At 42.2% G+C, this 57,671-nt stretch carries 54 protein-coding genes, 1 tRNA gene and 1 pseudogene (1 of these 56 running past the window's edge); 30 read left to right on the forward strand and 26 right to left on the reverse strand.

The window, feature by feature from the left end; all coding sequences use genetic code 11:
- Positions 1 to 152 (forward strand): annotated as a pseudogene (locus H4I94_RS13365) (IS4 family transposase); the annotation flags it as partial.
- Positions 153 to 234: 82 nt separating this feature from the next.
- Here H4I94_RS13365 and H4I94_RS13370 read toward each other — a convergent pair.
- The gene (locus H4I94_RS13370) at positions 235 to 618 is read right to left on the reverse strand and encodes an SCP2 sterol-binding domain-containing protein (protein ID WP_261183411.1); all 384 of its coding nucleotides are present in this window, start codon (positions 616 to 618) and stop codon (positions 235 to 237) included.
- Positions 619 to 844: 226 nt separating this feature from the next.
- Complete coding sequence (ttcA, locus tag H4I94_RS13375) at positions 845 to 1,765, reverse strand: tRNA 2-thiocytidine(32) synthetase TtcA (RefSeq protein ID WP_092818691.1); 921 nt, start codon at positions 1,763 to 1,765, stop codon at positions 845 to 847.
- Positions 1,766 to 2,266: 501 nt separating this feature from the next.
- Here ttcA and H4I94_RS13380 point away from each other — a divergent pair.
- Positions 2,267 to 3,133, forward strand: coding sequence for a lytic transglycosylase domain-containing protein (locus tag H4I94_RS13380; protein ID WP_261183412.1), 867 nt, complete (start codon positions 2,267 to 2,269; stop codon positions 3,131 to 3,133).
- A gap of 135 nt (positions 3,134 to 3,268) precedes the next feature.
- Positions 3,269 to 4,174, forward strand: a complete 906-nt coding sequence (gene htpX / locus H4I94_RS13385) for a protease HtpX (protein ID WP_261183413.1) — start codon at positions 3,269 to 3,271, stop codon at positions 4,172 to 4,174.
- 157 nt (positions 4,175 to 4,331) lie between these two features.
- Here the strand turns inward: htpX and H4I94_RS13390 are convergent, their stop codons facing one another.
- Both H4I94_RS13390 and H4I94_RS13395 read right to left on the reverse strand, forming a co-directional pair.
- A complete protein-coding gene (locus tag H4I94_RS13390; RefSeq protein WP_261183414.1) occupies positions 4,332 to 4,913 on the reverse strand; it encodes a DUF4112 domain-containing protein in 582 nt (193 codons plus the stop codon).
- 238 nt (positions 4,914 to 5,151) lie between these two features.
- Positions 5,152 to 8,247, reverse strand: a complete 3,096-nt coding sequence (locus H4I94_RS13395) for a multidrug efflux RND transporter permease subunit (protein WP_261183415.1) — start codon at positions 8,245 to 8,247, stop codon at positions 5,152 to 5,154.
- Positions 8,248 to 8,563: 316 nt separating this feature from the next.
- Between H4I94_RS13395 and H4I94_RS13400 the strand changes: the two genes are divergently transcribed.
- Entirely contained in the window at positions 8,564 to 8,938 is a 375-nt protein-coding gene (locus tag H4I94_RS13400; RefSeq protein ID WP_092818964.1) for a diacylglycerol kinase, read from the forward strand.
- Positions 8,939 to 9,068: 130 nt separating this feature from the next.
- On the opposite strand, the gene H4I94_RS13405 is transcribed toward H4I94_RS13400, so the two are convergent.
- On the reverse strand, positions 9,069 to 10,673 hold the full coding sequence (locus H4I94_RS13405) for an isocitrate lyase (RefSeq protein ID WP_092818696.1): 1,605 nt from the start codon (positions 10,671 to 10,673) through the stop codon (positions 9,069 to 9,071).
- 644 nt (positions 10,674 to 11,317) lie between these two features.
- On the opposite strand from H4I94_RS13405, the gene H4I94_RS13410 reads away from it, so the two are divergent.
- From H4I94_RS13410 to H4I94_RS13420, 3 genes are all read left to right on the forward strand, one after another.
- Positions 11,318 to 12,307: a LysR family transcriptional regulator gene (locus H4I94_RS13410; protein WP_086196263.1), complete on the forward strand. Its 990-nt coding sequence runs from the start codon at positions 11,318 to 11,320 to the stop codon at positions 12,305 to 12,307.
- 127 nt (positions 12,308 to 12,434) lie between these two features.
- Positions 12,435 to 13,760, forward strand: coding sequence for a hemolysin family protein (locus H4I94_RS13415; protein ID WP_261183416.1), 1,326 nt, complete (start codon positions 12,435 to 12,437; stop codon positions 13,758 to 13,760).
- Between the two features lie 52 nt (positions 13,761 to 13,812).
- Positions 13,813 to 14,094 (forward strand): hypothetical protein, encoded by a 282-nt coding sequence (locus H4I94_RS13420; RefSeq protein ID WP_261183454.1) that lies wholly within the window; start codon positions 13,813 to 13,815, stop codon positions 14,092 to 14,094.
- A 50-nt stretch (positions 14,095 to 14,144) separates the two neighbouring features.
- Here the strand turns inward: H4I94_RS13420 and H4I94_RS13425 are convergent, their stop codons facing one another.
- A complete protein-coding gene (locus H4I94_RS13425) occupies positions 14,145 to 14,651 on the reverse strand; it encodes a hypothetical protein (RefSeq protein ID WP_092818699.1) in 507 nt (168 codons plus the stop codon).
- 343 nt (positions 14,652 to 14,994) lie between these two features.
- Here H4I94_RS13425 and H4I94_RS13430 point away from each other — a divergent pair, with 343 nt between their 5' ends.
- The 3 genes from H4I94_RS13430 to H4I94_RS13440 all read left to right on the forward strand — a co-directional run bounded on the left by H4I94_RS13430 (position 14,995) and on the right by H4I94_RS13440 (position 16,448).
- The gene (locus H4I94_RS13430; RefSeq protein ID WP_261183417.1) at positions 14,995 to 15,726 is read left to right on the forward strand and encodes a hypothetical protein; all 732 of its coding nucleotides are present in this window, start codon (positions 14,995 to 14,997) and stop codon (positions 15,724 to 15,726) included.
- 137 nt (positions 15,727 to 15,863) lie between these two features.
- Positions 15,864 to 15,949 (forward strand) — tRNA-Leu (locus H4I94_RS13435).
- 106 nt (positions 15,950 to 16,055) lie between these two features.
- Positions 16,056 to 16,448 carry a hypothetical protein gene (locus H4I94_RS13440; protein ID WP_261183418.1) on the forward strand — a complete coding sequence of 131 codons (393 nt, stop codon included), beginning with the start codon at positions 16,056 to 16,058 and terminating at the stop codon, positions 16,446 to 16,448.
- Positions 16,449 to 16,474: 26 nt separating this feature from the next.
- Here the strand turns inward: H4I94_RS13440 and H4I94_RS13445 are convergent, their stop codons facing one another.
- Positions 16,475 to 16,789 carry a DUF5713 family protein gene (locus tag H4I94_RS13445; protein WP_261183419.1) on the reverse strand — a complete coding sequence of 105 codons (315 nt, stop codon included), beginning with the start codon at positions 16,787 to 16,789 and terminating at the stop codon, positions 16,475 to 16,477.
- 462 nt (positions 16,790 to 17,251) lie between these two features.
- Here H4I94_RS13445 and H4I94_RS13450 point away from each other — a divergent pair, with 462 nt between their 5' ends.
- A complete protein-coding gene (locus tag H4I94_RS13450; protein ID WP_261183420.1) occupies positions 17,252 to 17,806 on the forward strand; it encodes a hypothetical protein in 555 nt (184 codons plus the stop codon).
- A gap of 59 nt (positions 17,807 to 17,865) precedes the next feature.
- On the opposite strand, the gene folP is transcribed toward H4I94_RS13450, so the two are convergent.
- The 4 genes from folP to rlmE all read right to left on the reverse strand — a co-directional run bounded on the left by folP (position 17,866) and on the right by rlmE (position 22,197).
- On the reverse strand, positions 17,866 to 18,723 hold the full coding sequence (folP, locus tag H4I94_RS13455; RefSeq protein ID WP_261183421.1) for a dihydropteroate synthase: 858 nt from the start codon (positions 18,721 to 18,723) through the stop codon (positions 17,866 to 17,868).
- Positions 18,724 to 18,802: 79 nt separating this feature from the next.
- The gene (locus H4I94_RS13460) at positions 18,803 to 19,417 is read right to left on the reverse strand and encodes a GNAT family N-acetyltransferase (RefSeq protein WP_092818705.1); all 615 of its coding nucleotides are present in this window, start codon (positions 19,415 to 19,417) and stop codon (positions 18,803 to 18,805) included.
- Positions 19,418 to 19,524: 107 nt separating this feature from the next.
- Positions 19,525 to 21,414, reverse strand: coding sequence for an ATP-dependent zinc metalloprotease FtsH (ftsH, locus tag H4I94_RS13465; RefSeq protein ID WP_092818706.1), 1,890 nt, complete (start codon positions 21,412 to 21,414; stop codon positions 19,525 to 19,527).
- 132 nt (positions 21,415 to 21,546) lie between these two features.
- On the reverse strand, positions 21,547 to 22,197 hold the full coding sequence (gene rlmE, locus H4I94_RS13470) for a 23S rRNA (uridine(2552)-2'-O)-methyltransferase RlmE (protein WP_092818707.1): 651 nt from the start codon (positions 22,195 to 22,197) through the stop codon (positions 21,547 to 21,549).
- 195 nt (positions 22,198 to 22,392) lie between these two features.
- On the opposite strand from rlmE, the gene yhbY reads away from it, so the two are divergent.
- Positions 22,393 to 22,716: a ribosome assembly RNA-binding protein YhbY gene (gene yhbY, locus H4I94_RS13475; RefSeq protein WP_092818708.1), complete on the forward strand. Its 324-nt coding sequence runs from the start codon at positions 22,393 to 22,395 to the stop codon at positions 22,714 to 22,716.
- Positions 22,717 to 22,725: 9 nt separating this feature from the next.
- Complete coding sequence (locus H4I94_RS13480) at positions 22,726 to 23,265, forward strand: DOMON-like domain-containing protein (RefSeq protein ID WP_261183422.1); 540 nt, start codon at positions 22,726 to 22,728, stop codon at positions 23,263 to 23,265.
- A gap of 137 nt (positions 23,266 to 23,402) precedes the next feature.
- On the opposite strand, the gene H4I94_RS13485 is transcribed toward H4I94_RS13480, so the two are convergent.
- Entirely contained in the window at positions 23,403 to 23,876 is a 474-nt protein-coding gene (locus H4I94_RS13485; protein WP_261183423.1) for a hypothetical protein, read from the reverse strand.
- 312 nt (positions 23,877 to 24,188) lie between these two features.
- Between H4I94_RS13485 and carA the strand changes: the two genes are divergently transcribed.
- The 3 genes from carA (at position 24,189) to greA (ending at position 29,143) form a co-directional block, all read left to right on the forward strand.
- A complete protein-coding gene (gene carA / locus H4I94_RS13490) occupies positions 24,189 to 25,328 on the forward strand; it encodes a glutamine-hydrolyzing carbamoyl-phosphate synthase small subunit (protein WP_261183424.1) in 1,140 nt (379 codons plus the stop codon).
- A 13-nt stretch (positions 25,329 to 25,341) separates the two neighbouring features.
- The gene (gene carB, locus H4I94_RS13495) at positions 25,342 to 28,572 is read left to right on the forward strand and encodes a carbamoyl-phosphate synthase large subunit (protein ID WP_092818712.1); all 3,231 of its coding nucleotides are present in this window, start codon (positions 25,342 to 25,344) and stop codon (positions 28,570 to 28,572) included.
- 94 nt (positions 28,573 to 28,666) lie between these two features.
- Positions 28,667 to 29,143, forward strand: a complete 477-nt coding sequence (gene greA, locus H4I94_RS13500) for a transcription elongation factor GreA (RefSeq protein WP_086196278.1) — start codon at positions 28,667 to 28,669, stop codon at positions 29,141 to 29,143.
- Positions 29,144 to 29,227: 84 nt separating this feature from the next.
- On the opposite strand, the gene H4I94_RS13505 is transcribed toward greA, so the two are convergent.
- The gene (locus H4I94_RS13505; RefSeq protein ID WP_261183426.1) at positions 29,228 to 29,815 is read right to left on the reverse strand and encodes a TetR/AcrR family transcriptional regulator; all 588 of its coding nucleotides are present in this window, start codon (positions 29,813 to 29,815) and stop codon (positions 29,228 to 29,230) included.
- A gap of 139 nt (positions 29,816 to 29,954) precedes the next feature.
- On the opposite strand from H4I94_RS13505, the gene H4I94_RS13510 reads away from it, so the two are divergent.
- Together H4I94_RS13510 and H4I94_RS13515 are read left to right on the forward strand one after the other, a co-directional pair.
- Positions 29,955 to 30,365, forward strand: coding sequence for a RidA family protein (locus tag H4I94_RS13510; RefSeq protein WP_261183428.1), 411 nt, complete (start codon positions 29,955 to 29,957; stop codon positions 30,363 to 30,365).
- Positions 30,366 to 30,449: 84 nt separating this feature from the next.
- Positions 30,450 to 31,073, forward strand: a complete 624-nt coding sequence (locus tag H4I94_RS13515) for a CatB-related O-acetyltransferase (RefSeq protein ID WP_261183429.1) — start codon at positions 30,450 to 30,452, stop codon at positions 31,071 to 31,073.
- On the opposite strand, the gene H4I94_RS13520 is transcribed toward H4I94_RS13515, so the two are convergent.
- On the reverse strand, positions 31,070 to 32,506 hold the full coding sequence (locus tag H4I94_RS13520) for a KAP family NTPase (RefSeq protein ID WP_261183430.1): 1,437 nt from the start codon (positions 32,504 to 32,506) through the stop codon (positions 31,070 to 31,072). The two genes, H4I94_RS13515 and H4I94_RS13520, sit on opposite strands and share 4 nt — an antisense overlap.
- Positions 32,507 to 32,829: 323 nt before the next feature.
- On the opposite strand from H4I94_RS13520, the gene H4I94_RS13525 reads away from it, so the two are divergent.
- Entirely contained in the window at positions 32,830 to 33,270 is a 441-nt protein-coding gene (locus H4I94_RS13525; protein WP_092818717.1) for a universal stress protein, read from the forward strand.
- A gap of 73 nt (positions 33,271 to 33,343) precedes the next feature.
- On the opposite strand, the gene H4I94_RS13530 is transcribed toward H4I94_RS13525, so the two are convergent.
- Complete coding sequence (locus H4I94_RS13530; protein ID WP_261183431.1) at positions 33,344 to 33,682, reverse strand: MGMT family protein; 339 nt, start codon at positions 33,680 to 33,682, stop codon at positions 33,344 to 33,346.
- A gap of 81 nt (positions 33,683 to 33,763) precedes the next feature.
- On the reverse strand, positions 33,764 to 35,263 hold the full coding sequence (locus H4I94_RS13535; protein ID WP_092818719.1) for a cation:proton antiporter: 1,500 nt from the start codon (positions 35,261 to 35,263) through the stop codon (positions 33,764 to 33,766).
- A 236-nt stretch (positions 35,264 to 35,499) separates the two neighbouring features.
- On the opposite strand from H4I94_RS13535, the gene H4I94_RS13540 reads away from it, so the two are divergent.
- The gene (locus H4I94_RS13540) at positions 35,500 to 36,057 is read left to right on the forward strand and encodes a hypothetical protein (protein ID WP_261183432.1); all 558 of its coding nucleotides are present in this window, start codon (positions 35,500 to 35,502) and stop codon (positions 36,055 to 36,057) included.
- Between the two features lie 46 nt (positions 36,058 to 36,103).
- On the opposite strand, the gene H4I94_RS13545 is transcribed toward H4I94_RS13540, so the two are convergent.
- Together H4I94_RS13545 and H4I94_RS13550 are read right to left on the reverse strand one after the other, a co-directional pair.
- Positions 36,104 to 37,009, reverse strand: a complete 906-nt coding sequence (locus tag H4I94_RS13545; RefSeq protein WP_261183433.1) for a neutral zinc metallopeptidase — start codon at positions 37,007 to 37,009, stop codon at positions 36,104 to 36,106.
- Positions 37,010 to 37,058: 49 nt separating this feature from the next.
- Positions 37,059 to 37,985 carry a DUF808 domain-containing protein gene (locus tag H4I94_RS13550; RefSeq protein ID WP_261183434.1) on the reverse strand — a complete coding sequence of 309 codons (927 nt, stop codon included), beginning with the start codon at positions 37,983 to 37,985 and terminating at the stop codon, positions 37,059 to 37,061.
- A gap of 198 nt (positions 37,986 to 38,183) precedes the next feature.
- Between H4I94_RS13550 and trpS the strand changes: the two genes are divergently transcribed.
- Entirely contained in the window at positions 38,184 to 39,197 is a 1,014-nt protein-coding gene (trpS, locus tag H4I94_RS13555) for a tryptophan--tRNA ligase (RefSeq protein WP_092818723.1), read from the forward strand.
- A gap of 331 nt (positions 39,198 to 39,528) precedes the next feature.
- Here the strand turns inward: trpS and lysS are convergent, their stop codons facing one another.
- Positions 39,529 to 41,058, reverse strand: coding sequence for a lysine--tRNA ligase (gene lysS, locus H4I94_RS13560; protein ID WP_261183435.1), 1,530 nt, complete (start codon positions 41,056 to 41,058; stop codon positions 39,529 to 39,531).
- Between the two features lie 124 nt (positions 41,059 to 41,182).
- Positions 41,183 to 41,620, reverse strand: coding sequence for an SRPBCC family protein (locus H4I94_RS13565; protein WP_092818725.1), 438 nt, complete (start codon positions 41,618 to 41,620; stop codon positions 41,183 to 41,185).
- Between the two features lie 295 nt (positions 41,621 to 41,915).
- On the opposite strand from H4I94_RS13565, the gene H4I94_RS13570 reads away from it, so the two are divergent.
- Positions 41,916 to 42,422: a YqiA/YcfP family alpha/beta fold hydrolase gene (locus tag H4I94_RS13570; RefSeq protein WP_261183436.1), complete on the forward strand. Its 507-nt coding sequence runs from the start codon at positions 41,916 to 41,918 to the stop codon at positions 42,420 to 42,422.
- 41 nt (positions 42,423 to 42,463) lie between these two features.
- Here H4I94_RS13570 and H4I94_RS13575 read toward each other — a convergent pair whose 3' ends face one another.
- Positions 42,464 to 43,006, reverse strand: coding sequence for an adenine phosphoribosyltransferase (locus tag H4I94_RS13575; RefSeq protein WP_261183437.1), 543 nt, complete (start codon positions 43,004 to 43,006; stop codon positions 42,464 to 42,466).
- A 519-nt stretch (positions 43,007 to 43,525) separates the two neighbouring features.
- Here H4I94_RS13575 and rubA point away from each other — a divergent pair.
- The 5 genes from rubA (at position 43,526) to H4I94_RS13600 (ending at position 48,177) form a co-directional block, all read left to right on the forward strand.
- Complete coding sequence (gene rubA / locus H4I94_RS13580) at positions 43,526 to 43,690, forward strand: rubredoxin RubA (protein WP_086195931.1); 165 nt, start codon at positions 43,526 to 43,528, stop codon at positions 43,688 to 43,690.
- 69 nt (positions 43,691 to 43,759) lie between these two features.
- Positions 43,760 to 44,938, forward strand: coding sequence for an NAD(P)/FAD-dependent oxidoreductase (locus H4I94_RS13585; RefSeq protein ID WP_131274515.1), 1,179 nt, complete (start codon positions 43,760 to 43,762; stop codon positions 44,936 to 44,938).
- A gap of 56 nt (positions 44,939 to 44,994) precedes the next feature.
- Positions 44,995 to 45,939 (forward strand): esterase EstB, encoded by a 945-nt coding sequence (gene estB, locus H4I94_RS13590; RefSeq protein ID WP_261183438.1) that lies wholly within the window; start codon positions 44,995 to 44,997, stop codon positions 45,937 to 45,939.
- 6 nt (positions 45,940 to 45,945) lie between these two features.
- Positions 45,946 to 46,851, forward strand: a complete 906-nt coding sequence (gene oxyR / locus H4I94_RS13595; RefSeq protein WP_092818730.1) for a LysR family transcriptional regulator OxyR — start codon at positions 45,946 to 45,948, stop codon at positions 46,849 to 46,851.
- Between the two features lie 729 nt (positions 46,852 to 47,580).
- Positions 47,581 to 48,177: a response regulator gene (locus H4I94_RS13600; RefSeq protein ID WP_261183455.1), complete on the forward strand. Its 597-nt coding sequence runs from the start codon at positions 47,581 to 47,583 to the stop codon at positions 48,175 to 48,177.
- A 103-nt stretch (positions 48,178 to 48,280) separates the two neighbouring features.
- Here the strand turns inward: H4I94_RS13600 and ppk1 are convergent, their stop codons facing one another.
- On the reverse strand, positions 48,281 to 50,362 hold the full coding sequence (gene ppk1 / locus H4I94_RS13605) for a polyphosphate kinase 1 (RefSeq protein WP_261183440.1): 2,082 nt from the start codon (positions 50,360 to 50,362) through the stop codon (positions 48,281 to 48,283).
- A 116-nt stretch (positions 50,363 to 50,478) separates the two neighbouring features.
- Complete coding sequence (gene mtgA / locus H4I94_RS13610) at positions 50,479 to 51,153, reverse strand: monofunctional biosynthetic peptidoglycan transglycosylase (protein WP_092818733.1); 675 nt, start codon at positions 51,151 to 51,153, stop codon at positions 50,479 to 50,481.
- A 79-nt stretch (positions 51,154 to 51,232) separates the two neighbouring features.
- Between mtgA and H4I94_RS13615 the strand changes: the two genes are divergently transcribed.
- On the forward strand, positions 51,233 to 52,045 hold the full coding sequence (locus H4I94_RS13615) for a rhomboid family intramembrane serine protease (protein WP_261183442.1): 813 nt from the start codon (positions 51,233 to 51,235) through the stop codon (positions 52,043 to 52,045).
- Between the two features lie 22 nt (positions 52,046 to 52,067).
- On the opposite strand, the gene H4I94_RS13620 is transcribed toward H4I94_RS13615, so the two are convergent.
- Positions 52,068 to 54,548: an ABC transporter permease gene (locus H4I94_RS13620; RefSeq protein ID WP_261183443.1), complete on the reverse strand. Its 2,481-nt coding sequence runs from the start codon at positions 54,546 to 54,548 to the stop codon at positions 52,068 to 52,070.
- A 1-nt stretch (position 54,549) separates the two neighbouring features.
- A complete protein-coding gene (locus H4I94_RS13625) occupies positions 54,550 to 55,278 on the reverse strand; it encodes an ABC transporter ATP-binding protein (protein ID WP_261183444.1) in 729 nt (242 codons plus the stop codon).
- 56 nt (positions 55,279 to 55,334) lie between these two features.
- Between H4I94_RS13625 and H4I94_RS13630 the strand changes: the two genes are divergently transcribed.
- The gene (locus tag H4I94_RS13630) at positions 55,335 to 55,919 is read left to right on the forward strand and encodes an arylesterase (protein WP_409976764.1); all 585 of its coding nucleotides are present in this window, start codon (positions 55,335 to 55,337) and stop codon (positions 55,917 to 55,919) included.
- Between the two features lie 36 nt (positions 55,920 to 55,955).
- Here the strand turns inward: H4I94_RS13630 and H4I94_RS13635 are convergent, their stop codons facing one another.
- Positions 55,956 to 56,570 carry a carbonic anhydrase gene (locus tag H4I94_RS13635; protein WP_092818738.1) on the reverse strand — a complete coding sequence of 205 codons (615 nt, stop codon included), beginning with the start codon at positions 56,568 to 56,570 and terminating at the stop codon, positions 55,956 to 55,958.
- A gap of 394 nt (positions 56,571 to 56,964) precedes the next feature.
- On the opposite strand from H4I94_RS13635, the gene H4I94_RS13640 reads away from it, so the two are divergent.
- Positions 56,965 to 57,671, forward strand: partial view of an alpha/beta fold hydrolase gene (locus tag H4I94_RS13640; protein WP_261183445.1) — the 5' portion only. Its footprint extends 247 nt past the window's final position; 707 of the gene's 954 nt are visible here — the first part of the coding sequence; the start codon lies at positions 56,965 to 56,967; its stop codon lies beyond the right edge, outside the window.

A 57,671-nucleotide genomic window follows, 5' to 3' on the forward strand; every position in this document is an offset into this window, starting at 1 on the left:
CTCAACATTTAGGGAAAACAGGTTGGACAGTTCAACGTTTACTCAGAATAATTCAAGTGAATTTGTTTGAAAGAAGAACTTTAAAAGCTTTATTTTCACCCGATAAAATACCCATAAAACAAGAGGAAGCTCAAATGAGCTTCCTCTTGTGAAAAATTGTGGGACAGCAATGACCCCAGGGTAAGCTTTTTTTTGCTTAAAATAACTTAAGCGATCGTTCTTACGCAAAAAACCTTAAGCTGTTTGCTCAAGTACTTTCTTGAATAAATCTTTTTGCTCTTGGCTTGGCTTGGCTGTCTGTAAAGCCATCAATTGTGACATATCGCCTTGAACCTTGATTTTACCGGTCATGAATGCCTGCATTGCAGCAGCCATATCGAATTCCAGGAACACTTTACGCAAAGTTTCACCATCCATGTTCAACGTGGTTTTCGCATTTGAGGATAGACCTTTTTTGATTACCCCACCATCCAGAGATAATTCTGTATTGCCCTGAGCATCAGACACCACCAGGTTGATTGCTAAATTTGCAAGTGCAGGTGGCAAGTTTAAATCACCCGCTTGCGCAGTTAATTTTTCTACAGTTGAAAACCAATCATCAGTTAAAAAGGCAGGCATGATCTTTCCTCAATTTATTTGTTCATTTGTGTCGCCTATCCAGACAACATCTTTGTGAAGCTATTTTGCTTGAAGCTTGTTATAGCATGTAAAACCGTTTTCTGCTTAACGTTTTTTGTACGATGCGTTCAATTTTTATGTTTTTAATACATTTATTAAATAAATCAGATATATAAAGTTATATAAAATAGACACCAACCCTAAAATTGGTGTCTAGAAACTAATCTTAGTCTGCTGCAAAACCCAGGTTGACCATGTTGATCCGTTTGCTTTGCCCTTCTTCTTCCGTTGAGCAGCTCGCAGTGAAATCAATTTCACGCTGTGCGTCTAAAGCTTCAAAGTCAAACAGTTCACGGTCGGCCAATTGCGAAGGCGATACATTCTGCATGGCACCAAAAATACTGTGTAAGCGTTTTGGATACTGTTTATCCCATTCACGCAGCATGTCATTAATCATGGCGCGTTGTAGGTTCTCCTGTGAACCGCACAGGTTACACGGAATAATCGGGAACTGGCGCATTTCTGCATATTTGATGATGTCTTTTTCTTCCACATAAGCCAGTGGACGAATCAGGATATTTTTCTTGTCGGATGACAGCAGTTTCGGTGGCATGGCCTTCAGGCTACCGCCATGAAACAGGTTCAGGAAGAACGTGGCCATAATGTCATCACGGTGATGACCTAAAGCGACTTTGGTCGCGCCAATTTCCTGCGCAAAGCCATACAATGAACCACGACGTAAACGTGAACACACTGCACAGTAGGTTTTACCTTCAGGCGTCAGCTTTTTGGTAATGCTGTACGTGTCTTTTTCCAGAATATAATAAGGAATTTTATTTTCCTCTAAATAATGGGGCAAGACATCTTCCGGGAAACCGGGCTGCTTTTGGTCCAGGTTCACAGCCACCACATCAAAATTGATCGGTGCAATCCGTTTAAACTGCAACAAAATATCCAGCAAGGTATAACTGTCTTTACCCCCAGAAATACAGACCATTACCTTATCGCCATCTTCGATCATTTTAAAATCACGAATGGCATGACCGACTTGACGGCGAAGCTTTTTCAATAAACGGTAATATGCCGAACTAGTTGGCAGTTCTGGTTTGAAATTAAATCCTTGTTCGGACTCAACTGGCGAGTACATAGACGAGATTTACCCATAAATAAAAATACCGCGCAATTTTATCCGATTCAGCCTGAACAAGCACCAAAAGAATGTAATTTCTGCAAATTGTTTATTACTACCCTTTTCATTTAAAACTCCCAAGTTTATTTTAACCTTATGAGTTCAAATTTTAGCCACAATGCTTACCATTTGTACTTTTCCACAGTTGTCCACAAAACCTGTGGATAACTTTGTGGATTTTAAAACACTTGACAAGGTGTCAGACCTATTATTTAAGGCTTCTATTTAAATTGATTATTTTTTGATCAATTTTGTTATTTTTTAAAATCAATGACTTAAGTGTGTCAAGTTATCCTGATTAAAAAAAAATTAAAATTTTTTTTGATTACTATCTCAACAAACAGCTCTTGCTTTTTACAAACTTTTGGTGAAATTAATAGAGTAATACTTTCCATCTTGTTTTTTTTTGTTAAACTCCACTTGTACTATGTTTGGAACAAATGTTGTCTATTTATAAAAATGAAAAATAACTTTGTAAAAATTGGACTTTATTTTTTGGGGTGTGTGGCAGTTCAATCTGTTGCAACGACCAGTTATGCCGGACAGACCATCTATCAGTTAAAAGACTCGAATGGTACGACCTTGCTCACCAATAAGAAAAATCGTTACAACCATCTCAAAGTCGAGAAAAAGACCTACTATCCAGACAGCAATATCCATAGCTATAGTAACTGGGGTTCATCCGAAGCTTCAGTACTTCCGAGTTACAGCCGCAATAAAAATGCTTTTGATTCCATTATTAAACAGGCCGCGTCTCAACATGGCATATCGGAAGGCCTGATTAAAGCAGTCATGCATACTGAATCAGGCTTTAATGTCAATGCCCGCTCCCCTGTTGGCGCACAGGGACTGATGCAGCTCATGCCTGCGACTGCAAAACGTTTTAATGTTTCAAATGCTTTTGATCCCTATCAAAATATTATGGGTGGAGCAAAATATTTATCCTGGCTGATGAAACGTTTTAATGGCAATACCTCACTGGTTCTGGCCAGTTACAATGCAGGTGAAGGCAATGTCGCCAAATACGGCGGCATTCCCCCGTTTAGAGAAACCCAGGACTATGTCAGACGTGTGAGCAGCCGCTTCAGCAACTTATATTCCAATGGCTTGGGTCATAGCTCAAGTTCGGCAAAGTCGAGTTCTGATGCCGGCAAAATTGTTGCCCAGTCCGACAATTATGAATCCGCTTCAGCACATGCAGCCCCTCGTTATAGTTCACAGCGTCAAATCATTATGGCATCCGATGGCAGCTTCACCGATGCTCCCGGCTCATATGCCACAGCCCATGCGACAGCTTCAGCAAAAATTTCAATTGCTGACAATTAAATTGTTTTAGAAACTGCATCATTATAGAGTTTTGTTAATTTTTCCTTGAATTTTTAAGACTTACACCTCATATTTAGTGAGATGATTTTTGATTTATAAATCAGATTATTTTTTTATTATAAGAGGATTTTCTCAATGATGCGGATTGGTTTGTTCTTGCTAACCAACCTCGCGGTACTGGTAGTAGCTGGCATTATCTTGTCACTCTTCGGTGTCGGTAGTTACCATGGCGCGGGTGGCTTAAATCTAGGCAATCTACTAGTGATCTGTTTTGTCTTTGGTATGGTTGGCTCTCTCATTTCGTTGTTTATGTCGAAATGGATGGCAAAAAAGTCTACCGGGACAGAGTTAATTGACCCGAATGCGCCTCGTAACCAGGCTGAAGCATGGTTATTACAAGAAATTACGCAATTATCGCAACGTGCCGGCATTAACATGCCAGAAGTGGGTATTTTCCCATCTTATCAGTCGAATGCTTTCGCTACAGGCTGGAATAAAAACGATGCATTGGTTGCCGTTTCAACCGGCTTGCTCGAACGCATGAATAAAGACGAACTTCGTGCGGTGCTTGCGCATGAGATCGGTCACGTTGCCAATGGTGACATGGTTACGCTTGCCTTGATTCAAGGTGTAGTCAACGCCTTTGTCATGTTCTTTGCCCGTGTGGTCGGTGACTTTATTGACCGTAATGTCTTTGGCCGTGAAGATGGCGAAGCACCGGGACTGGCTTATTTTGCCATTACCATCGTACTGGATATCGTGTTTGGTATTCTGGCTTCTGCCATTGTGATGTGGTTCTCGCGTCATCGCGAATACCGTGCCGATGAAGCCGGAGCACGTTTAGCCGGTAAACAGGCCATGATTTCTGCATTATTGCGTTTACAGGCAGAATCTGAACTGCCAGATCAAATGCCAAAAGAAATGAAAGCGTTCTCTATTGCAGAAGGTAAAGAACAAGGTTTCAGCCTGGCTGCTTTGTTCCAGACCCATCCTACCATTGAACAACGTGTAGCTGCATTACAACAGTTAAATTGCCCATAATCTGTTGAGATAAAACAGAATAAAAAGAGCCTCCTGCATGGAGGCTTTTTTTTATGACTAGCTTCAATACAATAGGCTGTCATTAAAAGACAATTACACACGCCACTCAATATGCATGATTAACAGCAAAATCATCGATTGGTTGATCTTGCAGGGGCTAAATGTTTAGTGTTTGCCAGCATTGCCATAACCAGCTCAATCCCAACCACATAGCAAGGGCCAATATAATGATAAAAATAACGCCCAACAGGTCAGGAAGATGCAGCCAGATCCAGGCCACCACAGGGTTACGCCAAAATGCTGAAGACTGCTGCTTCTGTTCCAGACGTTCATGCAAAAAGGGATGGGTGACATGTGATTCACTGCGAATCTGATATTCCTCACGAATATGATCGTGCACAATCGCTAAAGCTTTGCGGCTTGGACGTATAAAAACGTCAAAAACCGTTCCAGCAACAGGAATAAAACCGACTACGGCATCCATCATGGCCAATTTCATCACCGGAGTCAGCTTGCTTTGCGGTACGCCAATTTGCTTGGCTTTATAGATGGCATAACAGGTCAAGACAAAACCCGCGACATCTCCAACCACAGGAATGGTACTTAAGGCAGCATCCGCCCCCACCCCTTGTTTGGTAAAGGGAATACGCACCACCGAATCCATCATATTGGCAAACTTGGCTAAATCGCGCTCCAAACGTATGACTTCTTGCCGGCTGAGTTTTTGTTGTTCAGACATTGCTGGTTCCAAAGAAAAGATCGCTCTAACTGCTTGAGATTACATCATATCTGTGCTGTTTGAAGTGTATGGATATCATTAACCAGTGAACGTGAATCATACTCCCCATCCTATTACATGCTGGACTGATGAAGAGATTGATCTTGCCTTAACTGCTTCATTAACCTGTTCCATTCTCAGAACCACTCAATAAGCCCCTTTTGCTGCAAGTCTATTGAATGGTTGAATTGAATTCAGGTTATACCCGGGTTTTGGTTTTCAACAGCGTGCGAATCAGCACATACATAAAGGGAATAAAAATCAGCACCAAGATGGTCGCGAAAATCACCCCCCCCAATACGCTCACACCAATTTCCTGACGGCTGGCAGCACCCGCACCAAAGGCAAAGACCAGTGGAATTACCCCTGCACCAAAAGCCAGAGAAGTCATCAGAATCGGGCGTAAACGCAGGCTGGCTCCTTCCAGTGCAGCTTCAATCACACTGCGGCCTTGCTGCTCTGCAAGGGAGGCAAACTCAACAATTAAAATGGCATTTTTACAGGACAGGCCAATGGTGGTGAGCAAGGCAATCTGGAAATAAATGTCGTTCGGAAAACTGGCAAAATAACTGAACAGGATATTACCGCCAATGCCCAGAGGAATGGCACTTAATACCGCCGTAGGAATAGACCAGCTTTCATACAGTGCAGCCAAACACAGGAAAATAAAACCGATTGACAGCACATACAGCAATAGCGCCTGATTACTCGAGCGTTTTTCTTCAAAGGACAAACCGCTCCATGCCACATCTATACCCGGGTGCTGTGCCACCAGCTGCTCAACCTCCTGCATTGCAACACCGGAACTGACATCTTTGGCGGTATCCGCTTCCATTTGCAAGGCGGTATAACCCATATAACGATTGACCACATCCGGCCCGCCACTCCAGCTGACCGTGGCAAAATTGCTAAAGGACACCATCTGGTTCAAGTCATTGCGCACATACCAGTATTGTAGGTCTTCAGGTTTGGAACGAAATTCCGCATCGCCCTGCATCATCACCCGTTTAATCCGGCCACGATCAATAAAATCATTGATATAGCTGCCGCCCCAAGCGCTTGCCAGGGTACTGTTAATGGCTGCTTGCGACAGGCCATTGGCCATCGCCAGTTTCTGGTCAATATTCACCTTTAAGCCTGCTTTATCTGGATTTGAACGCTTGTCCAGGTTTTCAAAACTGCTGTATTGTTTTGCCTGCTGCTGCAATTGCTTAAACTGGCTATCCAGATAGGCACGACCTTGGCCATTGATGTCACGAATCCAGAAATCCAGCCCGTCAGTTTGGCCTAAACCACTGACCGAAGCGGGCATCGTCACATTAATCTGTGCATTCGGATTGTTTTTAAAATGCTTTAAGGCGCGCTCACGAATGGCTTGAGCCGAATTTTCTTTGCCGGAGCGTTCATCCCAGGGCTTTAAGGCAATAAAACCCTGACCCAAATTTTGTCCCGTTCCGGCCATATTACGGCCATAACGAACCATCACCAGATTGACATTATTTTTTTCATTTTTCAGGAAATACTGTCTGATTTGTTCACCAATTTCGGAACTTTTCGACATCGGTGCGCCATCTGCCAGTTTAAACTGCACGTTTAAAATGCCCTGATCTTCACTGGGAATAAAACTGGTCGGTAAAGCCCGATAGAACAGCGCAAAAACACTGATCAGTGCCGCAAAAATGACGAGGCACCCCCCCTTGTGCTGCAGGCTAAGATTGGATAATTTTAAATAACCATGTTTTAGGCCATCCAGTTTTTGGTTAAACCAGACCGCCCATCGGGCAGGCTGTGGATTCGGCTTTAAAATCAGGGCACATAAAGCTGGAGTTAAAATCAGGGCAACAGCCAGTGATAAAGCCATGGCAGCAACCAGGGTAATGGAAAACTGGCGATAAATCACACCCGTAGAACCGCCAAAAAAAGCCATGGGAATAAACACGGCTGTGAGTACCAATGTAATTCCGACCAATGCCCCACTAATTTCCTGCATGGATTCAAGTGATGCTTCTTGAGCCGTCAAGTTTTTCTCATGCATCAGCCGCTCAATATTTTCCACCACCACAATCGCATCATCCACCAGCAGCCCGATCGCCAGAACTAAGGCAAACAGGGTGAGCGTATTGATACTTAAGCCCAAGACATACAATACTGCCATGGTCCCCAGCAGAACCACCGGTACGGTAATGGCAGGAATCAGGGTCGCGCGCCAGTTTTGCAGGAACAGGAACATCACTACAATCACCAGCAACACGGCTTCAACCAGGGTTTTCACCACTTCCTTGATGGATTCTTTTACAAATGGCGTGTTGTCACGCGGATAAACCAGCTTATAGCCTTCAGGAAGCTGCTTCGAAATCTTATCCACTTCAGCCTGAATCAGGGCTGAAGTCGCCACGGCATTGGCACCGGAAGCCAGCGAAATGCCCATCCCGGCAGAAGGAAAACCGTTAATGGTATTAAAAGATTGATAATTTTCTGCCCCCAGTTCAACCCGGGCGACATCTTTTAAATAGATAAAACTGCCATTACGCGCAGATTTGACAATGATATTTTCAAATTCAGGCACCGTTTTCAAACGTGAACCAGAAGTGACTTTGGCATTTAAATACTGGTCTTCTACAGTCGGCAAATCCCCCACCGCCCCTGCTGCCACCTGGGTATTTTGTGCTTCAACCGCTGCGCGGATATCACTCGGCATTAAATTGTATTGTTTTAATTTTAAGGGGTTTAACCAGATGCGCATGGCATATTGCGAACCGAACACATCCACTTCGCCAATACCGTCTATACGCGCCAGCTCTTCTTCCAGATGGGTCTGCATATAGTCCGACAGGGCAATGCTGTCACTTTTACCCGAGGCATCATACAGGCCAATGACCATGTGCGTGTCACCCAGTGACTTGAATACATTGACACCCTGACGTTGCACTTCATCCGGTAAACGGTTCAGCACACCATTAATCGCATTTTGTACCTGGACTTGCGCCGTATCCGGATCGGTCCCATTTTCAAAACTGATGTTAATGCGGCTACGACCAGATGAATCGCTGCTGGAACTAAAATACAGCAAATGATCAATACCTTTAATTTGCTGTTCCAGCACCTGGGTGACACTTTCTTCCACCGTTTCTGCTGAGGCACCATTATAGCTGGCACTGACACTAATACGTGGCGGTGCGATATCCGGAAAACGCTCGACCGGTAAACTCAGCGTTGCAAACACACCAAAAGCCATCAAGATGATGGCTAAAACACCGGCAAAAATCGGTCGATGAATGAAAAATCTAGACAGCATATGTCCTGGTCACTTAAATGGTGAGGAATAAAAATTCAACGCAATCATTGAACCCTTAAAATGATGGATTTGATATTGATAATCAATAACAGAAATATAAAAGCCAATCATATTTAACAGAAAAAATCAGACTTTGCCTTAAATAAGGAGAAAATATGGAGATAATTTTTTATCAAAAGCTTATTTCTTGTAAATTTTACTCCTGACCCAAATTTTTTACTGTTTTTATTTCATTATTTTAATTGAATTTATTGAATTAATTTTTAATTAAGCAATGCCGAATATGATTGCCCAAATTATTGTCTGTTTGAGCACCATGAACTCTTATTCCCCCTTTAAAGGCAAGACCGGTGTTAAGCGTGTCTTGAATGCAACCCAGTATTCTCTTGCCGGTTTTAAGTCTGCCTTTAGCCATGAAGCCGCTTTTCGCCAGATCGTCCTGATCAATATAGTCCTTATTCCAGGCAGTTTTTTTCTAAATGTGACCGCGGTTGAACAGGCCCTGATGGTTGCCGTCTGTTTACTGGCTTTGATTGTGGAATTATTGAATTCAGCAATTGAGGCGGTGGTCGACCGTATTTCCCTGGAAAAGCATCCTCTTTCAAAAAATGCCAAAGACATGGGCAGTGCCGCACAGTTTGTCGCGCTTGGCATCATCTTTTTTGTGTGGCTGATTATTTTAATGAAATAAGCATTTTATTGCTTTCATTTTTGCAGCTTTTAAAGCAGCAGCTTTTATCGCGTGTTTTTATATCGCATTCTAGACTTTGAAGCATAAAAAAAACCCGGCTTGCGCCGGGTTTTTCGAATCAGTTCAGTGCTTAGTGAGCAGCGAATTGGTTCATTGTGTTTTTAGCATCATCGTGCGCTTTAAGAGCGTTGTCACCAGAGAAGATTTCTTTGTGATCATCACCGATGTCAGAACCCGCCATTGCCTGGTGTTTAACACAAGCGATACCGCCACGGATTTCTTTACGTTGTACGCCAGCAACATAAGCCAACATACCTTCAGAACCGAAGTAACCTTGAGCAAGCTCGTGAGTAGAAAGAGCAGCTGTATGGTAAGTCGGAAGTGTGATCAAGTGGTGGAACACACCTGCTTCACGAGAAGCATCTGCTTGGAATGTACGTACTTTTTCGTCAGCGTCTGCAGCCAATTCAGTGTTGTCGTACTCAGCGCTCATTAATTTAGCGCGGTCGTATGCAGAAACGTCTTTACCTTCAGCAACCCAACGGTCGTAAGCTTGTTGACGGAAGTTTAAAGTCCAGTTGAACGATGGAGAGTTGTTATAAACAAGTTTCGCATTTGGAACAACTTCTTTCACACGGTTAACCATGTGTGCAATTTCTTCTACGTTTGGAGTCGCAGTTTCGATCCAAAGCAGGTCAGCACCGTTTTGAAGGCTGGTTACACAGTCAAGTACAACGCGGTCAATTTGAGTGCCTTCACGGAACTGGTACAAACCAGAAGCTAAACGTTTAGGACGGTGAAGTTTACCATCACGCTTGATCAGGATTTCGTCTTCTTTCGCTTCAGAGATGTCAATTTCTTGAGTGTCTAAGTAGCTGATGTATTGAGAAGCGATGTCGCCTGGCTCTTTAACCACTGGGATTTTTTGAGTCAAGTCAGCGCCTTCAGAGTCAGTACGTGCAACGATGATACCGTCGTCAAGACCCATTTCCAGGAACGCGTAACGTAAAGCGTGGATTTTAGCGATGAAGTCTTCGTGTGGAACAGTTACTTTACCAGCTTGGTGACCACATTGTTTCGCATCAGAAACCTGGTTTTCGATTTGTAGTGCACATGCACCCGCTTCGATCATTTTCTTAGCAAGCAAGTAAGTCGCTTCTTCGTTACCGAAACCAGCGTCGATGTCCGCAATGATTGGCACAACGTGAGTTTCAAAATTGTCGATTTGCGCAGTGATTTCAGCAGCTTTAGCAGTGTCACCAGCGTCTTGTGCTTTTTTAAGTGCACGGAACAAATCGTTTAATTCTTTTGCGTCAGCTTGACGTAAGAAAGTGTAGATTTCTTCGATCAATGCAGGAACAGAAGTTTTTTCGTGCATAGATTGGTCAGGAAGAGGACCGAATTCTGAACGAAGTGCAGCAACCATCCAACCAGAAAGGTAGATATAACGCTTGCTTGTAGTACCGAAGTATTTTTTGTTCGCAATCATTTTTTGTTGCGCAACAAAACCGTGCCAGCAACCTAAAGATTGAGTGTATTTGCTAGAATCGGCATCGTATTCAGCCATATCACGACGCATAATCGCAGCTGTATATTTAGCAATGTCTAAACCAGTTTTGAAACGGTTTTGCATTTGCATACGTGCAGCATCTTCAGGACTGATGTCTGCCCAAGTGTTGCCGAATTTTGCTTTTAATTCGCGGATTGCATCAATCGCTGTTTGGTATGTAGTCATGATATTTTCCTGTAATAATATTAGGATTTCATCAAGCGAAGGCTAAAATCACACTCATATTATTTGTTCAGATTTAGAGCGCTTCGTTAAGATGAACACAGATTAGATTGAGTTAAAAAATTAATCCAATATTCTCGATTAATTCTCAGTATTTATTTAAAAAATATGTAGATCAAAGTCGTATTATGTTTATGTTTAAAAATTTTAAGCCATTGTTTTAATTTAATTTATTTATAATATGCAAAATCATTTCTTGCTTACAAATTGTTCATTATGCTGCATTTTTCTTCATTAGACTTAAGTCTTGACTGCTACTGAAAAAGCTTGACCCGACATTTTCTCTCTCATTTTCGTACTTTTTTTCCTATATTTTCAAAATGCAGCTGTTTCTTATTTATGCTTATTTTGACTTTTATAGATTAAGGATTCTCTACTTTTGCAGGGTATTTAACCCCCGCTCAATTTCCTCAGGATTTATTTAAAACTTGACGCAATCATCACCGCCTCTCCCGATTCTACCTATATTCAATCTATATAAATCTCTCATTTATCTCGTTTCTTTTTTCATCAATATTCCTACACAAGCCTTGTCGCTTATGGCATAATCGAAATAATTTCATGAGTTTATTTTCGGTATTTCTTTTATGAATCTGGAGCGGGTCGATCTCAATCTATTAATATATCTTGATGTACTCCTTCGTGAAAAAAATGTAACGCGTGCGGCAGAACAATTGGGTGTGACCCAGCCTGCCATGAGTAACATTTTGCGTCGTTTACGTAACTTATTTAATGATCCGCTGCTCATTCGTTCTTCGGAAGGAATGACCCCTACAGAACGTGCTCTGGAATTACAACCTCGTATTCGCGATGCCCTTTCTGACCTGTCCATGATTTTAGAACCGCGTACCGAATTCCGTCCTTATACTTCAAACCGTGTTTTCCGTATCATGACCTCGGATTATGCGGAAGCGACTTTAGTCCCGCGTTTGGTCAAAGCATTACGCTCTGAAGCACCCAATGTCGTACTGGACTTTTTAACCCCAAGTGATGTGTCTTATCGTGACATGGAACAAGGCAAAGTCGATCTGGCGATTAACCGTTTCAATGAAATTCCGCAAAGTTTCCATCAGGTGCTGGTTTGGCGAGACAGTTTTTCCTGTTTGCTCAATAGCAAACACCCTGCCGCGGGGAATCTAAACCTTAAAAGTTATTTAGATGCACAACATATCTGGGTTTCTAAAACAGGGATGGGTGTTGGTTTTGGCGTGAACCCGGAAAAACAGGCCGGTTTAGGCTGGATTGATCAGGCTTTAGAGCGTATTGGTCAAAAGCGTAAAATTTCAGTGTTTACCCGTCACTATCAAATGCCGGGGTTATTGGCTGCCAATGTTGACCTCGTTGCGACTTTGCCGACACGCATCGCGCGTTTACAAGCCAAGAATCAAAATTTATTGATGAAAGATCCGCCCTTCTACATTCCCGAGTTTGAATTGAAGATGGCGTGGTGTCCATTATTGCATCATCACCCGGCACATCGCTGGTTGCGTCAGCTCATTCTGTATGTGGCCCGTCAGATGATTGAAGAAGAAAATCGTGAATTTTTAATGAATAATTCCCAATTTTCACATTATTAAGCACAATTTTTCTTAAATTCTTCTTTTTTAAGCTTATACTGTATTTAGTCAGGTAGTCATTTCATTACTACCTGACGTTCTTTTATGTTAAAAATATTCATAATAATGATGATCCACAGGTGGATTTGTGAGCCTCTTTCAAAATATCGTCATCATCATCATCCTCATTGCAGGTGCGGGATTCTTATCGCTCACCGAAATTGCCTTGGCGGGCGCACGTAAAGTTAAACTGAAAATACTGGCTGAATCTGGGGATGAACGTGCTCAGCAGGTCTTGGATTTACAGGAAAATTCGGCAGACTTTTTTGCAGCCTCACAAATCGGTCTAAATGCTGTTGCCATTCTTGGCGGTATTTTGGGTGAAGGGGCTTTCCGTCCTTATTTTCTCGAGCTGGTTTCACGTTTCTATACGGGTGCGTGGGCCGAAACGATCGGTTTTGCCTTGTCTTTTACTTTAGTCACGTCATTATTCATTCTGTTTGCAGACTTGATGCCAAAACGTCTGGCCATGATTGCTCCCGAAAAAATTGCCGTGTCTGTAATCAACCCGATTCAAATTTTTATTCGGGTATGTAAACCACTGGCGTGGATGATCAATGCCATTGCCAATCTGTTGTTCCGCCTGTTCAAGGTCAATACCACCCGTGAAGATAATATTACTTTTGATGATATCTCTGCCGTCATGGATGCCGGTGCACAGGCAGGCGTATTGCAGAAACAGGAACATCATTTCATTGAAAACGTATTTGAGCTTGAAGAACGTAATGTGCCTTCAAGTATGACCACACGTGAAAATGTGGTGTTCTTCACCCTTAAAGAATCAGAAGCCAGTATCCGGCAGAAACTTGCTGAATATCCCTACTCCAAGTTTCTGGTGTGTAGTGAAAATATTGATGATGTGATTGGTTACGTCGATGCCAAGGATATTCTGGTGCGTATTCTAAACAACCAGTCCTTACTGCAACTCAATGAAAGTACCATTCGTAATGTATTGACCATCCCGGATACTTTGACTTTATCTGAACTACTGGACCGTTTCCGTTCCACCAAAGAAAAGTTTGCGGTGGTGATTAACGAATATGCATTGGTGGTTGGCGTAATTACCTTGTCGGACATTATGATTACCGTGATGGGTGACTGGGTAACTCCGATAGAAGCAGAACAGCAGATTATTAAACGTGACAACAATTCCTGGCTGATTGATGGCAGCACGCCAATTGAGGACCTGAAACATGCCCTTGAAATTGATGAAATGCCAGATGAAGAAAATTATGAGACCCTTGCCGGTTTCATGATGTACCGTCTACGCAAGATTCCGCGTCCTGCCGATACCGTGATTTATGGTAATTATAAATTTGAAGTGGTCGATGTAGACCATTTTAAAATTGACCAGCTCCTGGTTACACGACTTTTAAAGGAAGTGGAAAATAATCATAATGAAGAATCAGAATAGTCTGATTCTTCTCACTTTTTTAGAAAATAACAATAATCATGGAATAAAAATAATGAATTTTTCGTTGAGTGCCCTGCTTGCCTGCCTGAGTTTCTATTCCGGCCTTTATCTAATTTATTATTTTTTCGCCAGGCAATCACAGCCGCTTCTCCTGATACTTGCAATTGTATTATTGCTCTTTGCTTGCTGGATTACACCCTATGGTTATGAACGCCAACGTAAAAGTTATGATCAGACCATGCGTTTAAGCGAATATCTTTATTATCCTTTGATCACCTGGTGGCGACTTTTTATTTGGCCGATCCGTGCCTTGTTAGCATGGTTCTACCCATAAAAAATTAAGCAATAAAAAAAGCACCTTACGGTGCTTTTTAATGTCCAGTTTTAATATTGTGCAATTAAAGCATCTAAAACTGCTTGATAGTGAATGGCAATGTCATCTTCCAGAATTTTGTAAGCATTGTCGAACTGTACCATTGGCCAGCCTTCTTTCCAGAACGGGAAAATATTATGCAAGTCGTGAGTCACAGTCGCATCTTCACGGGTAATGGCTTGGGCAATCTGCGATAAAACCTGGGCTGTTTCGGCACCATCAATGGCCAAATAATCAATACCATGGGCTTTTAAAATACGGATACGGTCTTTTTTATAACGAATTTTTTTGCTTTGCGCTTCATTTAAATGAAGTGCCAAAGTCACGGCTTCAACAAACTTGCTTTCAAAACTGGCATTCAACGCAACCAAGGCATTTTTATGTGCTTCTTGGCGACCAGCTTTACCACCATTACGGATCATCTCTTTCGCTTCAGTATTCAGCACATCGTTTTTCATGGACTGTAAAATGTCTAAAATTTCGATATCGCTTAAAGATTCAGGAGATTGATCAGTCATGAACTGTCCTTGGACAAAAATAAGAAAGCACTATTTTCGCATAATTCCTCACTGAATACAGGAATAAAATTAAGCTCCCGATTCGATTCATCATTTAGCAGGTTGAAATGTGATCCTCAGACCAAGCAGATAAACGCAATAGATCTTAGCTGTTATAAATACGCTAAAAATAAACAGAGGCAAAATTCAATATTGCGAAACGCGCTAAAAATTTAATTCATGCTCAATAAGCCAATAAAAATTGAGCTTGGAAATAAAGAAATTCATGTATTTCAGATTTTTCTCTATTAAATACTCTTAAATCCTTTATATTGGCTCTACTTTTTATGTTTCTTTAATTCTTATGATCAGCAATAAACAAACTGCACTTTTTTTAAAACAACTACGGAAACAGTACCCGGCAGCTTTTAAAAGAAATTATTTGTTTTACAGCATGATCAAAACCAAGGGAATTTTAGACGAACTGAAAGAGCTGATTCCCTGGGTTCTGGCTGCGATGATTTTTATCTCGCTTTCGATGAGTCTGGGTCATTTCATTGCTAGCCAATTTCCGCAATTTAATGCTTTTCGTGCCCAAGGCATTGCTGTTTTAGCCATTATGTTGTTGTTTATGCTTTATACGCCCGTGGTCATCAAACAGGTCAAACACAGCTCCACGTCTTTGTATCAGCAACTTCGCCATACTCCGGTAAAACTGGCGGTACTGATTGTGCTGCAAACCATCAATATTGCTTATATTGAAAGTACATTTCTACAGATTATTCTGTTTTTCTTTGCCTTGAGTTTTGGTTTTGTTCGTTTTTATAAAGAAAATATGTTCCGTGAAAGTACACAAAACGAGCAATATTTTTATCTGCAAGAAACCCGCCGCATTTGTTTTTGGGCTTATAAGCAGGTATTAAAAATTCAGTTAAAAAGCCTATTCATGAGCAAAAACTCAGCCGCACTTCACTCGCTACAACAACAAGAAAAACAGTTTATCGATTTGCATATACAGCTGATTCATTATGAAAATGAACTATGTAAAACACACAAGCATATAGATGTCGAAACCTATCTGGATAGCTTGATGTAAATGACATACCTTTTAAGGATAAAAACTCATTCAAAGTCGTGTTTTATAGTGATAAGCACATGAATTGATTGAAAAGAAAGCAAATACATGCAAAGGCACTTGCCAAGTTTTATTTCCTCCACTATTATGGCGCACATGCCCGAGTGGTGAAATCGGTAGACACAGGGGATTTAAAATCCCCCGCCCACAAAGCGTGCCAGTTCGAGTCTGGCCTCGGGCACCATTTTAATACTATTTAAAATGGTGCAATAAAAGACCCAGCGATAAGCTGGTTTTTTTATGCCTGAATCACTCAATCATAGTAAACCAATAAAAAAGACAGAATAAAAATGAAACGATTTAAAATGCATTGCCGGCTCTATATCAGCCTGTTTATATTAATGAGCACAACTTTGACTCATGCAATAGAGGCAGTTGAAAACTCACAAGCTCAAGAGGTTTATGATTTATTTTCTGGCACCATTGGTGAAAATCAGGGACAACTTGTTTTAAATCATTGTACTTTAGCGAAGTATTCCTATCCCATGCATTTTAATCATCCGGAAGATGAAAAGCGGATTCGAAGTTTACTGCGACAAGATCCGTACTTTTGGCTCAATCTAAGCGCAAGAGCGTATAGTGAAAACGAGAAATTTCATTTGATGGTAGATGGGATAACAGAAATTCATATCCAGGCAAGTTGCCATTTAAGCGATCTATTATCTAATTCAGCTAAACTTTAGATATAAACTAACAAATAGAGAGTGACTTACCACTCTCTATTCGATACCAGTTCTTCCATTTCAATATCCATATAACCGTGATCTTGCACCACCATCATCATGGCTTCAGCAATATAATCGGCTGCGGTGTCATCCAGTGACGAGTCAAGATCTTCAAACTGCGGTTTCATCTTATTAATCAAAGCCACTGTTTCGGCAGCAAAATGATAAATATCTCCTTCAGATAAATCAGGTTTTTCTACCTTCTTTGCAAACTGTTTTATGGCCTGCTTGACTTCAGCCACAAGAATATCGGGATAATATTCATCATCAAACATCGGGAGAAGTAAATCTTCAAACATACAACACTCAAAAAAGACCTGCATTCAAGCGAGCTTGTATAACACAAAGCAACAAAATTACCAAATGCCACTATAGAAAGGCGATTTAACCCGGTTCTTTTTTATTCAAATTTCTTAAGGGCAATTAAATCGGATTGATGGGCTGCCCTATTGACAATGCTGAGTAGAAAACAAAATACACTGCAGCAAATTGTGGGAAAAAAATCATATCAAGCATTTTCAAAATATGAGCCAACTCCATCTCTGCCTTAATTGGTTGTTTTCATTACAGCGTTTAATTTTTAGATCTATAGCATTTTAAATAACACTTAAACCCATCCTACCTAAATAAATAAAGCCATGATTTATTTTTTAATTTTATGTAAAGGTTTGGTTGAGTTTTCGATTTATTCGATAGCATGACTAGGACTTAGATAAATTTCACTTTATAAAATAAAAACCTAATTTCTACAGGGAAATGTTATGAAAGCTATTTTAGTTACATTTCTTGGAATCACATTCTCAGCCTGCTCTACAACCTCAAAAAAAGATACTCAAAAAAATATGATTTCAGAACCTGAAGTCATAGCCGCACAGCAAGCCTGGTGTAAAGCCTTACTCGATATCAGTGCAAGCTATGATCAATACGGAAAACAGGCAGCAAATGACCTGGCCAGCAAGGTGATTGATGATGCATATTTTTATCAGAATGGTCCTGTTTTATTTAAACCCACATTAACCACAAATCCACACACTTTCAGAACCACAAAAGATGGAGCTTTGTCCTATTTCGTAGGCGGAAATCCCAATTTTCCCAATGACAAAGGTTTCGCACTCGGTGGCTGGCAAAAATGCGAAGTCGATAATGCAGCGATAAATATATCGGCTGACAGTGCAAGTACTTTATCTAAAGTCCACTTTACCAATAAGAATGGTGAAGTGACGACTGTAGATAAAAGCTGGAAATTTGTAAAAGATAATGCAGGTAAATTACGAATAGTGGTTCACCATTCCTCACTTGAGCATCAAGGAAAGTAAGGAAAGTAATGACCACTGCAAGCAAAAAAGCCCGATGCCGGATCGAGCTTTTTTTTTAGTTAGATATCCAGATGAGTCATGGCCTGCCATATTTTAATGGCATCACTCATGGCTTTGACATCATGCGCTCGCACCATGCATGCACCCTGTTGAATACTGAATAAATGAGCAGCAACAGAACCCATAGCCCGATTTTGAGCATCTGCCCCCCCCAGTGCTTCACCAATAAAGCGCTTCCGTGAAAGTGCAGATAAAATGGGATACCCCATATCATTTAATTTATAAAACTCATTTAATAATTTTAGGTTTTGCTGAGCATTTTTGGCGAAACCAAAGCCTGGGTCAATCATGATGTTTTCCCGCTTCACCCCTGCCTGTAATGCATCATTAACCCGTTGTTGCAGCTCTGCAATCACCTCAGCCGTCACATCACTATATTGATCTAGATTATTCATCGTGGTCGGCTCACCACGCATATGCATAATAATCACGGGAATATTCAGTTCTGCTGCCGTTTCCAAAGCCTTGGGGCGAGTCAGCGCACGCACATCATTCCAGATATGTGCCCCTGCTTTTACTGCAGCTTTAATCACTTCGGGCGCCGAGGTATCAATTGAAATAATGACCTCATGTTTAGCCAGTTCCTCTACCACCGGTACCACGCGACGGATTTCTTCCTCGATGTCCACTACTGCTGCACCCGGACGTGTAGACTCCCCTCCAATATCAATCACGGTGGCGCCATCCGCAATCATTTCCAGAGCTTTGGCTACCGCCTGATCTTTCGTATTATGCTTTCCACCATCACTAAAAGAATCCGGAGTAACGTTTAGAATTCCCATGACATGCGGCTGAGATAAGTCCAGCTTTAAATGACCAAAAGTCCAGATCTGTGGTCGTAAAGGCTTTAGCTGCATGATTTAAATCCTAATTCACAATAACCTTCATATTGTCTTATGGATAGCTAAATAAAGCAAAGCTCAATCCGGACAAGATCTAGATTTCGAAGTCGTTCTTGCCTGAATATTGCATCAGTTTGGATTGTAGTAGGGCTTTTACATCGACCCATTCACTTTTTAGAATGCTGTACATATAACTATCTCTTAGTGTTACGCCATCCTTGCGCAGCATATGACATCTGATGATTCCATCCCGTTTGGCACCAATACCTTCAATGGCTTTCTGGCTGGCAACATTTAGGTGATCCGTACGCAAACCAATCACCTGAGCATTTAAATGTTCAAAAGCATGTTGTAATAAAAGATATTTACAGACCCGGTTGACGTAAGTGCGTTGATAGCGTTTAGCATACCAGGTATAGCCAATTTCGAAACGCGGAATTTCAGGTTTGATATCATGATAGCTGGTGGTTCCAATAGCACGGCCACAGTTTATATCGATGACCGCAAAAGCCATCCGTTCATCTTTAGCTTGCTGTTCAAATGCTTGTGTAAAATAGTTTCTTAAATTGTGCAAATAAGGTACCGAATTATATAAAACTTCTCCTAAATCACCTTCAGCACATGCTACTTCTAAATCTGCAAAATGTGCCCAAGTTAATGGCTCCAGAACAAGCTGATAAATCCGGGACTCTAAAACAGGTATATTCATTTTTGTTTTTTACTCATTGGTTTTATCCAAACACCATAGCATCCAAGCCCAGGTCATAAAAATAATAAATATAAAAAAACCACCCGAAGGTGGCTTTTTTAAAGATCTTAACTTGCTGGCAATGGTGGAGGTGTTGCAGGACCATCTGTTGGTGTTACATCAATCACCGGATTTTCAGCAACATAAACTTTAGGTGGTTGTGGTTCACGACCTTCCATGATGTCACGGATTTGGTCACGATCAATGGTTTCCCATTCCATCAACGCTTTTACCATTGCATGCGCAATCTCTTTGTTATTTTCCAAAATATTGCGAGCAACTTTATACTGTTCATCCAGAATCCGGCGAACTTCAGCATCTACCTGTTGCTGGGTTGCTTCAGAAATGGTACGGCTTCCTACATTTCCAAAGAAGCCATTTTGGTTTTCATCTTCATAAACCATCACGCCCATTTTGTCAGACATACCGTACTTGGTGACCATTGCACGTGCCATTTTAGTTGCACGCTCAAAGTCGTTGGAAGCACCAGTCGACATCTGGTTAATGAACACCTCTTCTGCAATACGACCACCGAATAAAATTGAAATTTCATTCAGCATTTTGTCTTTGTAATGACTAATTGCATCTTGTTCCGGCAACTGCCAGGTTACACCCAATGCCCAACCGCGCGGCATAATGGTCACCTTATGCACCGGGTCCGTACCCGGCAAGATTTCCGCCACAATGGCATGACCTGCTTCATGATAAGCGGTAGCACGACGTTCTTCTTCACGAAGCACCATCGATTTACGTTCAGGACCCATATAGATCTTGTCTTTTGCATCCTCAAAGTCATGCATGTCGACGGTGTTCTTGTTACGACGTGCAGCAAATAACGCTGCTTCGTTTACCAGGTTTGCCAATTGTGCACCAGAGAAACCAGGTGTACCACGAGCCAGCACTTTCACATCTACACCAGTGTGCGAAGGCAATTTTTTCAAATGTACATTCAGAATCTGTTCACGACCTTTAATGTCTGGCAAACCTACCATGACCTGACGGTCAAAACGGCCTGGACGAAGCAAGGCTTTATCCAGTACATCGGCACGGTTGGTTGCAGCAATGACAATAATACCTTCATTGCCTTCGAAACCATCCATTTCTACCAGCATCTGGTTAAGTGTTTGTTCACGTTCATCATGACCGCCACCGGTACCTGAACCACGGTGACGACCGACCGCATCAATCTCATCGATAAAGATGATACATGGCGCATGGCGTTTTGCCTGTTCAAACATGTCACGTACACGTGAAGCACCGACACCCACGAACATTTCAACAAAGTCAGAACCGGAAATACTAAAAAACGGAACTTTGGCTTCACCCGCAATCGCTTTAGCCAGCAAGGTTTTACCCGTACCTGGAGGACCAACCATCAACACGCCTTTAGGAATACTTGCACCCAGACGTTTAAATTTAGATGGATCTTTCAAGAAATCTACAATTTCAACAACTTCTTGTTTAGCTTCGTCACAGCCAGCAACATCGGTAAATGTCACTTTAATCTGGTCTTCTGACAGCATTTTGGCTTTTGATTTACCAAAACTCATTGGACCACTTTTACCACCTGCACCACCACCCATGTTGCGCATAAAGAACATGAATAACAAAATGATCAAAAGTACAGGGAAGCTAGCGATAAGAAGTTGCATCAACAAACCTTGACGTTGCGGTGCAGTCCCTTCTACAACAACATTATGTTTAATGAGGTTTGGCATCAATTCCGGGTCTTGAACCGCAGGACGAATGCTTTCAAACTCTGAACCGTTTGTTTTTTCACCCCGAATTCTTTCGCCATCAATGGTGACTTGCTTAATTTGACCAGCATTCACCGCTGAAACAAACTCTGAATAATTCATTGCTGTCGGTTGATTGCGGTCACTGATGTTACTGAAAATCAGAATCAGTACACCCAGTATAACCAGCCACAATACGGCATTCTTGAAGAGATCGCTCAAAGCTTTATTCCCATATCAATCTAATTTGATCATGCCCACAAATGGGTGACCTTAATTTAAGCTGAAGATCAGCTTTGCAATATTTTAAAAATGTACAAAATGCACAATTTTTAACGTCTTGGCAAGTAAACTTTATCTAGAAGCTTTCTTACGACCTTGCCCGATTAAAAATACTTCTTTAGAACGGGCACGTGAAGCAGCAGGTTTTGCTGTCTTCAATACATCGAAGTTATCTACAACTTGTTTACGGAATTCGTCAAATCCGGTGCCTTGGAAAACCTTGACTACAAATTGGCCTTTAGGTCCTAAAACCTTGTTGGCAAAATCTAGAGCCAGTTCACACAAGTAAATTTGGCGAGGTTGATCTACAGCCTTATTACCTGATGTATTGGGGGCCATATCCGAAATTACAACGTCTACAGTCCGTCCGTTTAAAATATTTAACAATTTTTCAAAAACTTCTTCCTCACGGAAGTCGCCTTGCAGGAAGGTTACATCTGGCAATGCATCCATAGGTAAAATATCGGAGGCAATCAATAGGCCTTTATCGCCGACCAGTTTACCTGCAATCTGCGACCAGCTGCCGGGTGCTGCGCCCAGGTCAACGACGGTCATGCCCGGTTTAATAATTTTGTATTTTTCTTGAATTTCAAGAAGCTTATAAGCCGCACGCGCACGATAACCTTCCTTTTGGGCTTTCTTTACAAAAGGATCATCCAAATGCTCGCGCATCCACTCTCGACTACTTTTTGACAACTTCTGGTTGGTAATGCGTGTCGCCATAACTCTCTAAATAATAAAAAACTTCTAATATGTGATTGTACGTGAAAAACATATCCCTTGCAGTATACATCTGTATCTAAATCCGATCTTTGAAAGGTTTTTTTCAATAATTGAAATCGATTATTTCAACAGAATATAAAGCGTTTAAACTTGGCATTTGTTATACTAAGCCGTTTTTAAAATTAGGTTATCTTTATGGCGGCTTTATCTATTCAGGAACGTAAACGTTTACGTCAAATCGGACATGCATTAAACCCGGTGGTTATGCTGGGCGATAAAGGTTTGACTGAAGCTGTAGTTGAAGAACTAAACCGCGCTTTAAACGATCACGAATTGATTAAAGTGAAAATCGTGGCAGAAGATCGTGAAGAACGCGCCTCTTTAATCGAAGAGCTTTCAGCTCAAACTGGTGCTGAAGTTGTTCAAAAAATTGGTAAAATTGCGCTGATTTATAAAAAAGCGGCAAAACAGAATGCCAAATTATCCAACCTGGTTCGTCACGCTCATTTATCCAACTAAGCAGATTTCATGGCAAGTTACGAACTTAGCGCCTTTGATCGTCGCTTTCAATCGATCTCGCTGGTTGCTGCGATTGAACAACAAAGCCCTTATACCTTGAATATTGGCTACTGGTTACGCGACCCCAATCAGCTTATGCAATGGCCTGAACTGGTTCCAGATTATCCGCGTCAGGATTTTTTATGGGAACACACCTGTTTTGAAGTTTTTATAGGTGTGCAGGGAGAGGATTTCTATCGTGAAATCAACCTCTCTCCTTCCCAGGCTTGGCAGGCCTATCAGTTTGAAGAATATCGCTATCCGGAAGATATGCCGCCTCAAGCCGCAGATGACATTGAACTCAACCAGCTCAAACGTACCCATTATGGTTTAAATGTGAGCCTGGACTTAACCGAGTTCATGTTAAAGCACAAATTACAATGGTCAGATTTGTTCCTGGGCTTAACTGCTGTACTTAAAACTTCACAAGGCGAGCAATATTATGCAATGCAACACAGCAGTCCAAATGCAGACTTTCACAACAAGCGGGATTGGCTGCATCAGTTCTAAGGCATAGCAAGCAATATTGAAGCAATAAAAAAGTGAGGCAACGTACCTCACTTTTTTATGTTTTCAAGGTGTCATTTAGGAAAACTGGCATAGCGCCCTTCCTCGCCCCTAGATCAGCAGATTTATCTAGCTCTCTCTCAGCTTTTTAAAGTAGGTTTATCTTCAGACTTCACTGAGACCTTTTTCCACACATCTAAAGTATGTTCTTTAGAACGTTTTAAGGTTTCAGTCAGATGATCTTTATGTTTTACTGAAATTTGGCTGACATCTTCTTTTAACTCCTTACCCATTTTCGACAAGTCTTCAATGACCGCCGTCAATTCAGCTTTTACGAATTCTTTCAGCTCTGCCAAATCTTTCGGTGAAAAACTCAATTGCTTTTTAATAGCTTCAATACGCTGAAAAAGGTCCTGTTTTAAACTTTGAATCTGCTCCTGAACATTTGCCTGTACCTCCTTCGCTTCAGTTTTTACGTTTTCAGTCGATTCAGTCACTGCTTCTTTCACTTTCTGCTGTGCCTCTTTAGATGCATGTTCCAATTTGTCCGCACCTTCTGCAACTACCTCTTTTAATGTGGTTTTTGCTTTTACCGGCTTTTGTTCTACTGTCATGATCTTTTTCCTAATAGTTATTACATGAGAAACCTAGCGTATTCGGTTTTGATAAAATTTAAGTTTTGATTTGTCAGACAATTCTAATTTGCTTACATTTTATATACACAGATGCTCATACAGAGTTCTCAGCAAAAGACAAGGCATTTATCTTACATATTCCTAGTAAATTAAATGGACTTTAAAAGGCTTTCTGCGTATAATGCCGTGTTAAGTTCAAGCGAGCAGACAGAGGGAGGGTAGGTTTTATAATAACCTTCCTTTTTTTTCGTCTACTCGCTTTTTTACAGCCTAAATTTCAGGAGCTTTGGTTTGAGCACCCCAGCAATTTTAGCCCTTGCCGATGGTACTATTTTTAAAGGTACTTCAATTGGCGCATCGGGTAGTACGACTGGTGAAGTCGTTTTCAACACTGCCATGACTGGCTATCAAGAAATTTTGACTGACCCGAGTTATGCACAGCAACTTGTCACCCTCACTTACCCACATATTGGCAATACAGGTTGTAACGAAGAAGACGCTGAGTCAGGTCGAATTCATAAAGTATGGGCCAACGGATTGATCATTCGTGACCTGCCTTTATTGCATAGCAACTTCCGTGCTGAACAATCACTTGGTGATTACCTTAAACAACACAATGTTGTCGCTATCGCAGACATTGATACCCGTAAGTTAACGCGTATTCTGCGATCTAAAGGTGCACAAAATGGTTGTATCCTTGCTGGCGAAAACGTTACAGAAGAAGAAGCTTTAGCGAAAGCTCGTGCTTTTGGTGGTCTTAATGGTTTAGACCTTGCAAAAGAATGCTGTGACCCTGAAGGTTTCGAATGGACGACCGGTTCTTGGACGCTTGGTAAAGGCTTCTCTCAACCAGAACTTAAATTCCATGTTGTTGCATACGATTACGGTGTCAAAACCAACATCTTACGTATGCTTGCAGACCGCGGTTGTAAATTGACTGTTGTGCCTGCGCAAACTCCTGCTGCTGACGTACTTGCACTGAATCCAGACGGTGTGTTCTTATCGAACGGTCCTGGCGATCCAGCTGCATGTGATTACGCAATTGAAGCTGTAAAAACAATTGTAGAAACAACAGAAATTCCAGTATTTGGTATCTGTTTAGGTCATCAGATTCTTGCACTTGCAAGCGGTGCCAAGACGGTGAAAATGCCTCACGGTCACCATGGTGCCAACCATCCCGTACAAAATCTTGAAGATGGTACAGTGATGATTACTTCTCAAAACCATGGCTTCGCAGTAGATACAGATACGCTACCGGCTAACTTGAAAGCAACGCACAAATCATTGTTCGACCAAACCTTACAAGGTATGCATCGCACAGACAAACCTGCGTTCAGCTTCCAGGGTCACCCTGAAGCAAGCCCTGGTCCACATGACTGCGCACCATTGTTCGATCATTTCATCGAACTTATCGAAGCATCTAAGAAGTAATTAAGGAAGCATCATGGCTAAACGTACAGACATTAAAAGCATCTTAATTATTGGTGCTGGCCCGATTGTCATCGGTCAGGCATGTGAGTTTGACTACTCAGGTGCTCAAGCATGTAAAGCCCTTCGTGAAGAAGGCTACCGTGTTATTCTGGTGAACTCTAACCCAGCGACCATTATGACTGACCCTGCGATGGCAGACGCAACTTACATCGAGCCAATCACCTGGCAAACTGTTGCAGCGATCATTGAAAAAGAACGCCCAGATGCTGTTCTTCCTACAATGGGCGGTCAAACAGCATTGAACTGTGCCCTTGCTCTTGATGAGCATGGAATTTTAGAAAAATTCAATGTTGAATTGATCGGTGCGACCAAAGAAGCCATCGAAAAAGCCGAAGACCGTAAACTGTTTGACCAAGCAATGCGTAAAATTGGTCTGGAATGTCCAAAAGCTGACGTTGCTGAGTCAATGGAACACGCGCTTGAAATTCAAGCCCGCTTTGGCTTCCCGGTCATTATCCGTCCGTCATTCACTATGGGTGGTTCAGGCGGCGGTATCGCGTACAACCGCGAGGAATTCATTGAAATCTGTGAACGCGGTTTCGACCTTTCTCCAACCAAACAATTATTGATCGATGAATCTTTAATTGGCTGGAAAGAATACGAAATGGAAGTTGTTCGTGACAAAAACGACAACTGTATCATTGTATGTACCATTGAAAACTTTGACCCAATGGGCGTGCATACAGGTGACTCCATCACTGTTGCTCCTGCGCAAACATTGACGGATAAAGAATTCCAGTTACTTCGTAACGCTTCTTTAGCTGTTTTACGTGAAATTGGTGTAGAAACTGGCGGTTCAAACGTTCAGTTCGGTATTAACCCGAAAGACGGCCGCATGGTTGTGATCGAGATGAACCCGCGTGTATCACGTTCATCTGCATTGGCATCAAAAGCAACCGGTTTCCCGATTGCAAAAATTGCAGCGAAACTGGCTGTGGGTTATACCCTTGATGAGTTGAAAAACGACATCACTGGCGGTACAACTCCGGCATCTTTCGAACCTGCGATTGACTACGTTGTAACCAAGATTCCTCGTTTTAACTTCGAGAAATTCCCTCAAGCTGACGCTACACTGACAACTCAGATGAAATCTGTAGGTGAAGTGATGGCGATTGGCCGTAACTTCCAGGAGTCTGTATCTAAAGCGCTTCGTGGTCTTGAAGTGGGTGCAACTGGCTTTGATGAAAAAATCGAAGTCGGCACTGAAGGCGCGCGTGAGAAGATTCTTCAGGAACTTCGCGTTCCAGGTCCAGAGCGTATCTGGTACGTGGCTGACGCATTCCGTCACGGTTTCTCTTTAGAAGATGTATTCCAGGCGACTAAAATCGACCGTTGGTTCTTGATTCAAATCGAAGACATCATCAAAACTGAAAACCAAATCAAAACTTTAGGTTTTGGTGACTTGAATGCGGACAATATCCGTTCATTCAAACGCAAAGGTTTATCGGACCTTCGCATTGCGAACCTGATGGGCATTTCGCAAAAGCAATTCCGTAAACACCGTTGGAACCTGGGCGTAACCCCAGTGTACAAACGTGTGGATACATGTGCTGCAGAATTTGAATCTGATACAGCTTACATGTACTCAACTTACGATGAAGAGTGTGAAGCGAATCCGTCTACTAAAGACAAGATTATGGTGATCGGTGGCGGTCCTAACCGTATTGGTCAAGGTATCGAATTCGATTACTGCTGTGTACACGCTGCTCTTGCAATGCGTGAAGACGGTTACGAAACCATCATGGTGAACTGTAACCCTGAAACTGTTTCGACTGACTATGACACATCAGATCGTTTGTACTTCGAACCAATCACTTTGGAAGATGTACTTGAAATCGTACGTATCGAGAAGCCAAAAGGCATTATCGTTCAGTACGGTGGTCAAACTCCACTGAAACTGGCTCGTGCTTTGGAAGAAGCGGGTGCGCCAATTATCGGTACATCGCCTGACGCGATTGACCGCGCAGAAGACCGTGAACGTTTCCAACAAATGATTCAACGTCTGCAACTTCGTCAACCAAACAACAGCATCGTAAAATCTGCTGAAGAAGGTATGGCTGAAGCAGCGAAAGTTGGCTACCCGCTTGTGGTACGTCCTTCTTACGTTCTTGGCGGTCGTGCGATGGAAATCGTTTACAACGACGAAGAATTGAAACGCTACTTACGTGATGCGGTTCAGGCATCGAACGAAGCGCCTGTACTTCTTGACCGTTTCTTAGATGATGCAATCGAAGTTGACGTGGACTGCGTATCTGACGGTAAAGACGTTGTGATTGGCGGTATCATGCAGCACATTGAACAAGCCGGCATTCACTCTGGTGACTCAGCATGTTCGATTCCTCCGTATTCGTTATCTGATGAAATTCAAGATGAAATGCGTCGTCAAACCATTGCAATGGCAAAAGAACTTGGCGTTGTAGGTTTAATGAACGTACAGTTTGCGGTTAAAGGTACTGACGTATACATCCTGGAAGTGAACCCACGTGCATCACGTACAGTTCCATTCGTTTCCAAGTGTATCGGTGAATCTTTAGCGAAAGTTGCTGCACGTTGTATGGCAGGCCAATCTCTAGAATCGCAAGGTTTCACTTCAGAGATTATTCCTGAACACTTCTCTGTAAAAGAAGCAGTGTTCCCATTCAACAAATTCCCTGGTGTTGATCCAATCCTTGGGCCTGAGATGAAATCTACAGGTGAAGTGATGGGTGTTGGTAAAACATTCGGCGAAGCATTCTACAAAGCTGTACTTGGCGCGAATGAACGCTTGCCTGGCCTTCCAACCGAAGGTGAAGTAAAGCATGCATTCATCTCTGTTCGTGACTCTGACAAGCCTCGCGCTGCAGGTATTGCGAAACAGTTAGCTGGTTTCGGCTTCAAGATTCTTGCAACTGGCGGCACGTATGACGTGATTAAAGCAGCAGGTATTGAATGTGAACGTGTGAATAAAGTAACTGAAGGCCGTCCAAATATTGTTGACCGCTTGAAAAATGGCGAGATTCACCTCATTATCAATACAACTGAAGGCAAACAAGCTCAGCAGGATTCATTCTCGATCCGCCGCTCTGCGCTTCAAGGTAAGGTGTATCACACAACAACTTTGAATGGTGCAGATGCTGTATGCCAAGCTTTAGCAATTAAATTGCCAATGGATGTATACCGCTTGCAAGACCTTACCAAAGGTTAATTAAGTTACCGAGAAGTCCCGTCACCTCTCGGTGGCGGGCTTTTTTTATTTATAAACCACCTGTATTTTTTTAATTTAACTTAGAGGGACAACAATGCAACGTTATCCTATGACTCCTGAAGGCAAGATTGCCTTGGAGAAAGAATTACATCAACTAAAAAGTATTGATCGTCCGCGTATTACTGCCGCAATTGCGGAAGCACGCGAACATGGGGATTTGAAAGAAAATGCAGAGTACCACGCAGCGCGTGAACAGCAAGGTTTTTGTGAAGGCCGTATTCAGGACATTGAAGGTAAACTCGGTGCTTGCCAGGTAATTGATGTAAAAACACTTGAGCAAAACGGTCGTGTGGTTTTTGGGGTAACCGTAACGATTGAAAATATCGACACTGAAGAACAAAAGACTTATAAAATTGTTGGCGATGATGAAGCCGACTTTAAGATCAACAAGATTTCAGTGAACTCTCCGATCGCACGTGGCCTGTTGGGTAAAAACGAAGGCGACGAAGTGAAAATCGTTACTCCACAAGGCGAAGTGGAATACGAAATTGTGAAAGTTGAATACATCTAAGTTTTAGATAGATATTTCAGGCTGTAAGACCCCTCGATTGAGGGGTTTTTTATACCCAGAAAATTGATTATCAATACCTCTACTCTATCCTTCTTTTAAGAATCCGGATGCAAAGAGTTGGAAGGCATGTAATGCTTCTGGCAATACCTGCTCAGGATGCTCGCTAGAAGCCACCCAAAGTGCTGCATTCATGGCTGCTCCATTTAAAAATACGGCTGCCGCTTCAGAATCCACTGCTTTAATTCGGTCTGCTGCCAATAACTGTTCTACGCATTCACGAGTAGACTGCAAGCATTTGTTTTGACTTGGCCAATGTGCAGGATCACCCAGTACTGCAGGCCCGTCGCGTAATACAATCCGCTGAAACTCAGGATTCAAGGCATTTTCAATATAGGTTTGCCCTTCAAGCATCAACCCTTCCCAAAGATCTTCGGGTTGCTCCAGATGCTGCTGGGCAGATGAAGCCATTTCTGAATCAATTTGATCGACCACAGCAGCAAACAAGCCGCGTTTATCTCCAAAATGATGGTACAGCGCACCACGGGTCAGCCCTGCTTCTGCCGTGAGTTTATCCATTGAGGTGTCTGCATAGCCATATTCAGCAAAGGCACGGCGCGCGACTTCAATCAGTTTTTTGCGGGTTGCCGCCATTTTTTGTTCACGAACAGACATTGTTTTGATTACCTCATCATCACAAAAATTTTAATTGACATACGATTCGTATGTCAATTATGTTTACATACGAGGCGTATGTGAAAAGCAAAGCTGCTTTTAACTCTACTTTTAAACCAGATATTGAATGAGAATAAACATGACTAGAACTGCAATATTTCCCCAAGACCGCCATGCCCTGTATGAACAGCATGGTTACTCTGCTGCTATTAAATCGGAAAATTTACTCTTTGTATCAGGTCAGGTTGGTAGCCGTGAAGATGGCAGTCCTGAACCTGACTTTGAGAAACAGGTGAAATTGGCATTTCAGAATCTTAACCATACACTCGCTGCGGCTGGTTGTACTTTCGATGATATTGTCGATGTCACCACGTTTCATACCAATCCTGAACAGCAATTTGAAGTCATCATGAAAGTTAAAAATCAGGTGTTTACGCAAAAGCCTTATCCAAACTGGACAGCGGTTGGCGTGAATTGGCTTGCAGGTTTTGATTTTGAAATTAAAGTCATTGCACGTATTCCAGGCCTTCCTGCGAACACTTCAGCCTAGCGATTTATTTTTTGATAGGGATGAAGGACGCACGATATCAACTCAATTGGTTATAATGCCTTATTCCTTTAAGTTGTACTTTTTATGTCTGAAAAGTTAATTAATTCCCCTGTGAATCACTGGTGCGAGTTCGAATTCATCTCGAAAACGGTGAGGAATCCAAACATTCATATAAAGGGCAATTACAGTTATTACTCAGCCTATTGGGATCAGGGTTTTGAACGTTGTGTGGTGCGTTACCTGCATGACAAGCCTGCCACGCCAGACAAGCCAATTGATCAGCTTTATATCGGCAACTTTGTCTGTTTTGGCGCTGAATGCGTAATTATGATGGGTGGCAACCAATTACACCGTACCGACTGGATTTCAGCGTTTCCGTTCGATACCCGTAGTTTTGTGCCTGCGGGTGACACCATAATTGGTGATGGTTGCTGGATTGGCTCACGTGCCATGATTATGCAAGGCGTTAAGCTGGGTGAAGGGGCTGTGGTGGCAACAGGTGCAGTGGTCACAAAAGACGTGCCGCCTTATGCAGTAGTTGGTGGCATTCCTGCGAAAATTATTAAATACCGCTTTCCACAGGAAGATATTGAAAAACTGCTTTCCCTTAAGCTGTATGACCTAGATGAAAAGCAGTTTTTAAAGATGCGTGAGCAGTTACAAACGGATGATGTTCTAGTTTTAGCCAAATATTTAAACTCTATTTAATTATCACTATCTAACCATACATTATCTTTTAAATAATTTTGATATTGCATTACAAATATTTGATATTCCATGTCTATTTTCGGTTGTAGAGCATATTTGTTTAAAAATTCATTAAACTCAAGCATATATCTTTCATTATTATATTTAACTCTTAATTGTTCAATACGACTCAGCTCCTTAAAGTAATCATTAATTAACAAAGGTTTAACGTTTAATTTTTGTTCAATAATCTCTATAAACTCATCAATATTAAAATGAGCCATATTTATTCCCGCTAAATTTTCAGAGCCACTTTGCATTTTTTGTATTTTTACAGCTATTCCCTCCATATCTCTAAGCATATCTATACGTTTTTTATTAATACCTGATGCAATAAAAATATTTTTCTGTAGTTCTTCTTTTCTTAAAAGTGCATAAAGATTAATTTTTCGTTTTAACTCCCTTATTGGGATATCACCCTCAAGACTAAAAAGAAAAACCAAAGCAATATCTACTGAATTTTCCCCAACAATATCTAAAAGTGTTTTGATTAATAGCAAATTTTCTTTAGTCTTTGCCAAAACACTCACTTCATTTCTTAAAGGAACCTCAAAATCTATAAACTTATCTAAATACAACTTAGAGGAATCATCATCGTAACCGTAAATTTTTTTAACTCCCATAACAAATTGTTTTTTATTCATCACTAAAATAAAAACGATTTTAGGAATATCAAAAAAATGTTTAATACGTTCAATTAAACGAATTGCAAAGTCAGGACGACAACGATCAAGCTCATCAATAATAAAAACTAGAGGTTTGTCTAAACTTGCTGCCAATTCTGACAGTGTACTTTTGAAAGCTAACAACGATTGTTTTTCTTCTTCATAACTATCTATTTTATTCTGAATTGCTTCAGTAATTTTTTCGCCTATATTTTCAGCCACACTATCAATAGCATCATCGATTTTACCTTTGATATTTTCACTATCAATTTTAATGAAAGGAATAATTCCACCTGTAACAGCACAACTAATTATAGATGCTATTAGTGTTGGGGCTAAGGTTAAAAGACCTTGCTGCATTACAGCAGCTGCTTTCTTGAATTTGTGGACTAAGCTTTTATCCGCTGTTTTATTTAGTTTTGCTGCGATTTCAGAAGCTATAACGAGAAAAGGATCTTGCAAATAATCATTTGCAAAGGCATCCAAATAAATAACACCATGCTTATGAGGTTGGGTCGTTTCTAAATGTCTTTTCCAATGACGTACAAACCACGTTTTCCCTTCACCCCAACGTGCATCTAAAGCTAACACAGCTCCGCATTGCAAACGGTCTACATAATTAGTCAGTTGCTCACCTAAGCGGCGACGTTCCCAAAGATCCCCCTCCCATGCCGTTTCAATATTTTCAAAATTATCACGTTGCCAATTCAATTGATCTGTTTCATTCATTTTTTAATTCATTATTAATAATTTACTACATTTATGATATGACAATTTTAAAGAGTTGTTCACATCTATTTTTACATATAGTTGCAAATAAAAAATATGCTTACAATTTCCTCAGACTTTAGTTTTAAGCCCGCTAGTTTTTAAACAAAATCATGATAGATTAAATTATAAAATTGTTTTTGGGATTAAATTATCCCTATGAAATTACTAGGTTTTATTTTAATAGAAATACAGCTAGTATCAAATTTCAAACGTTTTTATTGAACAAAAAATCATAGTCTTGATGTGATACGTTTTAGTAAGGATTATAAGGAGAAATACACATGTCTTATCAAAATATTTTAGTACCAGTTGACGGTTCAGAAACAGCTTATGCTGCAGTAGCTAAAGCAGCTGAATTTGCAAAAGCATTTGGCAGCAAAATCACCGTAGTTCAAGTTTTGGCACTTGACCCCTACATTGCAGCAGAATACATTTCTGCCAATCAAACCAACGACTTGATTGAACGTGCACGTAATGCAGTTGTTGAGTCTCTTGCTGCAACAAAGGCAAAATTCAACGAACAAGGTCTTGAAGTGGAAACTAAACTTCTTGAAGGACAAGTCATTCATCGTGAAATTGTGAGAGCTGCTGAAGACAGCCACGCCGATTTAATCATTATTGGTTCACATGGCCGTACAGGTCTGAAAAAACTGTTCCTGGGTAGCGTGGCTCAGAGTGTACTCGGAGAATCACATATTCCAGTACTGATTGTCCGCGAATAATATCCCCTTGTATTTCCCATCTTTATCTAAAAAACTAAAGGTGGGAAAATTTGATTTCCGTAATGCACATCTTTTATAAACTGTTGTTCCACTGATATTGTTTTAGATTAATTTTATCTCCAATCACCATTACCCCCTCTGCCAATAATTTTACGCGCTGGATATTTTCACCCTGATCATCCAGTTTGCTTAGGCTAATTTTTCCTAGAGAATTGATGACTCTATGCCAGGGAATTTCCGCCTTTGCATCCAGATGCTTTAGTACATAACCCACTAAACGTGCATGTTTGGGCAAGCCCGCCATCTTGGCAATTTGCCCGTATGAAGCCACTTTTCCATATGGAATTAAGGCAACCACTTGCAGAATTTGGCGCGCTAACTCATCCGTAGAACGACTTGAATATTCTGGCATATCAGGTCCTTAAATCATCCCATTGAAACTTTCGAGCTATAAAAAAGCCCGTTATGAGCTTCTTTTATCCGTGTTTTAGGCTTAGAAATTATCCGGACTTTCCAAACGTTTCACGACCTGTACTTTCTCTGGATTATGCATGACTGCAACACCATCTTCGGCTTTTTCATCAATTAAGGCATCCGGGTTATATACGGTAATGGTTTCATTGCCGTTGGCATCTTCACCGACAATATATTGGAAACCTTTGCGGTTCATTTTATGGCACATGCGTTGATACCACCCTTTAAACCCTGCGGTTTCTTCATTCGGGTTGTAATAAAAGGCATTCATGACCGCAGGTAAACCCAGTCCGCAAACTACGCCGGAAAGTAAAACGGCAATAAAGGTATAGCCTACCAGGATACTGCTGTACTCACTGAGTTCAGGAATATTCGCGACTGCCAGAATCAAGGCAAGCGAGATTCCGCCACGTACCCCGCCCCAAGATAAAATGGCCAGACTTCCGTTATAGCTTTTATTTCGAAAACTAGGGAAAAAGGCAAATGACAGGTAATTTGCGGCAAAACGTGAAGCATGAAGAATAAAGAATGCCACAATACCGCCTAGAATCAGGCTGATGCTTAAATCCAGAATAAACAGTTCCAGGCCAATCAAGGTGAACAAGAAGGAATTGATAATCCCTTCAACGGTATGCCAGAAATGGTTGACCTCACGAATTTCACGTTCCTGTAAAATTTCCTTCCACTTGTTCCCCACCACCAATCCGCCAATCACACAGGCAATAGGTGCAGAGGCATGGGCAAATAAAGCCACCAAATATGAACCACAGGCCAGCAATGCCGTGGTTAAAATCAAAGATTCCATTTCGTGTTTGCCACGAAGCAATCTTAAAATGCCCAGACCAAAGCCCCATCCAATAATCACGGCAACCACAATCTCGTAAAGCAAGGTTTGCAAAGTACCTATAATGGTAAAATGTTCACCCTGCAATACATACAACAATGTCATGAATAAGGCGATACACATGGCATCATTAAACAGCGACTCACCTTCCAGCTTGACCATCAGGTGATGCGGCGCACGTACTGAACTGAGAACGCCTTTAATCCCGATTGGGTCCGTTGCCCCCAAGGCAGCGCCTAACAGTAAAAGTACCAGTAAATCGACATGCTTACCGGTCAGGAATTGATAGCCATATAAAGTGACACCAAAAAAGACCGCACAAAGCACCAGTGCAATACTGGCCAAGATACTGATCGGCTTCCAGTGGCTTTTTAAATCGGACACTTTAAATTTCAAAGCGGAAGAGGTCAGAATAAAACAGATCACGCCATTAATTAAAAAGTCATAAAAATCAATATGACGAACCGCTTCTTCAATATTATGAATATTAATGGTGATAAACTGGTTACCATTGAGCAGGCTGGCTCCCCACTGCAAAATAAAAACGAAAATTGCCGAAACAATCGGTACACCAATCGCCTGCGGGAAACCTAAAATACGCTTATTAAAAATAGTCGTTGCAATTGAAAGCGCAAAAATAACTGTAAAGACTTGAAGAAAAAAGAAATTTCCCATTAAAGTTCCAATTTGAGCTATTCATTGGAATAAAGCGAATGCGTCCAACCATTTCCAAGTAAATATTTAATTCAATAACATTTATTCACAGAATGAGTTTAACCATTTTTTCGGCGCTCTACAAAATAGTTAAGTTTTTTTACATATTTTTAGCAATGATTTAACATAGTCCAAGATCGGTCTATTTCGCATCCCTCGTTTCTTTTATTTTTCTCCTTATTCAGTTGAATTTAAGCATGCATCAAACAGTTCAAACCATATTTCGGCTTTTTTTTGCAGGGATCATTTTTCTGATTACCTTGGCTTTATTTTTAAGTGTTTTTTCAAAAAGCCAGGAAATTCTGCAAGCCGATCAAGCTTTTCAGCAAGCCAGGCAGATTTCCTTAAAATCTACACCTGACAAACAACTGGTTCTGGTTTCCAATAACCAACGCCCGGATCAGGCTATTTATATTGTGATTGCCCAGAATGGTTATATTGCCAAGTTAAACTGCCAGCATTATCTGCAAGATATTTGTACCGATGCATATAACCAGTCCCATACCCGACAAATCCGGCAATTAGACCTATTAAAAATTGGTCAACAACATTATATCCAGCAAGTCAGTTATCAAGATAGCCTGACCCGGAAGCAGCAGCAGTGGTCTTATTCCAAACCGCAAATTCAGCAATTTTATCAGGCTGACATTTCAGATTTAAAATACCACCTGTTTAGCATGACCCTGTTTGCATTGGCAGCCCTGTATGTATCAATTCGAATTATCCGGAACTTTAAAAAATTTATGCATGGTTAACAAAAAAGAGGATTTAATATCCTCTTTTTAAATACTTCATTTCCATTTAAATGGCTTGGTTGAAAGTATCGCAGTCGTTGATATTCCCCGATTTCAAACCGTTTTCAAACCATTTCATGCGCTGCTGGCTGCTGCCATGAGTAAAGCTATCGGGTACCACCTGTCCGGTCGCACGTTTCTGTAAATAGTCATCACCAATTTTATGCGCTGCATCCATGGCTTCCTCAATGTCGCCCTGCTCCAGGAACTGGGTTCGTTGCTGGTTGTGATGCGCCCATATACCTGCAAAACAGTCTGCCTGTAATTCCTGACGCACGGAAAGCTGATTGCCTTGCACTTCGCTCGACTGGGCACGGGCTTGTTGCACTTGCGCTGAAATACCCAGTAGCGTCTGTAGATGATGTCCGACTTCATGTGCCACCACATAGGCCTGGGCAAAATCACCGGCCTGATCCTGGCGGGACAATTCCGTGCTGTTTTGCTCACCGGATATGCCCATCTGCTGACGCATATCCTTAAAGAAAGCCGTATCGATATACACTTTCTGGTCTGAAGGACAATAGAAAGGTCCCATGGTAGATTGTGCGGTACCGCAGCCCGAATCCACGATGCCATTAAACATCACCAGTTTGGGTGCGACATACTGCGCATTAAGCTGCTGCTGAAACACTTGCGACCAGGTATCTTCGGTATCCGCCAATACGGTACCGACAAAATCCATGGCTTCCTGCTGTTCCGGGGTTGGATTCTCCAGACCTCTGGTTTCAGCCGGCTGTGACTGTGATGTCACCTGCTTGGTGGCCTGATAAGCCTGTTGAGGATCGACTCCAAAAAACTTCCAGGCCACAAAAGCCACCACCAGTCCTAAAATACTGATACCACCTGCTTTAGCTCCGGCTCCACCACGACGGTCTTCCACATTGGTACTGATACGACGTCCTTTCCAGCGCATAGTGAGATTCCTTATAGTTTGCTTTCAGCTTATCTAGCCAGCCTTGGGATTATGCCTGCTTTGATTTCGGCCTCATCTTTTGAATGATTGCAATCACAATGAACACCAATAAGCCGGCGACAAAACCAATCGCCAGATTAATTAAAGTCGGCGTCACTGCACCAATAATATTGCCCATTGCAGGAAGGTGTTGTACATAATCGACCGAATCTTCAGTAAAATGATGAAACCATGGAATGGTATGGGCAATAATCCCGCCACCCACCAGGAACATGGCAATGGTTCCGACAATGGTCAAAGTTTTCATCAGCTTGGGAGCAAAAGCCAGCAAACCGCGTCCAACACTTTGTTTGAAACTCGATGCCTGGTCGGTGAGGTACAATCCCAGATCATCAATTTTGACAATCATGGCAACAAAACCATACACCCCAACCGTCATTAAAATTGCAATGGTGGAAAGCACCATGACTTTGGTACCAAAAGCGGCCGTCGCCACTGTACCCAGTGAAATGACCACAATTTCAGCCGACAAAATAAAATCGGTACGGATCGCCCCTTTGATTTTTTCTTTCTCGAACTTGGCCAAATCGCTTTCAATGGCATTGAATTCAGCTTCAGCCGCTTCCTGAGTCGTGGCTTTTTTATGCTGCAAACTGTGCAGTACTTTTTCTACCCCTTCATAACAGAGAAACAGACCGCCAATCATTAATAAGGGATTAATCAGCCACGGCGCGACCACACTAATCAGCAAGGCCAGAGGCACCAGAATCAGTTTATTCACAAAAGAACCTTTGGCAACGCCCCACACCACAGGCAGTTCACGTTCCGCACGTACGCCACTCACCTGTTGGGCATTGAGTGCCAGATCATCACCCAATACCCCTGCGGTTTTTTTTGCCGCCATTTTGCTCATGACCGCAACATCATCTAAAACAGTCGCAATATCATCTAATAATATTAATAAGCTGCTCGCCATTCTTGTTATCCCTAAAGTCTCTATCTTGCATTTTAAAGATAAATATTTAAAAAAACTGTATCAACATCATTAAATTGTTCTTATTTTTTCAATGATCTGTTTTTATAGTGCCTGACATTCAAAAACATTATGCCGTACAATAGCGCAATACATCAGCATATAAGTATGTAGTGTTCACTACTTTGGAATAGAGAGATAATGAGTAATCAAGACAATCGTCCTGTTATTTTGACTGGCGACCGCCCAACCGGACAACTTCATTTAGGTCATTTTGTGGGTTCTTTACGTTCACGCGTAGGTTTACAGGATTCTCACCATCAACATCTCCTTCTTGCTGATGCTCAAGCGTTAACCGACAATGCCGATAACTTTGAAAAAGTACGTCGCAACATTATTGAAGTGGCAACCGATTACCTGGCGGTGGGCATTGACCCAACCAAAACGACGATTTGTGTTCAGTCTTGCTTGCCGGCATTGAATGAACTGACCATGCTGTATCTCAACTTTGTCACTGTGTCCCGTCTGGAACGTAACCCGACCATTAAGTCTGAAATTCAGATGCGTGGCTTCGAGCGCGATATTCCGGCAGGTTTCCTGTGCTATCCGGTTGCACAAGCCGCTGACATTACCGCGTTCAAAGCAACGGTCGTTCCGGTAGGTGAAGACCAGATTCCAATGATCGAACAGACCAACGAAGTCGTGCGCCGTTTAAACCGCCAGATCGGTCACGAGATTTTACCTGAATGCAAGGCCCTGCTTTCAAATGTCGGTCGCTTACCTGGATTTGATGGTAAAGCTAAAATGTCGAAGTCTTTGGGCAATACCATTGTGCTGGATGCTTCTGACAAGGACATCAAAAAAGCTGTGAATGCCATGTATACCGATCCAAATCACTTGCGCATTGAAGATCCGGGCCAGGTGGAAGGCAACGTGGTATTTACCTATTTAGATGCTTTCGATACCAATAAAGAAGAACTGGAAGAGTTAAAAGCACATTATCGTCGTGGCGGTTTAGGCGATGGCACCGTGAAAAAACGCCTGGAAAGCATTTTAAAAGAGCTGATCGGCCCTATTCGTGAACGTCGTATGGAATTACAGAAAGACCCAGACTACATCATGGATATCTTGAAAACGGGTACGGATAAGTGCCGTGACATTACCCAGCAAACCCTGGACGAAATCAAATCAGGTTTGGGTATGTTCCATTTCTAAAGCCTGATTCATGAAAAGCCTTTCGTTGTTGAAGGGCTTTTTTATAGATGATAAATGTGCAACATGTCACACTTACTCATGGTTATTAACCTGAATTAACACAACTTTACTCAAAACATCATGAAATGACTCTGCGTTCATTTTATTATGATTCCAATGCTTAGAGCTGTCATAGTTCTAACATTCTCCTTAACCGAACTGTGCAAACAGATTCGTTGTTCTACGCAATGATCACCCCAATCATTGCGTATTTTTTTTGCCTGATTTCAGGCAAGCATGAGTTTCAATCCATAAAAAAACCCGCACGAAGCGGGTTTTTCACATTCACAACTTATGCATGCTTATGACGCATATGCGGGAACAAAATTACGTCACGGATACTTGGTGCATTGGCAAAGATCATCACTAAACGGTCAATACCAATCCCCTCACCTGCTGTAGGAGGAAGACCGTACTCAAGTGCTTCAATAAAGTCTGCATCATAGTGCATGGCTTCATCATCACCGGCATCTTTTTCAGCCACCTGCGCCTGAAAACGCTCTGCCTGGTCAATCGGGTCATTCAATTCCGAGAAGCCATTGGCCAGCTCACGGCCACCAATAAAGAATTCAAAACGGTCCGTAATATGCGGATTTTCATCATTACGACGCGCCAATGGAGAGGTTTCCGCTGGATATTCGGTAATGAATGTCGGTTGACGCAGTTTGGTTTCAACGGTTTCTTCAAAAACGATGGTTTGAAGTTTACCCAGGCCAAAACCAGGTTTCACCTGTTCTTTCAGTTCTTCCTGAATAAATTTAGCCAGGAATTCCCGGTTAGAAACATTTTCAGGCGTGAATTGCGGGTTATGCTCAAGAATGGCATCGAACATGGAAATTTTCTTGAATGGACCTTTGAAGCTATACACTTCATCGCCATAAGGAACGTCAGTTGTACCCAGGATGTCTAGCGCCAGTTTCTCAAGCATATTTTCAGTTAAAGCCATCAAGTCTTTATAGTCCGCATACGCCTGATAGAATTCGATCATGGTGAATTCCGGGTTATGACGGGTCGAAACCCCTTCGTTACGGAAGTTACGGTTAATCTCGAATACACGCTCAAAACCGCCAACCACCAAACGTTTCAGGTAAAGCTCAGGTGCAATACGCAAGAACAATGGCATGTCCAACGCATTATGATGGGTTTCAAATGGACGCGCAGATGCACCGCCTGGAATTACATGCATCATTGGCGTTTCCACTTCCATGAAACGCTCATTGCTTAAATAGTTACGAATACCGGAAACCACTTTGGCACGAATTTCGAAAGTTTTACGGGTTTCTTCGTTAACGATCAGGTCAAGATAACGTTTACGGTACTTCACCTCGGTATCGGTCAAGCCATGGAACTTGTCTGGAAGCGGGCGCAATGACTTGGTTAAAAGTTCAAATTTTTCAATATGGACATACAAATCACCTTTACCAGAACGGCCGATGTAGCCTTCAACGGCAATGATGTCACCCAGGTCTAAGCTCTTGATGGTTTCCAGTACTTCAGGTGCTAGTTCTTTACGTGCAACATACAGCTGGATACGGCCAGTCATGTCCTGAATCACGATGAATGAACCGCGGTTCAACATTACGCGGCCTGCAACTTTTACATAAACCTTTTCGCCAGCTTCAATTTCTTCTTTAGATTTTTCAGCGAATTGCAATTGTAAATCTTGTGCATAGTGCTCACGCTTAAACGCGTTTGGCCATGGGCTAATACCAGTTTCTTTTGCTTGGTCTTGAATCTGCTTTAACTTGGCATGACGCTGTGCAATTAAATCGTTTTCGGAAATGTGTTGTTCAGAAGTCGATTGAGCGTTATGTTGCGTCATCTCTGCCTCAAATATGTGTAAAAACGGAAGTTGCATAGCATAGCAGATTTAGTACAAATTTCGAATGACTTATTACCCTACAAATGCACGGATTTGCTAAAACAGCTTGCTTTATTTTATCTGGCTAAGCTTCGGCAAGCTGTTTGACAATCTCAAAGCCTTTTTTAAACCCGTTTTCCATCATTTCCCGATATTCCTGAGAAGTATCCACTTCCACGCTGAGTCTGGTTTTTCCATCTACCTGCTCCAGAACATATTTCTCTAAAGCACCCTTCCATTTTTTAACTTCTTCACTATGCAAATCTTCAACACCCTTACGAAGCATACCTAAATGTTTAAAGATCACCACTTTCAACTCTTCCAGCTGCTCAATGGTAGCGACCATGCCATTATTGTCAGCATCCAGGAACAAGGTTTTACCGTTGACTTTCCAATCCGAACGAATGATGGAACCGGGAGAAAAATAATACGTCCATTGACTATAACTCTCCGGCTCCCATAACACCTGCCATACTTTTTGGGGTGTGGCTGCAATTAAAATTTCATAGCTTAATTTTTCCATAGCGTCGTCAACTCAGAAATATGCTCTCCACAAAAGTAGCGAAACTATTTTTTACATCCTAGCCAGATTTTGTTATTGAATACCGATTTGAACAATTAATAACACCAAGTATTTGTTTTTAATTAACAATTTATTTTGTAATTGAGTTTATTTGATTGATCTGAAATACATCTTAGACCAAAAGCTAACTTCTTTATACAGCCAACTGACTTACAATGAACACAAGAAAATAGTTGAAAAGTAATCTATTTAACTGTTTCTATCTTTGTGAATAAAGAAAGTATGAACTAAAAAAATGACGACATGCCCTTTAAAAATCCTGTTTTTACATGGACTCGATTCTTCGCGTGAATCGACCAGATTCCATGCGATTGACGCCGATCATAAATATTGTATCGATGTAGATTATCGCAACCTGAATTTCCAAACCGTCGCTAATTTTTACCGGGAAACTATTACCAAAATTCAACCGGAAATCCTGATTGGTCATAGCTTGGGTGCCTATTGGGCCCTGAAAATGTCAGCGCTCTGTAAAATTCCGGCGATTATTGCCAATCCTAGCCTGAGTCCAGACTTTCGTACAGATTATCCGCCTATTAGTGAAGATGATCTGGAACACGATATTGCACAAATTGCCTATCTGGAATTAGGCGATGAAGAACTGGATATGTATGCGGTACAACAGCAACTTGAACCCTATATGCAGGTTCAGACCGTCGAAGGTGGGCATCATCGTTTAGCCAGTCCGGAAAATATCAATAGCCTGCTCCAGCATATGCAGACACATTTTTTGAAAAAATAAAAAAGCCTTGGAATAACCAAGGCTTTTTTCACAGGGCCTAATCAAGCAACAGCTTGTTCCGGCTGTGATTTGTTATCTAACACAGACCAAATGTCCAAGCCCAGGTCATTATGCAAATCTGGCAAGTCCAGAAAAACACTTGCCCCTAAAACTTCATGCTTGCATTTATTCACCAACTGTTTGACAGCTTTTAGCGTACCGCCAGTGGCTAGCACATCATCCACAATAATGATTTTTTGCGGCTGAACGTCAGCTGACATTTCCAGACGGTCCATACCGTATTCCAGGCTATAACCGACGCCAACAACCGGCGGCGGTAATTTTCCTGCTTTACGAACCAGCAATAAACCTTTACCCAAACGTTGTGCCAACAGGCTTGCCAACACAAAACCGCGTGCTTCAACTGCAACAAAACTGTCGACTTCTGCCAATTTTTCAGCAGGAATACTGGCAATTAAAGCTTCAGTTAATAACTCAATATTTCCCATAAATAATGGAGTCAGGTCAAAAAAGCAGATACCTGGTTTTGGGAAATCCTGGACAGTACGAATGTTAGACCACAAAGTTGTAGACAGATTGCTCATGGGAGAAAAGTATTTAAAAAAGAATGAGTGAATTTTAACGCTTTATTAGGCCCATGACCAGTAATCGCTTACTTTTAAGGCACAATAAAAATAGTCACAAAATTATAACTTACTGATTTATTGGGTTAATTTTTTAAATAAATAATAGGTATAGATTTATCTAATCTTATAATAACAAACACAGTCATTTTTTTCTGCACGACCTTAGTCTAAAGAGGAATGACCTGCTTTCAACAGGCGATAGCCAAAACCTTGTTTTTAGCAAAATTTTAAACTTCATGATGAACTTATATGGATTAACTTCTGCCTCTTTCCCTGTTTTAAAGACAAGTTTTGTCCTCATAAGCAATTCTGGTTTCAATTTCTGCCTTTAAACTCCGATATTCGCTTTACATTGACGATAGAACTGCGTAAAAATTTGCTTGAATATGTACATCGAAAATCATATCGATAAAGTCACACGGTATATGGAATTTTACTGATCGCACATTTTTGAAAGTCAGTATTTTGGAGAGTCAAATGAAGAAGTATCAATGCATCGTTTGTGGATGGATTTATGATGAAGCTGAAGGTTGGCCACAAGATGGTATTGTCGCGGGTACCAAATGGGAAGATATCCCGGATGACTGGACCTGCCCGGACTGTGGTGTATCAAAAGTTGATTTTGAAATGGTAGAAGTCTGATTATTGATAGCAAAGACCATAGTGAATGGTCTTTTTTTACGTCTTATAGAAACCCGTCTGGAGAATAATATGCATCCTATCGTCATCATTGGTTCTGGTATGGCCGGCTATACCGCAGCACGTGAATTTCGCAAGCTCAATCCCGAACATGAGCTGGTCATGATCTGTGCAGATGATGCGGTAAACTATGCCAAACCGACGCTTTCCAATGCTTTAGCTGGAAACAAGGCACCTGAACAAATTGCCTTGGGTGATGCATCTAAAATGGCAACCCAACTGAATATGCGTATTGAAGCACATACCTGGGTAAAAGAAATTCAAGCGGCCCAGCATCAGCTTGTTTTAGAAAAAAACGGACAACAAACAATTCAGCCTTATGCCAAGCTGGTGCTTGCGGTGGGTGCTCATCCTGTTCGCGTAGCCATTGCAGGCGATGGCAGTGATGATATTCATGTCGTCAATAATTTAGAAGACTACAAGGCATTCCGTAAGAACCTGGATCAGCATCACGATAAACGTGTGGTGATTTTAGGTGCCGGTCTGATTGGCTGTGAATTTGCCAATGATTTGCAAAACACAGACCATCAAGTGACTGTGATTGATTTGGCTCCTCAACCTTTGGGACGCTTGTTACCTACCCATGTTGCAACGTCTTTCCAGGAAAAACTTGAAGATACCGGCATTCACTTTGTTTTGGGTACTACGGTTGAAAAAGTCATCAAAGTGGAAAAAGGCGATTATCTAATCACGTTAGCCAATGGCCAGTCTGTGGTTGCCGACGTTGTACTTTCTGCGATTGGTTTACACCCAAATCTGGAGTTGGCCAAAACCGCTGACATTCATTGCAGTCGCGGTATTTTGACCAATAGTCATCTTGAAACCAACCAGGCAGATATTTATGCCATTGGGGACTGTGCCGAGGTTAATGGTTTATTGTTGCCTTATGTCATGCCAATCATGCAACAGGCGCGCGCGTTAGCGAAAACCCTGAACGGTGAAAAAACCCATGTGCATTACCCGGCAATGCCAGTTGCAGTCAAAACCCCTGCTGCACCGCTGACAGTACTTCCAGCACCTGTGGATGTTGATGTAAACTGGGAGACAGAAGAACTTGAAGATGGCATGATTGCCAAAGCTTTGGATAGCGAAAATACATTACGTGGTTTTGTCTTGTTGGGACCAAGTGCTGCCAAACAGCGTTTGAGCCTTACTAAACTGGTACCAGACTTGCTTCCTGCTGCGGTTTAAGGTTTTAACACCTAGGACATTTTTTCAGCAAAATGTCCTTTTTTAGGAAAACAATAATGAATAGCGCACTTAATTTTACGGGTTCTCCCTATACATCTTTTATGCATGAAACCAAAGTCAATTTAGGCAATGGCGTTGAACTTCATGTGGAAATGGGGGGAGATCCTGAACATCCAGCCATCATGCTGATTATGGGTTTAGGTGCGCAAATGTTGTTTTGGCCTGATTTTTTCTGCAAGTCGCTGATTGACCAAGGTTATCGCGTGATTCGTTTTGACAACCGCGATATTGGCCTGTCTTCCAAAATCCGTCACTCGGGTCCCCGTCTCAACACCCTGAAATTGATGGGACGTTTTGCCTTGGGCTTACAAAATCAAGGTGCGCCATATGACTTATATGATATGGCAGAAGATGCGGCACTACTGATTGAGCGTTTGGGACTGCAACAAGTCTCGGTGATTGGTGCTTCCATGGGGGGCATGATTGCGCAGATTCTGGCAGCCAAGCATCCACAAAAAGTCAGTAATTTAGGCCTGATGTTTACCAGTAACAATCAGCCGCTGTTACCGCCGCCTTTTCCCAAGCAGCTGCTTAGCCTGATTGGCAGACCAGAATCAACGGATGAAGAAGGCATTGTCAACCATAGCGTAAAGGTGTTTAACATTATTGGTTCTCCAGGATATATCAATCAACTGGAAATTATTCAGACTGCACGCAAATTATATCAACGAAGTTATTACCCAGCGGGTGTACTTCAACAGTTTTTAGCAATATTATGTACAGGTTCTTTGCTACAATTGGGTAAGCAAATTCAGCAACCTACCCTTGTGGTACATGGCTCTCGTGATCGTTTATTGCCACCGAGTCATGGCAAAGCAGTTGCAAAGGCAATTACTGATGCGAAGTTTGAATTAATTGATGGAATGGGGCATGATATCCCACCGCATTTTATTCCATATCTAAGCGGATTATTTGCTGATCACTTTAAATCAAAACATTAGGACACTATGGCTGCATTACCCTCTTTAAGACAGCTGTCATACCTCGTTACACTGTCTGAAACGCTGCATTTTACTGAAGCTGCGCGCCGTTCATTTGTGACCCAGTCAACTTTGTCAGGCGGGATCATGGAGTTAGAGCGCTTGCTAGGTGGAGTACTTGTTGAACGCGATCGCCAAAATGTGCGTTTAACTCCGCTTGGCGAACAGGTTGTTGCCCGAGCCCGTGTTCTATTGGCAGATGCACAAGACTTGATGCGTTTAAGTCGTGAAATGAGCGAACCCTTAACAGGTGATTTACATTTAGGGATTATTCCTACAATTGCGCCTTTTATTTTGTCTCAGCTTCTAGATGAAGTGCATAAGCAGCTTCCTAAAATTCAGCTGCACTTGCACGAAGCACAAAGTGAAAAAATTGTCGAAAAACTCGAACACGGCAATCTGGACATGATCGTGTTGGCCTTACCTTTTGACACGCGTGGCTTAAAAGTTGCCGAAATTGCAAAAGAAAACCTGTATCTGGTTTACCATAAAGCGGATCAGAATGCCCAGAATGCCCGTAGTCTGGATGATCTGGATTTATCGCGCTTAGTGTTACTTGAAGAAGGTCACTGCTTACGCAACCATGTATTAAGTGCCTGCCCAATTGGTGAACGTAAAAATGATCATCGCTTAAAAGCAAGTTCATTACCAACACTGGTCGAAATGGTTTCTTCAGACCTGGGCTTTACCCTGCTTCCTGAGATTGCCATTCATACCCATATGATTAAAGCCAATTCCGATTTAGTGGTTAAATCTATCGAGGAAGCGCCAAGTCGTACTCTCGCCTTGTTGACCCGTAAAAGCACACCATTGCAAAGCGAGTTTGATGTACTGCTGCAAATTTTGCAAAAGATCACCCAGGATCTTCATTAAAAGATTCAACTTATTAAAAGGAGCAGCTGCTCCTTTTTTTATGCTTAATAGAAGTATGCAGGCTCATTTTTCTAATGAAATGCCTGCTTTTTTCATAAAAAAAGGTTTACCCCCCGGATAAACCTTGTTTGAAGCAAATGGAAAAACTCTCATATGTGGATGAACGAAAAACCCTTCTTCAAAAATTGCTCACTTCTGAATTGCAAAACCACTCGAAGCAAGCTTATTTTATTCAACTATTCCAGTACTTTATATCCCTGATAATAGGTATTTTATGTTTCATTCTAAAAATAAAGGTAAAAAAATAGCTTATCCACCCAGATAAGCCATGTAAGGTAAAATATTTCTATTACTATGATTGTAATAAAAATATTGTAGCCCTTGGAGTTGAAATAGTCTTGCCGGGTCACCCAAACAAAAAGTGTTATTATGCTATAGCGTTAAAATCACTTTTTATATCCCTATAATTAGGTATTTTTCATTATTTATAAACATGAATAAGCTTGGAATAAAAGCAAAAAAAACAAATCACAGGATAAATCATAATAAAATACTTTTTTATGTAAATATTCTTTATTGTACAGATACTTAAATTTACTATAATTTTATAAATTCACTAGTTTCAGGGATAGCAGTTTCCTCATTTTTATCACACAGTAACAAGATAAAATATAAAGCCACTGAGAGTACCACCTTGTGGGTGAACCAATATTACCTGTTCCTATCATGATGATAGAGGATCAACCTTTTTTTAATTATCCATTAGAAATGATTCTTATGAGATTGGGTTATCCGAAAGAATTAATCATGAGTACCCAAAATCTAGCCGAAGCTGAAACGTGGTTGCAGCAGCATTTACCCAACCTGATTTTTATTGATGTGACAGTCGAGCCTACAGCAAAGCTTGGCTTTATAAAAAAGTTAAAACACATCCATCCTGATAGCTATGTGATTGCAATATTAGCCCAACAGCAGACCGCATTACTCTTCAATGCCATTCAGTCTGGTGCACAAGGATATGTTTTTCATCTTCATACGGAAGCAGAAATGCTCAATCATATTAAAAGTACCCTACGTGGAGGAGCTCCCATCCATCACGATTTAGCCCAATACATTTTGTCTCATCCAACTAAAGGTATTGAAAATAAATTCAGGATTGAAGAAAACCCTACGCTCAGCCTAACAGTGATTGAATCTGAAATTTTAAATCTGGTCGCAGCCGGTTTAAATCCACAGCAAGTGGCAGATCAAACCCATATTCCGCTGTATAAAATTGAAGGCAATATTAAAAATATCTACAGAAAAATTGCCAGTTTAGACTCTTAACTTTTAAATTTAGGATGATTGATCCGGAATAATTGATGAGTAAATCAATCACCTCAAGGAGTCCGAAGACTCCTTGAGGTGATATGAAGGACACTGTTCCGGATTATTTGATCAGCTCTAATAATATACGCTGTGCATTATGTGCTTCTTGCCCTTCCGCAACCTGAGCACGTAACCAGGTACCATCACTTTGCAGTAACCACGCTTGCTGGTTATCTTTTAAATAATTCAGCAAACCTTGCTGGTAAATGCGTTTTTTCAATGCCGCATCTTCAATCGGGAAGCAGGCTTCGACACGATTGAACAGGTTTCGGTCCATCCAGTCTGCACTTGAACAGTAAATCCGGCTATCTCCTCCGTTCAAGAAGTAATAGACACGGGTATGCTCAAGGAAACGTCCAACGATGGAACGGACCCGGATATTTTCAGATAGGCCAGGCAAACCGGGACGCAGGCAGCAGATCGAACGGATAATCAGATCAATTTGTACGCCGGCTTGAGAGGCTTCATATAATTTATTGATCAGTTGCATTTCCGTTAAGGCATTCACCTTGACAATAATTTGCGCAGGTTTACCGGCTTTGGCATTGGCAATTTCATCATCAATGAAATTAATCAGCTGGGTATGCAGGGTGAAAGGTGCATGCAATAACTTTTTCAGTTTTGCCATTTTCCCCATACCCGTTAATTCCTGGAAAATGCGGTGCACATCTTCACAAAGCTCTTTGTCCGTGGTTAGCAAACCATAGTCGGTATAAATACGGGCATTGCCGGCATGGTAGTTGCCGGTACCCAAATGTACATAACGCACCAGCTTGTTGTTTTCACGGCGTACCACCAGAATCATTTTGGCATGGGTTTTATAACCGACAATGCCATACACCACCACTGCTCCGGCTTCTTGCAGTACATTGGCGACAGCAATGTTGGATTCCTCATCAAAACGGGCACGCAGTTCAATTACCGCCGTCACTTCCTTGCCATTGCGCGCCGCTTCCGCCAAGACCTGAACAATTTCAGAGTCCGGACCACTTCGGTATAGCGTTTGCTTGATGGCTAAAACTTGCGGATCACGTGCAGCTTCACGCAGTAAATTAATGACCGGGGCAAAAGACTCAAACGGATGATGGAGTAAAATATCCTGCTTCTGCATGGCAGAAAAAATATTTTCAGATTTTTTCAGCACTTTCGGAATCACAGGCGTATGCGAGTCATAGCGTAAATGCGGACGCTTAAAATTGGACAACAATCGCGCCAAGTTAACAGGGCCATCGACCTTATACAGTTGTTCTTCTTCGAGATCGAACTCATCCAGCAAATAGTCATAGATATGTTTCGGACAATTATGGGTCACTTCCAGACGTACCGCACGACCAAAACGACGCGAGTTCAGTTCCCCTTTTAGGGCTTTGGCCAGGTCTTCCACATCTTCGTTTAAGGCAAGGTCAGCATTTCGGGTCACGCGGAACTGGTAACAGCCGGTTGCCGTCATGCCCGGGAACAGGTCTGAAACATGTTCATGAATAATCGCAGACAACATCACATGATGCTCTTTCCCCCCGGTGAGTTCATCCGGCAAGCGTACGACACGAGGTAATGAACGCGGTGCAGGCACCACAGCCAGGTCAATCTGACGGCCAAAAGCATCTTTACCTTCCAGGGTCACAATAAAGTTGAGGCTTTTGTTGACCAGACGCGGGAACGGATGTGCCGGATCAAGGCTGATCGGTGTCAGTACCGGCGCCACCTGCTCCTGAAAATACTTTTTCACCCAGGCTGACTGTGCAGGTGTCAGTTCGCCACGGCGCAAGAAACAGATATCTTCTTCACGCAATTTAGGCAAAATTTGTTCATTTAAAATGCGGTACTGACGCTCAATTGCCTCATGCGTGGTTTTGGAAATGATCTCCAGCACCTGTTTAGGGGTTAAACCGTCCGGGCTATGGCTTTCATTGCCTAAATCCAGTTGCTCCATCATCCCCGCAACACGAATTTCAAAAAATTCATCCAGATTACGGGAAAAAATAAGCAGAAAATTCATCCGCTCAAGCAAAGGATGCAAAGGATCGACCGCTTGCTCCAACACGCGCAAATGGAAGTCGAGAATAGAAAGCTCACGATTAATGTAGCGATCATTATATGCGTATTCTATTTGCGCCGGAGTCGTATTAGCAGCCGTATTCATACCTAACCTGTAATTGTTCGAAAGTAGCCTGTATCTTCATAAGTATGCTTCAAATTTATGACAATTTCATAAAAAAAAAGCCCAAATTACTGGGCTTTTTGAAAATAAATCTTAAATTAGGGAATATGGCTATAACGCATATATTTTTGAATCATCCGCTTGCGATATTGCAGCTTTCTATCTTGTTGATGATCTTGATAATATTTAGGGTTGGGCAAAATGGCTGCTAGAAATGCGGCCTGTTCACGACTCAGGCTTCGCGCACTTTTACCAAAGTAATGCTGGGTGGCTGCTTCTATGCCATAGATATTGTCGCCAAATTCTACCGAGTTGAGATAGACTTCCAGAATGCGCTGTTTTGACCACATCCGTTCCATCATCCAGGTGGCAACCGCTTCCTGCCCTTTACGCAGGAAAGAGCGTTTATTGTATAAAAACAGGTTCTTGGCCAGTTGCTGGGAAATGGTAGAACCGCCGGCTACCACCTTACCCTTGTCTTTGTTGCGTTCCAGGGCGAATTGCATGCCCTCCCAGTCAAAACCTTTATGCTGCAAAAACTTTCCGTCTTCCGCGGCAACCACGGCATGTTTCATATAATTGCTGATCCGATCATAATCACGCCAATCATGTTTAATCGGTTTCGAAGGTTCAGACCAGTAATCCAGACGCATCATCATGGTGGTGTCCACCGGATGGGTGCGCCACCATAGCAAACTTGAAAAAATCCACAGTTGAACCAGAAGCACCAGACTGACAAGTATTAACAAACTACGAACAATAAAAGCTTTCATGTCAGTGAGTTACTCCAAAAATCTGTTTTTTTCGTGCTAAGCTGGATGCTGAATATAGCAAAGATTATAAAAGAATAGCATGGCCGAACTTTCTCCCCCTTCCATTCAAAGCAAACCTGAAGTTCATCTGTGGTGGCTGACGGCAGTTTTTATTGCCATCAATGTCGGTTTATTTCTCTGGCAAGTCCTGAGCGGAGTCAATATTACGGCTCCCAGTCTGGTCGATGCGATTCATTGGGGTGCTGATTATGCACCTTTAACCTTTTTAGAGGAACCCACTCGCCTGTTTACCAGCATGTTTTTTCATTTTGGCCTGATTCATTTAATGCTGAACATGTGGGCGCTGTATATTTTTGGCAGTGTGGCCGAACAGCTTTTAGGCCGGTTTTATTATCTGGGACTTTATATTCTTGCCGGTCTGATGGGCAGTTTACTGAGCGGTTTCCTCGATATTCAGAATACCTTTGAACTTTTGCAAAGAAATGACTCTAAACTTTTCCCAACTGTCAGTGCCGGTGCATCAGGTGCGGTGATGGGGATTGGTAGTGCATTGACTGTTTTATCCTTATTGCCTATGTTACCGAAGCAGCGTTTTATTTTAGATAAAAAAACCTTGCTGATGATTATGGGCATCAATTTATTGATTGGCTTTACTATTCCCGGAATTAACAATGCCGCACATATTGGCGGCATGTTGATGGGTGCTGTGCTCACGGCGATTTGGTATGTGGGACAAAGAATACATAAACCGAATTTGGCTTTTGTGGTGGGGCTAGCTGTGGGCATGATCAGCTGTTATCTGCTGTATGCTTACTGCATGCAACAAGTGCAGATTCTGGAACCGGTCTGGCGGCAAGTATTGGCCGCCATGCGGACACAACTGCATTTTTAGATTTTCCAGTTTAGAGAGAAATCTATTGATTCATCTCTCGCAAACTTTGCAGTGGCGGAATATCACAGAGATAACTTAAACGATAACGACCAATCAGCGCACACAGCACCGTCATGAGTATGGGTAAAATCAGCCAGATTTGCCAGTGGGCCTGAATCAGCAGATTCATTTTGTAACTGGCAATGGCACTGATCACTTCGGCAAACAGGCAAGATACAATTCCTGCCATGAATCCCATAAAGCCAATTTCCAGGGTCATCATCTGCTTGAGCTTTTGCTTGGAACTGCCGAATGAACGCAGCAAAGCCACTTCACGTTTGCGTTCATCCATCAACAGGTTTAAACAGGCAATTAACACCAGAATCCCCGAAACACTGACCAACAGCGCCAGAATGGTAATAATTTGCACCAGCACATTCACCAGGCGTTTGACCTCATCCAGAATCAGGCTGACATCAATAAAAACGGTGTTGGAAAATTGCTGAATTACCGACACCATCTGGTTTTTATCCTGTTCCGGCACGTAAAAACTGCCTAAATAGCTGCCGGCATTTTCATCCATGGTGTTGGGCGCAAAAATAAAGAAAAAATTCGGACTGAAACTTTCCCATTCCACACTGCGCAAGTTCACCACCTTGGCCTGAATCTGGCCTTCAGGCAGGCTAAAGGTGAGCCGATCGCCGATTTTAATGCCCAGTTCTGCTGCGGTTTTGGCTTCAACCGACACTTCACCGGGATGTTTCAAGGCTGCCGTGCCCTGCAGGATAATATTGTCCACCGGATATTCTGTGGTCTGGGTTAAATTCAGTTCACGGCGTAAAGAATTGTTGCTTTTCACCAGATCTGCCGCAAAAGGCTGATCGTTCTTTGCAACCAGGCGACCACGAATATTGGGATATAAGGGCGTGCTTGGCCAGCCGTGTTGTTTCATCTGAGCTTTGAAGGCAGGCATATCAAACGGCGGCAGACCATACACAAACTGGTTGGGAGTGCCTTCCGGCAATTGCTGTTGCCAACGCTCCAGCAAATCGGTCCGCAACACGGTCAACACTGTCATCAGACTCAGGCCCAGTGCCAGAGCGGTAATTTGAAAAGCGGTTTGATACGGCACCCGCACATAGGCTGAAATTGCCCCTTTCAGGTTTTTGATGAACTTTAAACAGCCCCAGATCATTAAATAGAGGATGGTACACAGCAGCACAATCGCCCCCATCACCCAGGCGGTCAGCACAAGATTTTCAGTCAGCACAATACTGAACAGTGCCAAGCTGGCTGTGCCCATCACCAACATCCAGAGCATTGACTGTACCGATTTTTCCTGTTGGCGAATGACCCGAATTGGTGGGGTATTGAGTAATTGCCACAGACTGGGAACAATGAATCCCAATAGCACCACAGCACTGGTCAGCATGGCAACCGGCAATGGTCCCAGCAGCATTTCCCCGGCAGAAAACTCAATCTGCAAATTTGGAATCAGTTGCAGCATCAGTTGCAGCAAACCATAGCCCAGTGCGATTCCAGCCAGACTGCCAATCGCTATGGCAATCATTAAGACCACAGCCAGCAAGCTGAGATAGGCATTGAGAATCTGCCCTCGTGTCGCACCGATGCAACGCATCAATGCAATATTGTCCTGATTTTGTTGTACATAACGCTGGCTGGTCAGGGCAATTGCAATCCCGCACAGCAAAATGGTCAAGATATTGCTCAGTTGCAGGAAAGTATCCAGATTGGCAATCGGCTTCATTAAACGGGTATTGCCTTCGCTGGCATTTCTTAACCTGAGGCTATTTTGATCGTCAGCAGTTTGTACCTCATCGGCTGATTTAGATGAATTACCTTGCTGAGACTTCTTGAAATTTTGCTCAAACTGTCTGGTCTGCTGAGGGTCTCCTGCCATCAACAACCGGTACTCGGCACGGCTGCCCACCTGGATGGCATTGGTTTTGGCTACATCGCTGCGGGAAATCATCACCGTTGGCGAAAAGCCGGAAAAGCCCAGTTCCTGATTGGAATCATGCTCAATTTTTGCCGTAATCTTAAACTGCGCATCGGCAATATTGACTGTATCTCCCACTTTAACCTGCAATAAATCCATGGCACGTGGACTCATCCAGACCTCGCCAGGCTGGATGGTTTGTGCCTGTGGCAGGACCCGCAGCTCCCCGCGCAAGGGAAATGCCTGATCGATGGCTTTCACATTCACCATGACAAACTGATCCCAGGTATGAGCCATTGAACTGAATGCGGTGACTTGGGATTGTTGCAGTTTTAATTGTCTGGCCTGATTCTGCCACTTTTGTTCCAGCGGCTGATTGTCGGTCAGCACCAGGTCTGCTGCCAGCATTTCTGCGGCCTGGAGCGCCACAGCATTTTGAATCTGTTCATTGCTAAATTTCAGCGCAGTGGTGGCACTAATCGCCAGGGTCAAGGCAATGATCAGCAGATAAACACCGCTGCTTTTAAAGCTTTGCGTCAGCAGTGGCCGAAATAATCGATTCATTTCAGTCCTCTCCCAAGCCATGTTCGATCAAATGGCCATCGCACAACTCAAAATGCCGCTGGCATTGCTGGGCCAATGTTGAATCATGGGTCACCAGCACCAGCGTGGTGCCAAACTCACGATTCAGCTGAAACAGCAGCTGTTCAATTTCCTTGGCCGTTTGTGCATCCAGATTACCGGTCGGTTCATCGGCAAAAATAATTTGCGGGTCGCTAATTAAGGCACGGGCAATCGCCACCCGTTGCTGCTCGCCCCCCGACAAGACTTTCGGCGTTTGCTGGGCCTGGCGTTCCAGGCCGACTTTTTTCAGCAAGGCCAAAGCCTTTTTTTCCGCTGCAGCAAAGTTAAAATTCTGCTGTAAGCGTAGCGGCAACATGACATTTTCCACCGCCGTTAAATGCGGTAACAGCTGAAAGGACTGAAATACAAAACCGATATTTTTTAAGCGCACCAGCGCTCGCTGTTCTTCATTCAATTCGGTAATCGATTGCCCACAGACCTGCAATTTTCCTGAACTGGCCTGATCCAGCGTCGCCAGAATACCCAGCAGGGTCGATTTACCTGAACCGGATCGTCCAGTAATTGCTACCTGTTCACCACGATGAATATCAAAGCTGAGATTCTCAAAAATGCTGAGCTCTTTTTGGGCAAATTTGATCTTTTGGCTAAGCTGCTGTGCAGAGATAATCACTTGTGGCATGATGGAATGGTCGCTATTAACGTGGGTCATAAAATCCCTATATGCAAAATCGCAATCTGAAAACTCTTGTATTGCCTTGCTTGGCCATGCTCAGTCTGGGTCTTACTTCAGTCATGGCATCTGCTAAAACCATTATGATTGTGGGTGACAGTATTAGTGCGGGTTATGGCATACAGGCACAGCAAGGCTGGGTAACATTATTACAGAAACGTCTAGACCAACAGTATCCGAAACAGCATAAAGTGGTCAATGCCAGTGTCAGTGGTGAAACCACCAGTGGCGCCGTGGCACGCCTGCCCAAATTGCTGCAAACCTATAAGCCACATATTGTGGTGATTGAACTGGGCGGGAATGATGGTTTACGCGGTCAGCCACCGCTCTTGATTCAAAAAAACCTGGCGACTTTAGTGCAGCACAGTCAAAAGGCAAAAGCCAAAGTCATTATATTTGGAATGAAAATTCCGCCCAATTACGGCACTGCTTATAGCAAGGCTTTTGAAAAAAATTACAAGATTGTCAGTCAGCAGCATAATGTGAAATTGCTGCCATTTTTTTTAGAAGGTGTGGCTGGCAAGAAAAGCCTGATGCAAGCCGATCTGGTTCATCCCAATGCCTCTGCCCAAAGCATCTTGCTGAACAATGCTTATCCCTATATAAAAGGCGCTTTATAAAGCGCCTTTTATAAATCCTGACTTTTGATTTTTAAGTTAAAAATCAAAGAAAGTGACTTCACCGGTTTCAAGTGAGTACTCTGCGCCCACCACTTTTAACTTGCCTTGGGCAATCAAATTTTCCAATACCGCAGAACCGTGACGCAACTGGTTTACGGATGCAAAAACGTTGGAACGTACGGCATGTTTGGACAGTTTATCCAAGTCATCTTTAAGTTCGGTTTGCATTAAAATTTCAACTGAAGGACGTACCCGGTTCACAATTGACATCAAGTTGGCAGATGGCGGAGCTGCTGGATTGGTCAATGCCTCAATGGTGGAATGAATGGCGCCACAATGGGTATGCCCCAAAACAATCACTACAGGACAGCCAAAACTGTCTGCCGCAAATTCAACACTACCGACTTGTGATGGCGCAACAATATTACCAGCTACACGAATCACAAATAAGTCACCTAGCCCCTGGTCAAAAACCATTTCAGCCGGTACACGTGAGTCTGAACAGCCTAATACAATTGCAAACGGTTCCTGGCTTTCTGCCATTTCTGCACGTTGCTGGTGAGACAAAAGTTTAGAATGCGTCGTTTCACCATTTACAAAACGCTGGTTCCCTTTTTTTAAACGATCTAAAGCTTCTTCTGCTGTTAGCATGCTGGTCTTCCAATGTTTTAAAATGTTTTAAGTTGGAACATTTTAATGCCATGAAAACCGAAAGTCACTTGCAAAAAATCATAGCTGTTCAGTTTCTGACTGCGTTACAAAATATTTTTATTGGGTCCAAAAAAAGACACAGTTCACATTTTAAATCTTTCCAGTTACCGGGTTCAAAAAACAATTCAGTGACATTTCTTTAATAATATTTACAATAAACTACAGACATTTAAAAAAATTAGATGCTGTCTGAAATTAGATAATTTTTTATTCTTAACCTATAAATATTATCGGCATGAGTCTTCAAGGATGATCATCAATGACACAGCCTGGTTCAAATTTTTCTCGATTTGTACGTAACCTCTGTCTTGTTACAGCCTGCTGTTTTACAGGCATGGCTATGGCTCAAAGCACCAAACCGAATACAGAAAAAATAAATTTGCAAAACTATCTGGTTCAGGAGCGCAATGAAGCCGGGTTGAAAGCCAAAACCATTCAAGTCGGTGAGATTAGCTGGGCTTATAATGAAGGGGGATCACGGCAAAAACCGACCATTCTGCTGATTCATGGTTTAGCCGGGAATCGGGACAACTGGAATCGGGTGGCCCATTTTTTAACGCCTTACTATCATGTCATCATTCCCGACTTACCCAATAATGGTGAAACCAGAACGCCTGAAAACTTTGATGCTTCTGTACCCAATGTGACAGAAAGCCTGCGCCGTTTTGTTGAAGCCATTGATGTAGAAGACAAACTGAATGTGGCCGGCCATTCCCTGGGCGGATCGATTGCCACCGTCTATGCATCACAATATCCATTTGATACGCAAAGCCTGTTTCTGCTCAATAGCGCAGGTATTTATACCCAGGCCAAGACCCGCTATTCCAAAGACCCAGTGACCCTGAAACAGCTGATCGTGTCTAAACCTGGCGATCTGGAACAGGTGATGCATCGGGTCATGCAAAATCCACCCAGCTTACCCAACGCCGTAAAATCTGCCCAGGAAAACTACCTGATTACTCAAGCAGCAAAAAATGGCAAGCTGATCGATCAGCTGGTGGCACTGAACCGTATTTATACGCCAGAATCCTTTGCCCGTCT

It is taken from the genome of Acinetobacter sp. T_3_1, assembly GCF_025377055.1.
Classification (GTDB): Bacteria; Pseudomonadota; Gammaproteobacteria; order Pseudomonadales; family Moraxellaceae; genus Acinetobacter; species Acinetobacter kookii.

Coding starts and splice junctions, on each gene's coding strand:
- H4I94_RS13620 (WP_261183443.1), bottom strand. CDS start 54,548: ATGAATCGATTATTTCGGCCACTGCTGACGCAAAGCTTTAAAAGCAGC.
- greA (WP_086196278.1), top strand. CDS start 28,667: ATGCAACGTTATCCTATGACTCCTGAAGGCAAGATTGCCTTGGAGAAA.
- H4I94_RS13530 (WP_261183431.1), bottom strand. CDS start 33,682: ATGCCAGAATATTCAAGTCGTTCTACGGATGAGTTAGCGCGCCAAATT.
- H4I94_RS13420 (WP_261183454.1), top strand. CDS start 13,813: ATGAATTTTTCGTTGAGTGCCCTGCTTGCCTGCCTGAGTTTCTATTCC.
- H4I94_RS13430 (WP_261183417.1), top strand. CDS start 14,995: ATGATCAGCAATAAACAAACTGCACTTTTTTTAAAACAACTACGGAAA.
- H4I94_RS13635 (WP_092818738.1), bottom strand. CDS start 56,570: ATGCTAACAGCAGAAGAAGCTTTAGATCGTTTAAAAAAAGGGAACCAG.
- H4I94_RS13395 (WP_261183415.1), bottom strand. CDS start 8,247: ATGCTGTCTAGATTTTTCATTCATCGACCGATTTTTGCCGGTGTTTTA.
- H4I94_RS13370 (WP_261183411.1), bottom strand. CDS start 618: ATGCCTGCCTTTTTAACTGATGATTGGTTTTCAACTGTAGAAAAATTA.
- trpS (WP_092818723.1), top strand. CDS start 38,184: ATGAGTAATCAAGACAATCGTCCTGTTATTTTGACTGGCGACCGCCCA.
- oxyR (WP_092818730.1), top strand. CDS start 45,946: ATGGCTGCATTACCCTCTTTAAGACAGCTGTCATACCTCGTTACACTG.
- rlmE (WP_092818707.1), bottom strand. CDS start 22,197: ATGGCGACACGCATTACCAACCAGAAGTTGTCAAAAAGTAGTCGAGAG.
- H4I94_RS13515 (WP_261183429.1), top strand. CDS start 30,450: ATGTCTGAAAAGTTAATTAATTCCCCTGTGAATCACTGGTGCGAGTTC.
- ppk1 (WP_261183440.1), bottom strand. CDS start 50,362: ATGAATACGGCTGCTAATACGACTCCGGCGCAAATAGAATACGCATAT.
- H4I94_RS13550 (WP_261183434.1), bottom strand. CDS start 37,985: ATGGCGAGCAGCTTATTAATATTATTAGATGATATTGCGACTGTTTTA.
- H4I94_RS13510 (WP_261183428.1), top strand. CDS start 29,955: ATGACTAGAACTGCAATATTTCCCCAAGACCGCCATGCCCTGTATGAA.
- ttcA (WP_092818691.1), bottom strand. CDS start 1,765: ATGTACTCGCCAGTTGAGTCCGAACAAGGATTTAATTTCAAACCAGAA.
- H4I94_RS13585 (WP_131274515.1), top strand. CDS start 43,760: ATGCATCCTATCGTCATCATTGGTTCTGGTATGGCCGGCTATACCGCA.
- carB (WP_092818712.1), top strand. CDS start 25,342: ATGGCTAAACGTACAGACATTAAAAGCATCTTAATTATTGGTGCTGGC.
- H4I94_RS13425 (WP_092818699.1), bottom strand. CDS start 14,651: ATGACTGATCAATCTCCTGAATCTTTAAGCGATATCGAAATTTTAGAC.
- H4I94_RS13575 (WP_261183437.1), bottom strand. CDS start 43,006: ATGAGCAATCTGTCTACAACTTTGTGGTCTAACATTCGTACTGTCCAG.
- mtgA (WP_092818733.1), bottom strand. CDS start 51,153: ATGAAAGCTTTTATTGTTCGTAGTTTGTTAATACTTGTCAGTCTGGTG.
- yhbY (WP_092818708.1), top strand. CDS start 22,393: ATGGCGGCTTTATCTATTCAGGAACGTAAACGTTTACGTCAAATCGGA.
- H4I94_RS13540 (WP_261183432.1), top strand. CDS start 35,500: ATGCATCAAACAGTTCAAACCATATTTCGGCTTTTTTTTGCAGGGATC.
- folP (WP_261183421.1), bottom strand. CDS start 18,723: ATGCAGCTAAAGCCTTTACGACCACAGATCTGGACTTTTGGTCATTTA.
- H4I94_RS13545 (WP_261183433.1), bottom strand. CDS start 37,009: ATGCGCTGGAAAGGACGTCGTATCAGTACCAATGTGGAAGACCGTCGT.
- H4I94_RS13525 (WP_092818717.1), top strand. CDS start 32,830: ATGTCTTATCAAAATATTTTAGTACCAGTTGACGGTTCAGAAACAGCT.
- H4I94_RS13570 (WP_261183436.1), top strand. CDS start 41,916: ATGACGACATGCCCTTTAAAAATCCTGTTTTTACATGGACTCGATTCT.
- lysS (WP_261183435.1), bottom strand. CDS start 41,058: ATGACGCAACATAACGCTCAATCGACTTCTGAACAACACATTTCCGAA.
- H4I94_RS13380 (WP_261183412.1), top strand. CDS start 2,267: ATGAAAAATAACTTTGTAAAAATTGGACTTTATTTTTTGGGGTGTGTG.
- H4I94_RS13485 (WP_261183423.1), bottom strand. CDS start 23,876: ATGACAGTAGAACAAAAGCCGGTAAAAGCAAAAACCACATTAAAAGAG.
- H4I94_RS13600 (WP_261183455.1), top strand. CDS start 47,581: ATGATAGAGGATCAACCTTTTTTTAATTATCCATTAGAAATGATTCTT.
- H4I94_RS13625 (WP_261183444.1), bottom strand. CDS start 55,278: ATGACCCACGTTAATAGCGACCATTCCATCATGCCACAAGTGATTATC.
- H4I94_RS13630 (WP_409976764.1), top strand. CDS start 55,335: ATGCTCAGTCTGGGTCTTACTTCAGTCATGGCATCTGCTAAAACCATT.
- H4I94_RS13535 (WP_092818719.1), bottom strand. CDS start 35,263: ATGGGAAATTTCTTTTTTCTTCAAGTCTTTACAGTTATTTTTGCGCTT.
- estB (WP_261183438.1), top strand. CDS start 44,995: ATGAATAGCGCACTTAATTTTACGGGTTCTCCCTATACATCTTTTATG.
- H4I94_RS13445 (WP_261183419.1), bottom strand. CDS start 16,789: ATGTTTGAAGATTTACTTCTCCCGATGTTTGATGATGAATATTATCCC.
- rubA (WP_086195931.1), top strand. CDS start 43,526: ATGAAGAAGTATCAATGCATCGTTTGTGGATGGATTTATGATGAAGCT.
- H4I94_RS13410 (WP_086196263.1), top strand. CDS start 11,318: ATGAATCTGGAGCGGGTCGATCTCAATCTATTAATATATCTTGATGTA.
- H4I94_RS13440 (WP_261183418.1), top strand. CDS start 16,056: ATGAAACGATTTAAAATGCATTGCCGGCTCTATATCAGCCTGTTTATA.
- H4I94_RS13505 (WP_261183426.1), bottom strand. CDS start 29,815: ATGTCTGTTCGTGAACAAAAAATGGCGGCAACCCGCAAAAAACTGATT.
- H4I94_RS13400 (WP_092818964.1), top strand. CDS start 8,564: ATGAACTCTTATTCCCCCTTTAAAGGCAAGACCGGTGTTAAGCGTGTC.
- htpX (WP_261183413.1), top strand. CDS start 3,269: ATGATGCGGATTGGTTTGTTCTTGCTAACCAACCTCGCGGTACTGGTA.
- H4I94_RS13405 (WP_092818696.1), bottom strand. CDS start 10,673: ATGACTACATACCAAACAGCGATTGATGCAATCCGCGAATTAAAAGCA.
- H4I94_RS13565 (WP_092818725.1), bottom strand. CDS start 41,620: ATGGAAAAATTAAGCTATGAAATTTTAATTGCAGCCACACCCCAAAAA.
- H4I94_RS13480 (WP_261183422.1), top strand. CDS start 22,726: ATGGCAAGTTACGAACTTAGCGCCTTTGATCGTCGCTTTCAATCGATC.
- H4I94_RS13615 (WP_261183442.1), top strand. CDS start 51,233: ATGGCCGAACTTTCTCCCCCTTCCATTCAAAGCAAACCTGAAGTTCAT.
- H4I94_RS13460 (WP_092818705.1), bottom strand. CDS start 19,417: ATGAATATACCTGTTTTAGAGTCCCGGATTTATCAGCTTGTTCTGGAG.
- H4I94_RS13450 (WP_261183420.1), top strand. CDS start 17,252: ATGAAAGCTATTTTAGTTACATTTCTTGGAATCACATTCTCAGCCTGC.
- H4I94_RS13390 (WP_261183414.1), bottom strand. CDS start 4,913: ATGTCTGAACAACAAAAACTCAGCCGGCAAGAAGTCATACGTTTGGAG.
- H4I94_RS13520 (WP_261183430.1), bottom strand. CDS start 32,506: ATGAATGAAACAGATCAATTGAATTGGCAACGTGATAATTTTGAAAAT.